Genomic DNA, 57671 nt, shown 5'->3' with positions numbered 1-57671 from the left:
GCCAGGAAGAAGTTGGGAATGGGGGTAACTTGGGTGGGGCGGTACTGCTGCCGGCCTGGAGTAGCCTTGTAAACCGAGCGCGGGGTCTTCACCACCACCCATTTGCGCACCCGCGCCGGGTTGGGGCCGGTGAGATGCTGGGGAAAGAGTTTTTTCAGCTCCTCCAGGGTGGCGGCAAAGATCTCCTCGTCGCTGCGCTCGATCCATTCGGCAGCCGGGGCCAGCACCAGCTCCAGCATGGATCGGTGGGGATCGGCATAGGCGCGGCAGGTGTTGCTCATGTCGGCATACACGCTTAAAAGAGGCGAGCGGGAAAACAGGGAGTGGTCAATGTGAGTAATCTTGCGGTCAAACCAAATCTGCAGGCTGATCACCGGCACCCCTTCCAGCTCGCGCAGCTTTTGGAAAAAGGGGATCCCCCACCACTGAGCTGGCAGCAGCTCCTTGAGCGCATCCACCGAAAGGGCCGAGACGTAGGCATCGGCAGTTACCTGCAGGGGTCCGGAAGGAGTGACGACGCGAAAGCCGGCCACGCTGCCGTCAGGGTTGAGGTCAATCGCCTGCAGCGCCGCGTTCAAGTGCACCTGGCCGCCGCGGGCTACGATGTAGTCCACCATCGGCTGGCAGAGCCGCTCCGGCGGGGCACCGTCCAGGTAGGCAATCTTGGAGCCGTCTTTCTGGCGCAAAAAGCGGTTGAGGGCTGTCAGGGGCACCATGGCCGAGATCTCGTCCGGGTTGATAAACGCCAGCGCCTTGGAGACGGCGATGAAAATATCCGTGTTAACCCGCTCGTCAATGCCCTGCCGCCGCAGCCACTCCAGCAGAGTGTAGCGATCCATCTGCTCCACGTAGCGCTGGCCGCGCACCATGGCCGGCACCAACCCTAGGGCAAACTTTACCTTTTCGCTCCAGGTGAGCATGTCGTTGTTGCGCAGGATGGCCACAATGGCGTTGAAGGGGGCGGGAATGTCCGGCAGGTCAAAGCGGGAGTAGGTGCCCGGCTTGTCTGGCTGGTTGAAGATCAAGCTATGCTCCTTCCACTGCAGGCGATCCGAGATGCCCAGCTCCCGGAACAGTTGCAAGGTGTTGGGGTAGGCGCCGAAAAAGTTGTGCAGCCCCGTCTCGATCCAGTCGCCGTCGGCATCCTTCCAGGCGGCCACTAGCCCCCCCAGCACATCCCGCCGCTCAAAAAGCAGCGGCTGATGCCCAGCATCGCAGAGGTACTTGGCACAGGCCAGCCCTGCCAGCCCTCCCCCAGCAATGGCAACGCGCATGACGGTGACGCTCAAGCAACACTACCATTCTATTTGCAAACCGTTACAATTGCTGGCGGCTGCGAGAGCCCTGCTTTCCCGCCGGGATCCGATCCCTGGTAGGATACGGAAAAAATCCAGGGGGAGCGACAAAGATGGCCAAGCAAACACTGGGATCTCTGTTGTCATCTGGCTTTGATCTCAAAGGCAAGCGCGTACTGGTGCGAGTGGATTTCAACGTCCCTCTGGATCCTCAGGGCAACATCACTGACGACACTCGCATCCGCGCCTCCCTGCCCACCATCCAGGCCCTGGCCCAGGCAGGGGCCAAGGTCATCCTCACGAGTCACCTAGGCCGCCCCATCAAAAAAGACAAAGAGACCGGCGCTGTTCACATTACCCGCGAGGGCAACAGCCTAGCTCCTGTAGCCGTCCGCCTTGCCCAGCTTTTGGGCCAGCCGGTGGCCTTTGCCCCCGACTGCATTGGCCCTGAGGCCGAAGCGGTGGTGAACAACCTGGAAAACGGCCAGGTGGCCCTCTTGGAAAACGTTCGCTTTTACCCCGAAGAGGAAGCCAACGACCCAAAATTTGCCCGCAAGCTGGCCTCGCTGGCCGATCTATTCGTCAACGATGCCTTTGGCAGCGCCCACCGCGCCCATGCCTCTACGGCTGGCGTCACTGCCTACCTCCAGCCTGCTGTAGCTGGTTATCTCCTGGAAAAGGAGCTGCAGTTTCTTTCCGGCGCCATCGAGAATCCGCAGCGGCCCTTGGCGGCCATCATCGGCGGCTCCAAGGTCTCTACTAAGATTGGCGTCATCGAGCGGCTCTTGGAAAAAGTGGATAAGCTCCTCCTGGGTGGCGGCATGATTTTCACCTTCTACCAAGCCCAAGGGATTAAAACTGGCAAGTCTTTGGTGGAAACTGACAAGCTGGATCTAGCCCGCTCGCTGATGGAGAAAGCCAAAGCCCGGGGCGTCGAGCTGCTGCTGCCGGTGGATGTGGTGGTAGCCGATAAGTTTGACCCTGAAGCCAACGCCCAAACGGTTTCCATCCACGCCATCCCCGAAGACTGGATGGGCTTGGACATTGGCCCGGAATCGGTCAAAGCCTTCCAGGCTGCCCTACAGGGGTGCAAGACCGTAGTCTGGAACGGGCCGATGGGCGTCTTTGAATTTGACCGCTTTGCCGCAGGTACAGAAGCCATTGCCCGCACCCTGGCCGACCTCACCCAGGCCGGGGCCATCACCATCATTGGCGGCGGCGACTCGGTGGCAGCTGTGGAAAAAGCGGGCCTAGCGGACAAGATGACCCACATTTCCACGGGTGGCGGCGCCAGCCTGGAACTGCTTGAGGGCAAGGAGCTGCCCGGCATTGCCGCCCTCAGCGAAGCGTAGGTTCTGCGCAGCCCCTTAAAGGCAAAAAAGTGGGGGCTGGGCCTAGCCCCCTTCTTTGAAGATCGCTGCAGCGATGAGGACAGAGGATCCGGCTTAGTGCACCACCACCTTAACGTTGGCGTTGTTCAAGCCGGGACGCTTCACCTCAGCCAAGGTCTTGTTGATGGCGTACTTCTGGTTGATGGAGTTGATCAACTCGGTTTGGTTGTACTTCTTGGCCACGCCCCACAGATCGGCAATCAGGTCGTAGGAACCATCAGGGTTCTTGGACCAGCCCAGATCGTAGTCGCCCTCCAACTGGGCCACGATGTCAGCGCGAACACGCTGGCCATTGTAGCCACGCACCTCGGCGTTCAGCTTAACGGTGTAGCCAAGATCGCGCAGGGAGTTGATCAGGATTTGGCCGTCGGTGATTTTGGTGCGCAGAGTGCTAAAATGGGACATGGTGTTTCTCTCCTCCTTTGTGTAGGGGTTGGAACGTCAACAGAAACAACGGGCGACTTCTAGCGAAGGGTTGAGGCCATCTCTACCTATGCGGCAGTGATGTGGGCCTCAACCTTTTACTAGAACTCCAGCCGTTGGTACTCGGCTACAGCAGCTGCTGCTGGCCGCGCCCGCTGCTGGGCCCATTCCCTCAACGCTACCACTTGCTCCGTCATGGTGCGGGATAGCGGTTGAGTTGCTTTCGTTGCTGCCAAAATGTCCAACTGGGTAAACTCACGGTTTTGGGCAAACGCTTCATACATGGCAGCAATCAAAACTTGTTCGATCTCCGCGCCGGAGAAGCCTTCGCAGGCAGCGGCTAGCTGGCGCAGGTCAAAGCGACTAATATCGCGCCGCCGCTTCTGCAGGTGGATCCGAAAGATTTCCATGCGCTCGTTGATGTTGGGCAGATCCACAAAGAAGATCTCGTCAAAACGGCCCTTGCGCAGGAACTCTCCAGGAAGGCGATCCACGCGGTTAGCAGTGGCAATTACGAAAACCGGCGCGCGCTTCTCCTGCATCCAGGTGAGGAAGGAACCGAAAATGCGGCTGGAGGTGCCCCCATCGGAGTCGCTAGAGCCTGCTGCTCCTGCAAAGGCTTTATCCAGCTCGTCGATGAAGAGGATGGCTGGCGCCAGCGATTCAGCGGTGCGCAGGGCGCTGCGGAGGTTGGCCTCTGATTTCCCCACCATGGAGCCATCGTAAACGCGGCCCATGTCCAGGCGCAGCAGAGGCAGGCCCCAGAGACGAGCCGTAGTCTTGGCAATCAGGGACTTGCCGCAGCCGGGCACGCCCAGGATCAGCAAGCCCTTGGGGGCAGGTAGCCCGTAGGCGCGGGCTCGCTCGGTAAAGGCCTCGGAACGCTGCAGCAACCAGCGCTTTAACTCCTCGAGGCCGCCAACCGCGTCGATGGACTCGTCCTCTTCGATGAACTCAAGGATGCCATTGCGGCGGATGATTTGCTTTTTCTCGGAAAGGATGATGTCCACCTCCGCCTCGCTGAGGCGGCCATGCATCACCACCGCCTTGCGGTAAACTTTTTCCGCCTCGTCCTGCGTCAGCCCCAGGGCTGCCTTGACCAACTTTTCTCGAGTTTCGGGGCTCAGGGATCCCCCGCGCGGAAGCTGCTCCAGCTGCCGGTTGAGGATGCGCTCTAGCGTGGCCATGTCGGGAAGGGGGAAGTCCACCACGCAGATATCCTTTTCCAGCTCAACTGGGATTACCTGCACCGGCGACATGAGGAGAAGCGTTTTGTGGGATCCCTTGAGGCTGGCGACAGCATCCCGCAGCCAGCGCTTGACCTCAGGGTTGTCCAGAAAGTCGTGCAGATCCTTGAAAACAAAGATGGCAGGATCTTTGTGCTCCATCACCCACTGGATAGCGGGCTGCGGAGACTGGGTGTTGTGCTGGGTTAGGCTGCGGGGGTTGCCGTATTCAACAATGCCGTGAGTAACCGTCCAGGTAAACAAGCGCCGCTGCGGCCTAAGAGTACGGGCAATCGCCGCCAGGGTTGCCTCCGCCCGCTCCTCCTCTGAGGTAACCAGGTAAAGCAGTGGGTATTGAGCTTGGATGAGGATGCTGAGCTCTTGCATGGAAAACACCAACTGCGCGGAGGGAAACTGGAAAAAGGCTGAGGCAAGTGGGCGCTAACTGGGAAGCGGCCTAGCAGGGCACCAGCGCGTCCTGGCGCTCTTCCCCTGAACCTGTGGCAGCCCCCCAATATCCTGGCTCCACCGCTTCCAGGATGGCTTCAGCGGCAGACTGTTGGCGGAGAGAGACCACCTCCCCGTTGCGAATGACAAACGGGTGACTGCACTCGGGACAGCGGTGAACTCGGTAGGTACTGCCCTGAACTCCCTCGATGATCTCTGGGTGGAGCAAGTAGAAGCTAAGCGCCTTTTCGGCCACCGCTGACATCGGCTCCCTCTCCACGGCAGCCCGGATCTTCAGCCTGCGGTGCAGTTCAGGCGAGAGATATAGCGTTACCTTTTGCTTGGCCTCTGGGCCTTCCCCAACCTCTGGCCGCTGACTCATGGCTAGCTGTTTTCTCGTTACGCGCCGGGCTTGCAAGCCATCATAGCCGGCCTGACGTCTTGACGGCAAAATCTTAACAATCTGTAACGATCTTCTTGGGGGCTTTCCTGGCTTGTGGAGATCCCCTGCTGGCAGAGTAGGCTGAGTTAGGAGATGCAGAAGTTCATTCCCCATGGAACGCCTCATTGCTACTTTCAGCAAAAGCTTCTTCACGTGGGGCCGTCGTTTCCTGGTGCAAGCCGGCGACGGTTTGGCCAGCCTGAAAGATACGGCCCTAGACAGCGGCAACCTGCTCCTCTGTAGGGCGCGCATTGCTTTGGCGGATGCCAGCTTCACCACTCTAAGGGCAATTCGCTCTCGCTTCGGCTCGACCCGCTAGCTACCCAGACCTTGCAGCCGATAGAGCTTGGCGTAGAGACCGTTGCGGGCCAGGAGCTCGGCATGGGATCCCTCTTCTTTCAGCTCCCCCCGCTGCAGCACCAGGATGCGATCCACATCGCGGATGGCGGAGAGACGGTGGGCGACGATGAGGGCAGTGCGATCCCGCAGCAGAGTCTGCAGAGCAGATTGGAGGAGGGCCTCGGTGCCCACATCCAGGCTAGCGGTAGCCTCATCCAAGACCAGGATCTTGGGATCCCGCCACATGACCCGCAGGAAGCTGATGAGCTGCTTCTGGCCGCTGGAAAGGTTACTGCCCCGCTCCCGCACAGGGGTGGCATAGCCCTGGGGCAGGCTGCCGATGAACTCGTGCAGGTGAAGTTGGCGGGCAACCCGCTCTACCTCGGCCAGATCCCCTTGCTCGCCTAGGGTGATGTTTTGCTGGATATCCCCGGAAAACAGGAAGCCCTCCTGCAGGAGGACCCCTAGGTGACGGTGCAGCTCAGCCTGGGGCAGGTCGCGAATGTCCACCCCGTCGATGCGAATGCAGCCGTGGCTGACGTCGTAGAGGCGGCAAAGGAGGCGGATGATGGAGCTTTTGCCAGCGCCGGTGGGCCCCACGAGGGCTACCTTTTCGCCGGGGCGGATGGTGAAGCTGAGGTCTTTGAGCACCCACTCGCCAGGGTTGTAGGCAAACCAGACGTGCTCGAACTGCACCTCTCCTCTGGCCGTGGGGGGCAGGTGGCGCGGCTGGGCGGGATCCCGAAGGGTCACCGGCAGGCTGAGGATGTGGTCGATGCGTTCCACAGCGGTGAACCCTGACTGGAGGGCAGTGAACTTTTCTGCCAACTGGCGCAGCGGGTTAAAAAAGCGCTGGGAAAAGAGGATAAAGGCGTAGAGGCTGCCCAAGGTCAGAGGCTCCGTGAGCAGGGGCAGGGATCCTCTCCAGTTGCTCTTACTAGCGGCGATGACCTGCTGCCCGCCTACCCAGAGGAGAGCAGCCACTGCCAACCACGCAACCCACTCCAAAACGGCAGAAAGGGCAGCGTCGTAGAAGATGGTCTGATCCACCTCTTGGATATGGCGCCGATTGATGGTTTGAAACATCTTGCTGTTGAGCCGCTCCCGGCAAAACAGTTGCACCACGGCAATGCCCAAGAGGTTTTCCTGGATCCAGGCGTTGAGCTTGGAGAGCTCTTCCCGGGCGCGAAAGTCGGCAAGGCGAAAGCGGCGCTGCAGCTCGAGGACCAAAGCGCTAATAGGCAGGACGAGGAGGATAAGCAGCAGGCCCAGATCCCAGCGCTGGCTGAGCATCACCGTGGCAACGACCAGCAGGGTAAACAGGTCGCTGACAATGCCAACCGCACCGGTGGAAAACACGTCCCCCAACGCTTCCACGTCGCTGGTGATGCGGGTAATCAGCTTGCCCACGGGGGTGCGGTCAAAAAACTGAGCCGGCAGGGCCAGAACGTGGGCAAAGAGATCGTTGCGGATGTCGCGGGTTATCAACTGCCCCAGCTTCTGGCTGGTATACCCTTCCAAGGCTTGAAAAACCCAGCGGACAAGCAGCGTGAGCAGCAACAGGCCCAAGTAGGGCCAGAGGCCGGCAAGGGTCCTACTATCCCCCTGGGCAAAGGCTTGGGCGATGGGGCCATCCAGAGCCCGCTGCAGGATCAAGGGCTGCACCGCATCCGCCAAGGCCAGGGGGGGCAGGAAGGCCAAGGCAGCCAACAACAGCTTCAGGTGCCGCCGGGCGTAGGGCCAGAGCAGCCGCAGCAGCCGCCAATCGCTTCGGGGATCCCTGGAGGAAGCGGCCTCGGAGGAAGAGGTAGCAAGGCTCACGGACTTCTACCCAAGAACGCTGATGTCACCTCGTGGAGATTGGTGCGCGCCAGCAAGGAGCTGGGGCACAGCTAAACCCGACAATCCGCTAAGCCGTGGTGTAATGCCTCGGCCATAGGCGCAGATCTTCTGCCGAGAAGAATCCATTGCCACACCGCTGTCGCGAACGAAGACTAGAGGGAGGCTCCGTTCCCCAACTGGGCAGAGAACTGAGAAGGGATCATCTTGGTGCCCACACCGGCATCGGTCAGCAGCTCCAGGAGCAGGGAGTGAGGGGAGCCGCCATCCAGGATGTGGGCAGCGCGCACCCCTTGGGCCAAGGCGCGAATGCAGCACTGCACCTTGGGGATCATTCCCCCTCTGACCACCCCTGTCCGGATCAACTGGCGGGCCGTCTCGATATCCAGGAGCGTAATCAGGGAGCTGGGATCCTCAGGATCCCTGAGAATGCCTGGGGTATCGGTAAGGAGGATTAACTTCTCTGCCCCTAAAGAGGCTGCCAGCTCCCCGGCCACGGTGTCGGCGTTGATGTTGTAGGCTTGGCCGGTCTCGTCGGCGGCCACACTGGCAATGACCGGGATCTGGTTGCCCTCTAGCAGAGTGTGCAGCACCTGCGGGTTGACGCTGCTCACCTCCCCCACAAAGCCAATTTCCGCTCGACCCTGGGAGCGAGCTCTAATGAGGTTGCCATCCCGGCCACACAGCCCCACCGCCGATCCGCCAGCCAGGCTAATGAGCTGGACAATCTGTTTGTTGACTTTGCCCACCAGCACCATCTCCACCACCTCCATGGTGGCGGCATCGGTTACCCGTAGGCCGTCGACAAACTTGAAAGGGATGTCCAGCTTCTGGAGCCAACTGTTGATTTCCGGCCCCCCGCCATGCACCAGCACCGGCCGAATGCCGACACAGGCAAGAAAAACAATATCCCGCAGCACCTCAGCTCGGCGCTCCTGCTGCACCATGGCGGCGCCGCCGTATTTGATAACCATGATGCGCCCCTGGTACTGCTGGATGTAGGGCAGGGCTTCGAGGAGAATCTGCGCCCGTGTTAGGGGATCACAGGCCACAGCCTGAGAGCTGGTTGCTGCCGAAAGAGAGGCGTTGCTCTGCACGGCCAAAAGTCCCGTGTAAAACTTCCCGAAGATCGTACTAGAAACTAGCAGACGGCTAGCTGCGCAAGGTAACCGGAAAGTGCTTTTCTAGCTGTGCCCTCACCTGGTTTTGCGCAGCTTCCACTTCGGCATCGGTGAGCGTGCGATCCAGAGCGCGATAGACCAGCCGGAAGGCCAGACTGCGCTGCCCTGGCGGTACCCCTTGGCCGCGGTACTCGTCAAAAAGCTGCACCGACTGCAACAGAGGGCCTGCCGCCTGGCGGATGACCTCCTCGATTTCCGCCACCGATAGCTCCAGCGGCGCAAAGAAGGCAATGTCCCGGGCCGAGGCGGGGAAAGGGGAAAAGGGGGAAAATTGCACCCGGCCCCGCCTCTCTAGGCTGGCTAGCAAGGGATCCAACTCCAGCTCAAACCCATAGACCTCCTCCGGCAAATCTTTCTCCTGGCAAAGGCGGGGGTGAAGCTGCCCGAATAGGCCAAGGCGGGATCCCTCAATCCAGATGCCGGCCTGTCGACCCGGGTGCAACAGCGGCGATTGCGCCTCAGGGGGATCCGGGCGAAACTCTGGGGTAAACCCCAGCCGCTCCAGTGCCGAGACCAAGAGCCCCTTGGCCTCGAACCAGTCCATGGGCCGGTTGTGGTGCCGCCAGTCATTGGGGTTGAGATCCCCGCCCAGGATGCCCCCCAAGTGCTCCGCCTCTTGATAGGGCTCAGGACTGGAGGGAGGGGCATAGGCAAAGACGTGGCCAATCTCAAAAGCCTGCAGGGGGCCATTCCCCTGGGCCCAGTTGTAGCGGAAGGCCTCCACCAAGCCAGGCAGCAGCGCCTTGCGCACAGCGGAGTACTCGGGGGAAAGCGGATTGGCGATTTTGACCAGGGAGCTGTCCTCGTCCGCCGGACAGAGGGAGATGTGGTACACCTCCGTCAGGCCAATGCCCCGCATCACCTCGCGAATTTGCCGCGTCAAAGTCTCCCGTGTCGAGAGGGATCCCACCAGCGGCTCCGTGGGCAGGGTTTCGGAGAAGCGGTTGTAGCCGTAGAGGCGGGCAAACTCCTCAATCAGGTCGATCTCTCGCTCAACATCCCGCAAGCGATGGGGGGGAACAGATACCTGCCAAACGCAGCTAGCCACGCTCGCCGTCGCGGTAGCGGGGTCGGCCTTGGGGGCAACTGCCTGAGAGCGGGAAAGCTGAAAGCCCAGAGCCGACAGGATTTCCTCCACTTCCTCTGGCTGCACCTCGTCCCCTAGCACGTCGATAAGCCGCGACAGCCGCAGCTGGAGCGTCCGCTCCAAGGGTGGCCGCTGGTCAAACGTGGTCAGGCCCACCACCGCGCCTCCAGCCAGCTCCAAGATTAACTGCACCGCCCGATCCCGCGCCAGCTCAAGGGTAGCCAAGTTAACCCCTCGCTCATAGCGGGCCGAGGCTTCGGTGCGCAGCCCCTGCAAGCGGGACGAGCGGCGCGTGACCACGGGGTCAAAGAGGGCTGCCTCCAGAAAAACCTTGGTGGTGGCTGCGTCTACTTCCGTCTCCTCCCCTCCCATGACGCCGGCCAGGGCCACCGGTCGGCTGCCGGCAACGATGAGATGGTTTTCAGCGTGCAAAGTACGGATTTGGCCGTCCAGAGTTTTCAGGGTTTCTCCCGGCTGGGCAAAGCGCACTTCGATGGTGGGTTCCTCCTTGCCCATGACCTGCAGCAGGCGATCCCAATCGAAAGCGTGCAGGGGCTGGCCCCATTCCAGCAGGATCAAGTTAGTAACATCCACAACATTGTTGATGGAGCGCATGCCGGCGGCGGCCAGCCGGTGTTTGAGCCAGTCGGGGGAAGGGCCAACCTTTACCCCCTCAATCAGCACGCCGCTGTAGGCGGGACAAGCTTTGGCATTGGCAATGCGCAACTGGAAGTTGGGGATGGGCAGAGCCTGCAGAGGCTGGACGGGTGGCAGGCGTAGCGGGTTGCGGGTAAGAGCGGCCACCTCGCGGGCAATCCCCACCATGCATAGAGCGTCGGCCCGGTTGGCGGTGGAGGTGAGATCCAGCACCACATCGTCTAGGCCCAGCAGGGGGCGCACATCAGAGCCCAGCGGATGAGCCTTGAGATCCAAATCGGGGGGAAATTCGTGGATCCCCGCCGAAGCTTTCTCCAAGCCCAGCTCAGCTAGAGAACAGATCATGCCCTCCGAGAGTACCCCTCGCTTTTCCGCTTTGGCGATGGTCAGGTTCACGGCGGGCAAATGGGTGCCTGGCGTAGCCACAGGAACCAGCAGGCCAGGACGGGCGTTGGCAGCTCCGCAGACAATCGTGGCCGGCCGTTCGCCTCCCAAATCCACCTGACAGACCCGCAGCCTATCGGCATTGGGATGGGGCTCGGCAGCCAGGATCTTGCCCAGAACCACTCCCTCTGCCCAACGGCGGCGATCCTCAATCTCCTCCACTTCAAAGCCCACCATGGTGAGGGCTTCCGCCAGTTCTTCCGGGGAAAGCTCAAAATCCACCAGTTCCCGCAGCCACTTCAAGGAGATGCGCATCGCTACTCCAGGGTGCCAACGCCGCACCCATTATCAGATCCCCCTCCAAAACCGGCAAGAGACTCCCTATCCCCCGGCAGCGAAGGTGGCCATGAGGATCAATGACAGCAAGATGCCTGGAAAGAGCAGGGTTATCAGGAGCAGGAACTCGGAAAGCGTCATAGGCTAGAGGTAAGCAGAGGCATCACTTTTCAAGCTAGACTCTTCCAGTTGCCTTTCCTCCCTCGGTTTGGGATCTCTTCCGGCTAGCAAGGTCCTGACCCCAATCGCAACAAGCTTTGCCCTCTTGCTGGGTACTTTGGCAGGCCATAGGCAACCAAGGCAGCCTACGGCAGGGCATCGAGAGTTCCCACCCTCTAGGGCGGGGAGGATGGCAAAAAAGAGGTGAAGAACTTCTCCGACAGCCGCAATGGGCATTCAAGGCAAGCGCATTGCCGTCGAGCCTGCGGATCTTCGCCCCTGGCTGAAAGCAGCAGTCCTGGCGGGGGGCGGCGAAATTGTGCCCCTCTCAGAAGCAGAAGCCTTGGTCTGGACCGATGGTTTCGACGTGCCAGGTTTAAGGCGTTGCTTGGCAGAGGGCCAAGGGATCCGCTGGGTGCAGTTGCCGTGGGCAGGCGTGGAGCCTTTTGCCCAAGCGGGGATCTTGCATCCCGCCTACGTGTGGACCTGCGGCAAGGGGGTGTACGCCCAGGCAGTGGCCGAGCATGCCCTGGCCCTCACCCTGGCTGGCCTACGGGATCTGAAGATCCGCGCTTTGGCCCAGACTTGGCAGCCGGGATCCGGCACCAGCCTCTGGGGCAAGCGGGTGGTGATTTTTGGGGCAGGGGGCATTGCCCAGGCCCTGATCCAGTTGCTACAGCCCTTTCAGTGCGCCATCGATGTAGTGCGGCGCAGGGCGGATCCCTTGCCGGGAGCCGGCCGAGTGGTGACGCTGGCAGAGCGGCAGTCGGTGCTGGCGGGGGCGGATGTGGTGATCCTGGCCTTGGCCCTCACCCCCGAGACAGAGGGGATCATCGCCCGGCCAGAGCTGGAGCAGATGGGATCCGGCTGCTGGCTGGTCAATGTGGCGCGCGGCAAACACATCGTGACTCCCGACCTGGTGGCTGCTTTGCAAGAAGGAATCATCCGGGGCGCCGCCCTGGATGTTACAGACCCGGAGCCGCTGCCCCCTGGACATCCCCTCTGGAGCTTGCCCAATTGCCTAGTTACCCCCCACACAGCCATTACCGATGCCATGATCATCCCCGCTTTGTCTGAGCGGGTGCGGGAAAACGTGCGCCGCTTTCGGCTGGGGGAGCCTTTGTTGGGGGTGGTAGACCCAGTTCTGGGCTATTGAGCGGGGTTGCTTGAAGCTGCGGCTTTAGACGCGAGCGAGCTCCTGGACGCGGGCGGCGATGGCCTCGGCCATCTCCTGAGTGCCCACAGGCTCCCCTTGGGCCAGGTCATAGGTGACGTATTTGCCTTCGGCAATGACCGACTGCACTGCCGCTTCTACCCTCGCGGCGGCTTCCCGCTCGCCTAGGTAGCGCAGCATCATGGCCCCGGAGAGGATGAGGGCAGAGGGGTTGACCTTGTTCTGACCAGCATATTTGGGTGCTGAGCCGTGGATGGCCTCAAAGACAGCGATGCCATCGCCAATGTTGGCCCCCGGCGCCACCCCCAGCCCGCCAATCATGCCAGCGCACAGATCCGAGATGATGTCCCCATAGAGGTTGGTGAGCACCAGCACATCGTAGAGCTGCGGCTTTTGCATCAGTTGCATGCACATGTTGTCCACGATGCGATCCTCAAACTCGATGTCGGGGTACTCCTGGGCCACCTCCCGCGCCACCTGCAAAAACAGCCCGTCGGTAAACTTCATGATGTTGGCTTTGTGAACGGCCGTTACCTTTTTGCGGCCATTTTGGCGGGCATATTCGAAAGCAAACTTGACGATGCGGCGGCTGCCAAACTCTGAGATGGGCTTGATGGCAATGGCCGATCCCTCGCGGATGAACTTGCCGGAAAGGCGCATCATCTCCTCTCGCGCCTGCACAGCTTCGGGGGTCCCCCTTTCAAACTCGATCCCGGCGTAGAGATCTTCAGTGTTTTCCCGCACCACCACTAGGTCGATGTTTTGAAAAGGGCTTTTGATGCCAGGGATAGATTTGGCCGGGCGCAGGTTGGCGTAGAGGTCTAGCTCTTTGCGGATGGCTACATTGACGGAGCGAAAGCCCGTGCCTACAGGGGTGCCAATGGGCCCTTTGATGGCCACTTTGGTTTCTCGGATGGACTCCAACACCTGCGGCGGCAAAGGCGTGCCGTATTTCTCAATCACCTCTACCCCTGCTTCCACCCGGATCCACTCCAGTTCCACCCCGGTGGCCTCCAAGACCGTGGTCATCGCCTTGGTTACTTCCGGGCCAATGCCATCTCCAGGAATCAACGTTACCCGATAGGCCACAAGTGCTTCTCCTTGGTTGACACCCCACAAGAGCCCCCTTGGCCGCAATCGGCCAGGGATCCCCTGAGCTTAAACGAAGCTTAAACGACTATAGAACAGATTGGGGCCGAGAATGTTGCCCCGCTAACCCTTAGCCTCCCAATCTGGACAGAACTAGAGGATCCGCAGCGGATCCACATCGAGGCTGACGCGGATCCCCTGGGGGATATGTCCAAGGGCGCTGCGCAAGTGGGCATCGATCTGGGCGCGATCCCAGGGCTGACCGGGAAGCTGTTTGAGCAGGATCTGCCAGCGGTAGCGGCCGGCAACCCGTTCCACTTGGGCTGGCCCTGGGCCTAGGATCTCGGCTGGGATCCCTTGCAGGCGTTCGGCCACGCGCTGGCAATAGCGCTCCAGTGCCTCCAGGGAGGTGCTGCTTAGGCGGATCAAGATCAGGGCTCGGTAGGGAGGGTAGCCCCCCTCTTGGCGTTGGCGCAGCTCGGCCTGGACAAAGCCCTCGTAGTCGTGGGCCAGCACCGCTTGCAAGATGGGGTGCTCTGGCAAATAGGTCTGGATAATGGCCTGGCCCGGCAGGGATCCCCGTCCTGCTCGGCCCGCCACTTGGGTGAGCAGTTGAAAGGTGCGTTCACCAGCGCGGTAGTCAGGCTGGTGCAATAGGCCGTCGGCAGCCACTACCCCCACCAGCGTCACCTGGGGAATGTCCAGCCCCTTGGTGAGCATCTGGGTGCCCACCAGCACCTGAGCCTTGCCGCTGCGAAACTGCTCCAGCAAGTTGCGGTGGGATCCCTTGCGGCGGGTGGCATCGCTGTCGTAGCGCAGGATCCCTAGCTGCGGCCAGTGCTGCTGCAGCACCTCCACCACCTTCTGGGTGCCGGTACCAAAGTGCTTTAGGTAGGGCGAACCACAGGCAGGGCAGCGCTGGGGGTGGGGTTGGCGGGCGCCGCAGTAGTGGCAGCGCAGCTCCTGCCCGCCCTCTAGGTGAACGGTAAGGGAGACGTCGCAGTGGGCGCAGGTGAGGACAAAGCCGCAACTGCGGCACAAAACAAAGGTGCTGTAGCCGCGGCGGGGGACAAAGAGGATGGCCTGTTCCCCCCTCTTCAAAGTCTCGTGCAAGGCTTGTTGCAGGCGACGGCTAAGAATGCTGCGGTTACCCGCCTGCAGCTCTTGGCGCATGTCCACCAGCTCCACCTGGGGCAGGGTGGCCGGGATCCCCGCCTGAGGAATGCGCTGCGGCAGGGCCAGACGAACCCAGCGCTGCGGGTCCTGGAGGTGGGCGGCGTAGGTTTCCACTGCGGGTGTGGCGCTGCCCAAGACCAGGGGACAGTTGGCCAGCTCAGCCCGCCACTCCGCCACTTGTCGAGCGTGGTAACAGGGCTGGGGCTGATCCTGCTTGAAGCTGTCGTCGTGCTCCTCGTCCAAGACAATCAGGCCAAGATTGGCCAAGGGGGCAAACACCGCCGAGCGCGTGCCAATTACTACCTGGGGGACAGAGATCACCATCTGCCGCCAGAGGTCGTAGCGCTCCCCTGCCGAGAGGCCGCTGTGGTAGGTCCACACGCGGGATCCCAGCCGCGCCCGAAAGCGATCCGTCAGTTGCGGGGTAAGGCCAATCTCCGGCACCAGCACCAAGGCCGACCGTCCCTGTTGCAGCACCTGGGCAATGACCTGTAGGTACACCTCCGTCTTGCCCGAGCCGGTGACCCCGTGCAGCAGAAAGCGTTGGTTTTGCCCCAGAGCTTGGCCAATGGCCGCCACTGCCTCGGCCTGAGCTGGCGTCAGAGGCTTGGGCCGATCTTGCTCCACAGGCCGGTCGGCCTCCCCCAGCCGCAGCAGGGGCCGCTCGTAGAGGTGCACCCGGCCTTTGCGGGCCAGGCTCTGCAACACCGACCGACTCACCCCCGCCAGACGCTCCCACTCGACTAGCAGCAGCTCCCCCCCTTTTTGCTTGAGGATCTGCAGCGCTTTCTGCTGGGGCAAGCTCAGCCCCTCCAGCGAGTCCTCTACCAAGGTGGCTGCCTGCTGGGTTTTTACCCTACCCCCCTGCTGCTCCTGCCAGAAACTTTCCACCCAACCCCGCCGCTGCAGCTCCCGCAGGGCCAGCTCGGCGCCGGGCACCTGCTGCTGGAGGTAGCGCCAAGACAGCTCCCCCCCTTTTTCCTGGAGCAGCCGCAGCAAAGCCTGGGCAGCCGGCGAACATTCCCCTTGCGGGGATCGAACTAGGCGGATCCGTCGCTGGGAGCGGCTAAGCAAGCCAGGGGGCAAGACCGTGCGCACCACCTGCGCCAGGGGGGTGAGATAGTAATCGGCTACCCGCTGCAACAGGGGCCAGAACTCCTTGGGCAGGATCCCTTTGGCCACCACTGCCTCAATTGTCCGCACCGACTGGGGCTCTACCCCTGCCGGCAACTCGGCACGCCAGCCCAGGGCTACTGCCCCCGCTACCTGCTGGCCAAAGGGGACGCTGAGGAGGTCGCCGGCCTCTGGCTCCCATCCCTCCGGCACACGGTAGATGAAGCACCCTCCTAAACGAGGATGATCCACCCACACCTCCAACCAGCGAGGAGGAGCGGACTGCAAAACGGGATCCCTCACGGGCGGGACAAAAACCGCGGCAGATCTACCGCCCGCTTCCCGGCCCGAGCCAGCAGGGGTCGCGGCTGAAGCGCGGGCTTGGCGGCTTGGAGGGAAGCAGGAGACTCCGCTCCCTTGGGTGTGTCAGCCCCTTTGGCAACCCCATCAACCCGAGCTGGGATCTCTAGACCCCTGCGCTCCAGGGCTGCCTTGAGGCTAAGCACATGCATCTGTTGCTGCTCGCACTTCTCTTTCAGGGATCGGTTCTCTTCTAAAAGAGCCTCTCGCTCTGCCTGCAAAGCCTTCACCTGCGCCTCCAAGGCTTCGGCTTGTTCTTGCAAATGGGCAATGGCCACCTGGGCAGAGCGTAGCTGCGATTGCTTGGCAGATTGCTCGGCAAGCTCATCCAAAGCCGCCTGAAGCTGCTGCTCCAACGCCTCGATGCGCTGCTGAGCTTGGGCGTACTGCCCCTGCCAGTGGGCAATCTCTGCCTGGGCTTGGGAGAGGGCTGCCTCCAATTCCTGTCGTTGTTCTTGCCAGCGCTGCTGCGCTTCCGCTTCCGTCTCCGCATAGCCCGCTAGCCGCGCCTCAAGGCGCTCCCGCTCTCCCTGCCAAGCTGCCTGCTGCTCGCTGTAGAGAGCCCGCAGTCTGCTCAGCTCTGCCTGCGTTTCCGCCAGTTGGGTGCGGGCTAAAGAAAGCTCGGCCTTGAAACGCTGTAACATCTCCACCCGTTTTTGGGCCAGATCCTGGGCTTCTACTAGCGAGGCTTGGAGCTCCTGCTGACGGTGTTCCCACTGACGGCGCTCCTGGGCATGGGCCAACCGCAGCTGCTCAAGCTGCTCCTGCAGGGCCTCAATATCTTGGCGCTGCCGCTCGTTGAGTCGTTGTCGTGCTGCCAGCTGAGCTTCTTGCTCCGAGAGCAGAACCTTTTGCTCTGCCAAGGTTTGCTGGAGCTGGTGCAGAGCATGCTCCCGCTCCTGCAGCTGAGTGCGCAGGGCTTGCACCTCAGCCTGCAGGCTTTCCTGAAGGGTGCGCCGCTCTTGCAGTTCCGCTTCAGCTTTGAGCAGCCGGGCCTCCAACTGCTGCTGCCACAGGGCCGAAGGCTGCTCTGACTTGGGATCCGGTTCCGAGACAGAGTCCTTGACCGAACGGCCAGCCTGTGCCTCGGGAAGGGTAGGGTCCAGCTTGCCTGAGGAGGGAACCTGCATAGGGAGAGGAAGCAGTGGAGGTAATGACGAGGCTTCTTGAAGTATAGGGAGATTTTCTAGGGGGTTCAAGCTAGCGAGCAGAGCTCCATGCCTTCTGGCTCCCAGCTAGGCAAAGCAGCTGCCCTAGCTTTCTGCTCCTCTTAACTCCCTCACTCCCCAGCCTAACTACTGTCATGGAGCTTAGCGGACTCGAACCGCTGACCCCTTCAATGCCATTGAAGTGCTCTACCAACTGAGCTAAAGCCCCAAGTCCCACTAGAAGCTAGAAGTGTGGACAACAGCCTTACTTCTAATTTTAGCCTAGAGAAGCGGCCTTGCTGACCAAAGGTACCAGCTACTTTTGACCTCTCTCCAGCTTTGGAAGATCTCTACCCCACGCCTGCCAGAGACTTTACGTAGTCCCCTAGTCCGCAGTGGGGGCCCTCAGCCGCCCGTACTTCTCCAGGCTCTAGCCCTGGCAATACCCTGCCGTAGGCTACCTAGGTGACAACTGCAAGTATACTACAACCCTCCCCCGTCTGCACTGCCCTTCCCCTCGCTCGCCTGCAGAGCAGTGGGGATGCAGTCGCTACAAAAGCCTGCTGGGTGATAGAACAAAGTCAGTGACAGCGGGGGGGTTGTGACTCAGGAAAGCCAGTTGAACCGCATTTTGGCGGCTGCTTTGCTGGTGGTTTGCCTAATTGCGGCCCTTGTCGGCAGTAGACGCCCTGCAGCCGAGTTGGCTCGAGGGGGAGCTCCTCAAGGGGCAAGTCGCATCGAGGTGGTCGCTCTCGAGGGTCCTATCGGCGGCTTGCGCCGCTCAAGCTTGGTGGGCTTGCCCACCTCCCCTTTAGAGCAGCTGTGGGAAGCGGTTGACGATAGCGCTGTCAAGGCTGTCCTGCTGCGCATCAACAGCCCAGGCGGGGCCGTGGGATCCAGCCAGGAACTCTACCGTGCCGTTACCACCCTGCGCGAAGCCGGCAAGCCTGTGGTGGCCGTCCTGGAGGACATTGCCACCAGCGGCGGTTACTACGTGGCCAGTGCTGCCGACAAAATCTACGCCAACCCCGGCACCCTGACTGGCAGCCTAGGGGTACTCATCAGAGGCCTTAACTTTAGCAAGCTGCTCGACACTTACGGCATAGAGCCGCAGACCTTCAAAACCGGTGAGTACAAGGACATGCTCTCCCCCTTTCGCCCTGCCACTCCCCAAGAGCGGCGCCTGCTGCAAGAGCTGGTGGAGAATACCCTCGACCAGTTTATTCGCGATGTGGCCCGCGGGCGCCAGCACTTGCCGGAAAAAGGGGCGGAAGAGGTGCTGGATGCGGAGATGATTGCGCGGCGGCAGAGTTTGGATGAGGTGCGACTGCGCCAGTTGGCCGATGGGCGCCTCTTCACCGGAGCGCAGGCGGTGGAGCTGGGCCTAGTGGACGCCTTGGGGGGGTATACCGAAGCCGTGGAGGATCTGCGGCGGATGACCGGGGATCCCTCTCTGTCGCCGGCAACCAGAGACCCGTTCCAACGCGCCCTGCAGCGGCTATTGAGCCAAGGGCTGCCTCCAGCAGGGCAAAGCTTCTGGCTGGGTCAACTGCTGGGAGACGAGGAGGCTGGCGGGATCCCAGAGCTGCCGCTGTTGTGGATGGCGCCGGCCTGGACTTTGCGCTAAATCTAACCTTGGCCGGGTGTGAGGGTGAGTTGTGGATCAACAAGAAGTGTCCACGTTGGGCGACGCTTCTGCTTTGACCGCGGTTGCGGCGCCGGGAGCAAGGACAGACTCCTGGACGGCGTTTAACCCGGAGCTAGAGCTGCTAACCAGCCGCGCGTGGGTGGAAATTGACGCAGCCCAGTTGCGAGAAAACCTAAGGCTGTTGCAAGCCCGCCTAGGCCCAAACGTCGAGATCTGGGCGGTGGTCAAGGCCAATGCCTACGGCCATGGAGCTCAGCTAGTGGCTCCTCTGCTGGTGGCTGCTGGGGCCAAGGGGCTATGCGTGGCTACGCTGGCCGAAGGGATCGAGCTGCGCCAGACAGGCCTACAGGCGCCGATCCTGATCCTGGGCGCTTTGAATACCTGGGCGGAGCTCCAGCAGGCCATGGCAGCGCGGCTGGAGATTAGCCTTACCCGCGCCGAGCAGATCCCCCTGCTGCGCCAGGTGGCCTCCTGGGCCGGGCGGCCCGTTCCAGTCCACGTTAATGTCGATACCGGCATGACCCGCCTGGGGATCCCTTGGCAGGAGGCTGCCGCCGTCTGGAGGCAGATCTGCCGGATCCCTGAGCTAGAGATCTGTAGCCTATTCTCCCACTTTGCAACGGCAGACGAGCCCAACTCGCCGGCAATGGCCCAGCAAGAGGCCCGTTTTGCCCAGGTGGTAGAGCAGATCCGCCAGGCTGGGGATCCCTTGCCGCCGTTGCATCTGGATAACTCCGCCGCCGCCCTCACCCGCCTTCACTACTCCCGCGTGCGGCTGGGGCTAGTCCTCTACGGCTTGTCTCCTGCTCCTCACCTGCAGGTGCCTGGGCTTAGACCCATCCTGCGCCTTAAAGCGCGGCTGACCCACATTCAAACGGTGCCTGCCCACACGGGTGTCAGCTACGGCCATCGCTACATCACCCGCCGTCCCAGCCGCATTGCCACTCTGGCCATTGGCTATGCCGATGGGATCCCAAGGCGGCTTTCCGGCTGGCTGCGAGGGTGGGTGCGTGGCGGCCTGATCCAGCAGGTGGGCACCATCACCATGGATCAGTGCATGTGGGACGTTACCGAGAGGCCGGATATCCAGGTGGGAGACGTGGTGGAGCTGTTGGGCCCCCATCTGGGAAGCATGGGCTTATCGATCCAAAACTGGGCCGATCAGCTGGGCACTATCCCCTACGAGTTGCTTTGCGGGCTTTCTGCTCGCCTGCCAAGGGTGCTAGTCAACGCCTGAGCCTGCCACTGGCGCAAGCTCCCACCAGTTAGAGAATTCCCGTCCCCTGGGGCTTTTTCCTGAGCTTGCTTCTTTTCCTCTGGTTTGAAGAACTCACGTCCCTTGCTCGAAAGGCCAGAAGAAAGCCGCTGCTCCTTGTAATCTGCCTCAATTTGTGAGACAATTAGAAAACTGTGCTTTTGCTTGCACGGCTCTTGTCGTCTATCTGGCCAATTAGGGGATAGTATGGTACACACGCTATCTGGCCAATTAGGGGATAGGTCTCTGGCTCTAATCGGGATCCACTGCATCCTAGAGCTGTACGACTGCCCGGCCCACCTCTTGGATGATGTCTCCCTGGTGCAGCAAGCCTTGCGGGAGGCGGCAAGACGCTCCAACTCCACCCTTTTGGGTGAGCTTTACCATCCCTTTGAGCCGCAGGGGATCACGGCGCTGGCCCTCTTAGGAGAATCCCACATCTCCATCCACACCTGGCCTGAAGTGGGTTATGCGGCGGTGGATGTGTTTACCTGCGGGCGCCATACGCGGCCTGAAGCAGCCTGTGAATATTTGATTGAGGTCTTTCAAGCGCGACGGCATTCGCTGCGCAAGCTGCCTCGCCGAACCACGGAGCCGGCGTCCCTTGAGGAAGTGACGCCCTTGCCTGAGGCAGTTAGTTGTGAAACAGCTAGACGAAGGCGCTGAGATTGCACCACCTTTGCCAAGCTACCCATGAACCTACCAAGGAACTTCTTCTGGGCCCAGGAGTACTTTACCCCCTGGAGCTACACTGCCTTTGCTATTACACGCGTCCTGGCCTACCGAAAGACCCCCTTTCAGGAAATGCTGATTGCTGAGATGGGGGCCTATGGCAAGGGCTTGATGCTGGATGGGCATTGGCAGTCCACCACGCTGGACGAGTTCCTTTACCATGAGGCGCTCGTCCATCCCGCCCTTCTCCAAGTTGTCCAGGGGGGTGGGATCCCTCGGCGCGTGCTTGTACTGGGGGGAGCGGAAGGGGCAACGCTGCGGGAGGTGCTGCGCTGGCGCTCGGTGGAGCAGGCGGTGATGGTGGACATCGACGGAGAGGTGGTGGAGGCCTGTCGGGAACACTTGCCAGAAATGCACCAGGGGGCCTTTGAGGACCCGCGGGCGCAGGTAGTGATTGCCGACGCTTTCGACTTTCTCCAGGAGACAGAGCCGGTTTGGGACGTCATCCTCTCCGATCTTTCGGATCCTGTGGAAGCTGGCCCTGCCGCCCGCCTCTTTACCCAGGAGTTTTTCTGCCAGATCCGCTCCAAGTTGCAGCCCGGTGGAGCTTTTGCCCTCCAGGCTGGGCCGACAAGCCCCTTGGAGTTGGAGCAGCACACCCGCATCGTTCACACCCTCAAAACCGTGTTTGCTGCTGTGCAGCCCTACGCCATCTACGCCACCACCTACGGCGGGCCTCTTGGATTTGCCCTAGCAGCTCAGGCTCCTATCCCCTCCAGGCCGGAGCCGGAACAGATCGACCAGCTTCTGGCTCAGCACTTGGATCCCAGTCGAGGGGAACTGCGCTTCCTCGATGGCACTGCCCTCCTGGGCCTTTACCAGGTTCCTGTCTATGTGCGCCGCGCCATTGCCGCTGAGACCACCGTCTACACCCTAGACAACCCTCCTCAGGTCGACTAAGTCGCTGGTAAAAATGGGCTCCTGAGGTATTTGTCTTTGGTGCCATAACTTGGTAGATTCGTGAACAGGCGAATTCCGCTTCCCCAATGAGAGTTTTAGTTATTGGTGGTGACGGATACTGTGGCTGGGCAACGGCCCTGTACCTATCCAACAGGGGCTACGAGGTGGCCATCCTCGACTCGTATATCCGCCGGCTTTGGGATCTGCAACTGGGAGTTTCTAGTCTGACACCCATTGCCCAGCTTGAGCAGCGGGTGGATCGCTGGAAGGGGCTGACTGGCAAGGATATTCCCATCTTTGTTTGCGATGTTACTAACTACCAAGCCCTAATTTCCTGCATGCGCCGCTTTGAGCCAGAGGCTATTGTGCACTTTGGCGAGCAGCGCTCTGCTCCCTTCTCGATGATTAGCCGCGAACATGCGGTGATGACCCAGGTCAACAATGTGGTGGGCACCCTCAACATCCTCTATGCCATCAAGGAGGAATTTCCCGACTGCCACCTGGTGAAGCTGGGCACCATGGGTGAGTACGGCACTCCCAACATTGACATCGAGGAGGGATACATCACCATCGAGCACAACGGCCGCAAGGATACCCTGCCCTATCCCAAGCAGCCGGGATCCATGTACCACCTCTCCAAGGTCCATGACAGCCACAACATTCACTTTGCTTGCCGCGTCTGGGGCCTGCGGGCTACCGACCTGAACCAAGGGGTGGTGTATGGCGTGCTCACGGAAGAAACAGGCATGGACGAGGTCCTGATCAACCGCCTCGACTACGATGGCGTGTTTGGCACAGCCCTCAACCGCTTCTGTGTTCAGGCAGCAGTCGGCCATCCGCTAACAGTCTACGGCAAAGGAGGCCAGACGCGCGGCTTCTTGGATATTCGCGACACCGTGCGTTGTGTGGAGCTGGCCATCGCCAATCCTCCTGAGCCAGGCCAGTTCCGGGTGATGAACCAGTTCACTGAACAATTTAGTGTGGAGCAGCTAGCAGTGATGGTGCAAAAGGCTGCGGCTGCCATGGGCTTGAAGGTGGAAATCCAACACCTGGAGAACCCCCGCGTTGAGCTGGAAGAGCACTACTACAACGCCAAGAACACCAAGCTTCTAGATCTGGGCCTTCAGCCTCACTACCTGTCGGATTCGCTGCTGGATTCGCTGCTTAACTTCGCCCTCAAGTACAAGGACCGGGTGGATGTGCGGCAGATTCTACCTAAGGTGAAGTGGAGAGGCTAGCCTTCTAGACAGGCCTGGGCTACACTTAGCCAGCCGCGGGCCAAGTTTTCCAGGTTATACCCCCCTTCTAGGCCAAAGACAGCCTTAGAGGTTACCTCTTTCAAGCAAAGACGGGTCATGCGACCAAAGTCTTCCGGCTCTAGCAGCATATCGGCCAAGGGATCCCCTTTGGCACAGTCAAAGCCGGCACTCACCAGCAGCAAATCGGGCTGAAAGGCTTTTAGGAAAGGCAGAACCTTCTCCTGCAAAGCTTTTTCGTAGGCCGACCAGTCGGATCCTGCAGGCAGAGGTACGTTGCAGAGGTTGCCGTGGATCCCGGTTTCCTCGGCCAGTCCTGTGCCGGGGTAGAGAGGAAACTGGTGGATGGAGGCATAGGCCAGTTGGGGATGGCGCTCCACCACCGCCTGGGTGCCGTTGCCGTGGTGTACGTCCCAATCAAAAATGGCTACCTGCCTGACCCCTGACTGCTCTAGTGCCCACAGGGCGGCGATGGCGGCGTTACTGAAGAGGCAAAACCCCATTGCCCGCTCCGGCTCAGCGTGATGCCCAGGCGGACGACACAGCACCAAAGCTGGCTGTCCTGTGGCCAAAGCCGAGGCCGCTGCAGCAATCCAGCCGCCCACTGCCCGCCGCGCTGCTTCAAAGCTGCCTGGAGAGACAACTGTATCGGCATCAAGGTAACCCCCACCTGCTGCCGCCAGCTCGGCCACCTGTTGGATATGCCGAGGCGAGTGGACCCGCTCCAGCTCCCCCAGCTCAGCCAAGGGGGGATCCCGCCACTCCAGTTGGTTGGCAAAGGGAGCCTTGTGCAGGGCTTTGAAAATAGCTTGCAAGCGGGCCGGGCGTTCCGGATGAAAGGGACCTGTATTGTGGCTAAGAAAAGTTTCGGAATAGTAAACGGGCAGCATTTAAGGCAGCGCCTTCGCAGTGTAGCTAACCCTCCTTCTACCCGTAGAACACCTCCGACATCGCTGCTCCCACGTAGGGATCTTCAAAAGAGTCCTGTTGCAGCTTCTGCTTGACCACATCCCGCACCACCGAGCGGAGCAACTCCAGTTCTGAGGGGCTAAGCTGGTCGCGGCTAGGGCATTCATCGGCAGGCAGCAACCTATAAGCAGGGGGAACCCGGTTGAGAATCTGCTGCAGCAGGGATTCCCGCTCCTTGGCGTCATGAAACACTTGCTGGTGGGGGTGCTCGGTGCAGAGTAAAGTTTCCAGTTCTGCCAATGCAAGGTACTCGATGATATTCACCAACATTTTTTCCATCAGAACTTCCCTCCTAAGAATCTCGGCCGCTTTTAAACAAGCATTAAACAAAGGGCACTAGCTCCTACTTCTCCCCTGCTCTTGCCACTGGACTTTCCCCTAAAGGCTTGACATTCAAGCCAAAGACAGATCAGCCCCCCGCTAGCGAGAAGCTGTCGTCAATTATTAACCTTGTGCTCCTGCTGGCATTACCGCCAGCGGGAAATTATCGGCGTTTTGGAAAGTGCAGAGTGGGAACTTTAACAAAGACTATAGAAACTCTTCTGCACCTGGAAACAAGGGTCTTACTACTCCTCGGCGTTTATGCTAGCACGCAACTATGTAGGAAACTGTGGAACTATTAAAAACTTTACGTGCTTCACATATTTCTTGACAGCCGACTAGGGAAAACCGGCAAAGCCCTAGTCTGAAAGGTCGACCCGCAGAGCTAGGGATCTAGCCGGCTAAAGGCAACTCAACCCGTTCGGCTTGGATCCAAAAAGACTCCAGGTCGTAGTACTCCCTTTCGTTTTGCATCATCACGTGGACGATGAGATCGGCGTAGTCAATGAGGATCCACGAGCCTGAGTCTTGACCTTCAATGCGCTGCGGTGTCCGTTGCCACTCCTCCCAAAGCCTTTCCTCAATTGCCTGGGCAATGGCGCGCACTTGCGTCAGCGAGTAGCCACTGACTAGAAGAAAGTAGTCTGCCAGTGTGGAAACCCGAGATACATCCAGCAGGACAATGTCGCCACCTTTTTTTTCTTCCGCTGCGCGAGCTGCACTCAGCGCCATGCGATAGACGGGATCCCTGGCACGGGCAGGCATGAGCTGTAGCAACTAAGACCCTCCTGAAACGACGGAAAGAACTGGAGACGCAGACCTCTGGAAATCCTTTTGATCCAAAGGATGGAGCAGGAAATAATTGCGAGTCATGAGGGTGCGTGGATGAACCACCTGATTCCGGTTTAGCAAAAATCTCAGGCTTAGATCGCAAACTCCCACCACAGCTTTAGATAAATCTACAAAAGCCAGGCGTCGCAACTGCTCCAGCTCTGGGCTGCTGCCGCGGTTGGGTTCCAGAGCATCGGCTACAAAAACCACACAACTAAGCGGATCCATGCCGGGCTGGCCTAGGGTGTGGTTGGCGATGGCCGCCAAGATCTCCGCATCCTGCACCTGAAACTGTTCCCGCGCCAACAGGGAGCCCACCTCGGCGTGGAGGATGTGGGGCTCAGCCCGTTCAATCTCGTCTAGCTCCCGCTCCCGAGCTACCCGCTGCAACAGTTGCTCCGCCGGGAAAGACTTAGCTAAGTCGTGCATCAGACCTGCCCAAGCGGCTTTCTCCTCATCCAATCCGTAGTGAGCCGCCAGTTGCCGGGCCATTGCCTCGACTCCCAAGATGTGGCGCAGGCGGGGAGGAGGCACCCGCTCCTGCAGCCAGGCCAACACCTCCTCGCGCCGCAAGGCTAGGTTAGTCATTTTGCAACTTCAACACTGCCATAAACGCCTCTTGGGGCACATCCACTGTTCCCAGTGCCTTCATGCGCTTTTTCCCTTCTTTTTGCTTTTCCAGCAGCTTGCGCTTGCGAGTTACGTCTCCCCCGTAGCACTTGGCCAAAACATTTTTGCGCAGCGCAGGGATAGTTTCGCGGGCAATGACGCGCGAGCCAATCGCCGCTTGGATGGGCACCTCAAACTGGTGGCGTGGGATGAGCTCGCGCAACTTAGCCACTAGAGACCGGCCCACCTGAAAGGCTTTGTCCCGATGCACAATCGTGGAGAGAGCGTCCACCGGCTCGCCATTGATGAGGATATCCAAGCGCACCAGATCGTCAGCCCGATAGCCCACCATTTGGTAGTCCATGCTGGCGTAGCCGCGGGTGCGAGATTTCAACTGGTCAAAAAAGTCAGTGATCACTTCCGCCAGAGGCAATTCGTACACCAGCGTCGTGCGGCCCTGAGCCAGATACCTCATATCCTTAAAGATGCCGCGCTTAGTCTCGCACAGCTCCATCACCGCGCCAACGAATTCCTCCGGCAAAATCATCTCCACGCGGACAATGGGCTCCTCAATGCTAAGGCGCTCGTTGGGAGGAGGCAGCTTGCTGGGGTTATCAACCCGGAGCACCGAGCCATTGTTGAGGGTAACTTGATAAACCACCGTTGGGGCTGTAATCACCAGGTCCAGGTCGTACTCCCGCTCTAGCCGCTCCTGAACCACCTCCATATGGAGGAGGCCCAAGAAACCACAGCGGAAGCCAAAGCCCATGGCAGGGGAGACTTCCGGCTCAAAGTGGAGAGCGGCATCGTTGAGCTTCAGCTTTTCCAAGGCCTCTTTGAGTTCGGCGTACTGATCCGAGTTGCTGGGGAAAAGTCCGCAGAACACCATTGGCTTGGCTTCTTTGTAGCCGGGCAGAGGCTCGGGAGCCCTGCGATGAACGAGGGTGATGGTGTCCCCCACGCGGGCGTGCTCAACACTCTTGATGGCAGCGGCAATGTAGCCCACTTCCCCGGCGTGGAGAGACTCAACCGGCTCTTGGTGGGGGCGCATCACTCCCAGCTCAGTAACCTCGTACTCCCGGCCAGAGGCCATGAAGCAAATCTTGTCCCCCCTTTTCACCTCCCCATCCACAATGCGCACATAGACAATCACACCCCGGTAGGGATCGTAGTAGCTATCGAAGATCAAAGCCCGCAAGGGATCCGCTACCGTATCCTGCGGCGGCGGTACCCGCTGCACAATAGCCTCGAGAATCTCTGAGATACCGAGGCCCACTTTGGCAGAGGCTAGGATTGCCCCGCTGCAGTCAAGGCCGATCACCTGCTCGATCTCGGCAATGACTCGCTCGGGGTCGGCGCTAGGCAAGTCAATTTTGTTAATGACGGGGATAATTTCCAGGTTGTTCTCCAAAGCCAGGTAAACATTGGCCAGGGTTTGGGCTTCCACACCTTGAGAAGCATCCACCACCAACAGCGCCCCTTCACAGGCAGCCAGCGAGCGGGAGACCTCGTAGGAAAAATCCACATGCCCTGGCGTATCGATGAGGTTGAGGACATAGTCCTGGCCGTCTTGGGCACGGTAGTTCATGCGGGCCGCCTGTAGCTTGATGGTGATGCCCCGCTCCCGCTCCAGTTCCATGCTGTCTAGAAGCTGCGGCTTCATCTCGCGGGCTGAGACGGTGCCGGTTGCCTCCAGCAGCCGGTCGGCAAGGGTAGACTTGCCGTGATCAATGTGAGCAATGATGGAAAAGTTGCGAATGCGGGAGACGGGGACGTCAGTCATAGAAACCCAGTCAGGGCAAAGATTTTTTACAATGCTAGCTTGTTTGTCCCTCTAGCTAAGCCAAGCTTATCCAGCAGTCGACCACTGTGGCCCGCACTCCTGGCGCAAGCAGGGCTTAGCCACCTGGGTGGGGGTGAAGGCTAGCTGACAAACCAGGGTTAAGGTTTGTTGCATAGTAGGTAGTAGGGTGCCCCTTCGCGCTACTTGGAGGCAGCCCTCTTGGCGCAAGGCTTGGGGTAGCGGGCCGTAATGACTCCCCTAGAAGAAGCGGCGGAAGCGGCGGCTAGGCTGCTGGTGTTTCGGGACATCTGCGCCCATCCCCTGGCCCTAGCCTGGCAGGAGCTCATTCAGCAGTTGATGAGCGGGGATCCCTTGCCCTGCTGGAGAGCCTATGGGCGTTGGTTTGAGCTTTTGGCCCAGCAGGGCTTGAGCTGGCGGGAGTGGCTGATCCGGGAGATCCGCTGGGCCGATAACCCTTTCTCGCGGGCGGCGCTGCAACCGCAAGGGATCCCAGCACCCCTTCTGCAAGCGGCCCGCCACGATCTCCGTTGCCTGCAAATCCTAGCCAATAGCCAGGAGACGATCGCCGAGCAAATGCAGGCGCTGGGCCTAGGGATCTCCTGGCCAGATGAAAACAGCAGCAGCTCTGGCTGGGATCCTCGCCCCTTGGCCGATTGGGGCCAGAGCCTGGAGGCCTTGATTGCCCACTACCGCCAAGCAGGGGCAGGGCTCTGTGGCCGCTATTGGGCCTTTCGCTGGGGGCCAGCAGGGCTAGAAGGGATCCCTGCTCCCGACTTGCCCGAATGGGAAGAGATTTACGGCTACGAACAGCAGAAACAGCAGCTGGCCGCCAACACCGAAGCGCTGCTGCGGGGGGATCCGGCTTTGCATGTGTTGCTCTACGGAGCGCGGGGCACCGGCAAGTCTTCGCTGGTGAAGGCGTTGTTGCGCCGCTACGGCCCGCAGGGACTGCGCCTACTGGAGCTAAGACCCAGAGACTTGATGCAGTTGCCGGAGATCTTGGCGGAGCTGCGACAGCAGGCGCTGCCCTTTGTCTTATTTGTAGACGATCTCTCCTTTGAGGCGGACGAAACCGAGTTTAAGCAGCTCAAAGTGCTCTTGGAGGGAGATCTTGTTCCACCGCCGCCCAATGTGCGCCTCTATGCCACCAGCAACCGCCGCCACCTTATCCGCGAGTTTTTTGGCGATCGTCCCAACCCCCAAGATCAAGAGATCCACGCCTGGGATACGGTGCAGGAAAAGCTGTCGCTGCGGGATCGCTTTGGCCTTACCCTTACCTTTGCCCCTTTTAGCCAAGCCGACTATCTGGCTACGGTGGAACACTTGGCGCAGCGGCTGGGCCTCTCTCAGCCTTTAGATACCTTGCGCCGCCAAGCGCTGATCTGGGCTCAGCAGCAGAACGGCTTCTCCGGTCGCACCGCCCGCCAGTTTTTGCAGGCCCTGCAGGCCGGCCTGGTGGAAGTTGGATAGCCCCAAGCCGGTGGATTTTTTCCGTTGCCGCGATTGCAAACTGCCTTGCAAGGAAGATCCGGGCTACAGCAGCCACTCGCAGGCCCGCTCTCCCACCCCTTGCAAATTCAGAGGAATGGCCACCGCCTTGCCTATGCGAGGTTTCTGGCGGGTAGCCTCAATTTCTCGCCGCACCGTTTCCCACACACCCCAAGCCTGCAGATGGGCCATCACCGACTCCAGGCGAGCCAGATACTCGACTTCCGTCAAGGGGAAAGAGGGCTGCTCTAGGTAGCGCCACATCACCAACAACACCACCCTACCCCCCAAGCGGCGCAGCTGCACGTCGTAGGAGCAGCCCCACTTCTCCCGCAGCAAAGCTTGCAACTCGGATCCCCTCATAGGTTGGCTTGGATGCATCGGCCTCCCCCTCGAGCTGCTCCTAGCTTTGCATTTCTTAATGAAATTGGCTAGGGGGCTCGGTTAGGATGGTGTCGTTTGTCAACGAACGTTAAAACTTCTCAGGCTTTCCTGACCATTATGACCGAAGCGATGAGCAACCTTGAGGCGCCCCCCATGAGCCGGCGGGTTCTCTTGAACGCCCTTCTCAGCGGCTCGGTGGGGGTGGTGGTCGTGGGTGCCCTCTACCCGGTGGTGAAGTATTTCATTCCTCCCTCTGCCGGTGGGACAGGGGAGGGGGTAATTGCCCAAGATGCCCTCGGCAGGCCAATTCGCGTCAGCGAGCTGCTAGCTACCCACGCGGCTACGGACCGCGTCCTGGCCCAGGGCTTGAAAGGGGATCCCACCTACATCGTGATCGACAATGGAGCGGTGGCTAACTACGGCCTCAACGCCGTCTGCACCCACCTCGGCTGCGTGGTGCCCTGGAATGCAGGAGAAAACCTCTTCAAGTGCCCCTGTCACGGATCCCAATATGCAGCCAATGGCAAGGTGATTCGGGGACCGGCTCCCCGTTCGTTGGAGCTAGTCAGCGTCACGGTGGACGGCGACAACATTCGCTTTAGCCCCTGGCAGGGCCCCGATTTCCGCGAGGCCTAAACGCGCCATTGCAGGGCTGGCGGTGGCGAGAGGAAAGCCTGAAGAGGGCACGGCGTTGGTCTTAGCCGGAGCGTCCACAGGCTCTCGAGGAGAGGGCGCAAAAAGCTTTTGCAGAGCTTTTGCAGATTGGAATTGCAATTTTGAGTTGAGCTTATGAAGCGAATTTTTTTCTTGGCCTTGTGTGCGCTGCTGCTAATGGTCGTAGCATCTCCGCCAGCAGCAGCCTACCCCTACTATGCCCAGATGGCCTACGATAACCCCCGCGAGGCAACGGGGAAAATTGTCTGCGCCAACTGCCACCTGAACGCCATGCCTGTCCGGGCTGAAGTGCCGCAGGCGGTTACCCCCGGTCAGGTGTTCACCATTAAAGTTGGGATTCCCTACGACCTAAGCAAGCAGCAGGTGCTAGCAGATGGCAGCAAGGGCGGCTTGAATGTTGGCGCGGTGGTGATCTTGCCAGAGGGCTTCCGCCTGGCCACCGAGGAGGAAATGACCGAAAAGCAGCGGCAGGAGACCGCTGAGACCTACATCACTCCCTACAGTGACCAGAAGCCCAACATCCTCCTGGTGGGGCCGTTGCCCGGTGAGCAGCACCAGGAAATCGTCTTCCCGGTGGTAGCCCCTGACCCGAAAGAGGATCCCTCAGTGGCTTTCATGAAATATCGGGTTTACATTGGCGCCAACCGGGGCCGTGGCCAGATCAACCCCGATGGCAGCCTCAGCAACAACAACGTCTTCCGCGCTCCCGCCACCGGCCGCCTGACCAGCATCGCCACTATCGAGTCGGATCTTAGCGACCTGCCGGCAGAGCTGGCCGCCCTGGTGCCACCCGAATACGAGTTGCCAGGCACGCGAGTGCTCAGCTTCGAAACTGAGAACGGTATCCAGCATCTGGTGGTGCCGCCGGGGCCGGAGTTGGTGGTTAACATTGGCGACAGCGTCAAAGAAGGGGATCCGGTTACCAACAACCCCAACGTGGGCGGCTTTGGCCAAGTGGAGCGGGATCTGGTGCTGCAGAGCCCGGATCGGGTGAAGTGGATGGTGGCCTTCCTGGCGGCAGTGGCTATCACTCAGCTCCTCTTGGTACTCAAGAAAAAGCAAGTGGAACTTATTCAGGCGGCAGAACTTTTGGGCTAGCCCCACCCTTCCCATTATTCCCAGCACCCCGGAACCAGCCGGGGTGTTTTTTCTAAGGAATCCTCAGCTCTCCCACCATCACCAGCACTGCCTGCCCGGCAATCTCCACCCGAGCGCCGAGATAGCGACACCAGAGCTCACCCCCCCGCGTCGAGAGCTGCCGCACCCTGAGCTCAGTTCGACCCAGCCGCTCCGACCAATAAGGCGCCAACAGACACTGGGCAGAGCCGGTTACGGGATCCTCCGGAATCCCCAAGCGGGGGGCGAAAACGCGGCAAACAAAATCCGCTCCCTCCTCTGAATCTGCTCCGGCAGCGGTAACGATTAACCCGGAGACAGGGAGCGCCTCCACCTGAGCCCAATTCGGCTGGACTTGCCGCACCTGCTGCGCCGAAGCCAGCACCGCTACCCCCATGCTGCCGCGGTACAACTCTAGAGGAGGGATCCCCAAGGCCGCCGCCACCTGTTCTTGCGCTTCCAGCCAAGGTTGGGGAGTCTGGGAGGGGAAATCCATCGCTAGCCGCTTTCCTTGCCGCCGCACCAACACCTGGCCACTGCGGGTGGAGAAGGCCACCTCCTGAGCTTCTGGGTGAACTTCGCTCAAGAGCACATGGGCAGCAGCTAGGGTGGCGTGCCCACAGAGATCCACTTCCGTTGTGGGGGTAAACCAGCGCAGGCTGTAGTGGGGGAGGCCATCCCAGGATCCCTGGGGCAGCAAAAAAGCTGTTTCCGACAGATTGTTCTCTGCCGCAATTGCCTGCAACAGCTCCTGCGGCAGCTCCTGGGACAGCAAGCAAACCGCTGCCGGATTGCCCCTAAAGGGCACTGCCGTAAAGGCATCCACCTGAAACAAGGGAATTCGCACCGCCTCTCCTCCCCCAAAAGGCGCAGAGGAAGTCGGGAGATCCACACCCAACCGCCTCGTCTGTCGTTGCAGCTATTGTCAGGCTGCAGAGCTGACTGATAAACTAGCACTCGGAAGCCGAGAGTGCTAAAGCCTCAACGGATGCAAGTTTAGTTGACTCCTCAATCACCCTTTGACTTCCTGCCATAGGCATCACGGAGGACACTTGGTATGGCTGCAGTAACGCTGAACGTCTCTACGCTAAAGCCGCTGGGCGACCGTGTGCTGGTGAAAGTTGCTCAGCAGGATGAGAAAACCGCAGGCGGGATCTTTTTGCCTGACACTGCCAAAGAGAAACCCCAAGTAGGGGAAGTGGTTGCGGTCGGTCCTGGCAAGCGCAATGACGATGGCAAGGTTATTCCAATAGAGCTGAAAGTAGGCGACAGAGTGCTCTACTCCAAGTACGCCGGCACGGAGGTGAAGCTGGGTACCGAGGAGTATGTGCTGCTAGCTGAGCGGGACATCCTTGCCATTGTTCAGTAGTTCTAGCAAGAGGCAGCAAGTGCTGTAAAAGAGACCAACTGCTGCTAGCTTCTAGCTTATCCTTCGTTGGCTGACCGTTGGAGGTTGACTATGGCTAAGTCGATTATTTTCAGCGAAGAAGCCCGTCGCGCTCTTGAACACGGCATGGACATTTTGGCAGAGGCCGTAGCCGTTACCCTTGGCCCCAAAGGGCGCAACGTGGTGCTGGAGAAAAAATTTGGCGCACCCCAGATTGTTAACGATGGGGTAACCATTGCCAAAGAAATTGAGCTGGAAGACCACATTGAAAACACGGGAGTTTCTCTCATCCGTCAAGCTGCCTCTAAAACCAACGACATCGCTGGCGACGGCACCACTACAGCTACGGTCTTGGCCCACGCCATGGTGAAAGAAGGGCTCAAGAACGTGGCTGCTGGCGCCAACCCCATTGCCCTCAAGCGCGGCATTGACAAGGCGGTGAAGTTCCTAGTGGACAAAATTGCTGAACATGCCCGCCCAGTAGAAGACTCCAAAGCCATTGCCCAGGTGGCGGCCATTTCCGCTGGCAACGATGAGGAAGTGGGCCGCATGATTGCCGAGGCCATGGAAAAAGTGGGCCGCGAGGGGGTGATCTCCCTAGAAGAAGGCAAGTCCATGACCACCGAGCTGGAAGTGACGGAGGGGATGCGCTTTGACAAAGGCTACATCTCCCCCTACTTCGTCACTGACACGGAGCGGATGGAGGCGGTTCTGGAGAACCCCTACGTCCTGATCACCGACAAGAAGATTACCCTGGTGCAAGACCTGGTGCCGGTTCTGGAGCAAGTGGCCCGCGCCGGTCGTCCGCTGCTGATCATTGCCGAAGACATTGAGAAGGAAGCCCTGGCCACCTTGGTGGTGAACAAGCTGCGGGGCGTGCTGAGCGTGGTGGCGGTGAAAGCGCCCGGCTTTGGGGATCGCCGCAAGGCCATGCTGGAGGACATCGCCATCCTCACCGGCGGCGAAGTGATTAGCGAGGAGCGCGGCCTGAAGCTGGAGAATGCGCGTCTTGAGTCCTTTGGCTCGGCTCGCCGCGTCACGGTAACCAAAGACCACACCACCATTGTGGCGGAGGGCAACGAAGCGGCGGTGAAAGCCCGTTGCGAGCAAATCCGTCGCCAAATTGAAGAGACCGACTCCACCTACGACAAAGAAAAACTGCAAGAGCGCCTGGCCAAGCTAGCTGGCGGTGTGGCGGTGATTAAAGTGGGCGCGGCCACCGAAACGGAAATGAAGGATCGCAAGCTGCGCCTGGAAGATGCCATCAACGCCACCAAGGCGGCAGTAGAAGAGGGGATCGTCCCCGGCGGCGGCACCACCTTGGCCCACCTAATCCCGGTGGTTACGGAGTGGGCGCAGGCCAACCTGTCTGGCGATGAGCTGGTGGGGGCTATGCTGGTGGCCCGTGCTCTGGGCGCTCCGCTGCGCCGCATTGCCGAGAACGCCGGCCAGAACGGCTCGATTGTGCTGGAGCGGGTGAAAGAGAAGCCCTTCACGGTGGGTTACGATGCCCAAAACGACGCCTATGTGGATATGTTCGAAGCGGGTATCGTTGACCCAGCCAAAGTCACCCGCTCTGCCCTGCAAAACGCTGCCTCGATTGCCGGCATGGTGCTCACCACCGAAGCTATTGTGGTGGACAAGCCCGAACCCAAGAACAACAAGCCAGCTGGCGGTGGCGGCGGCGCGGATGACTACGACTACTAATCCTCCGGCCCGAAGAGGCGGCAGCTTCTCCAGTTAGCAGAGAGTCTGCTGCCTTGCCAGGGCAAAGCTGACTGCTTTTGGGATCCCAGGTGGGATCCCTTTTCCTTCTCCCAGGGGGCCCAGAGGAGAAGGCAGCGTGGCACGGTTAGTCTGCATTGGCCTAGATCTGGCCTGGTCAGCCCGCAACCCTTCGGGGGTGGCGACGCTGGAGGTGGAGATTCGGGATCCCGCCATTCAAAACCTGACAGGCTGCCTGCTGGACAGCCGCCTCCTGGGGACCAATGAGGAAATTGTGGACTACATCCAAGCCCAAGCTAGAGGGGATCCCTGCCTGGTGGCAGTGGATGCCCCCTTGCGCGTTCCTAACTTGAGGGGCCAGCGGCAGGCAGAAGCCGAGCTCAACCGTGTGTTTCGACCCTACGCTGCTGGCGCTCACCCGGCCAACCGCCGGCTTCTGGAAAGAAATGGCCAGGTGCGAGGAGAAGCGCTGGTGCAAGCCCTCGCCCGCTATGGCTTTCAGGAGCAGGCCAGCATCGAGCAGGGGCGCTTGGCCCGTCAGGTTACTGAAGTCTTCCCCCACAGTGCCATCGTGAGCCTGTTTGGCCTTAGCCGCAGCCTCCCCTACAAGGCGCGTCCCCGCCGCAGCTGGCAGGAGCGAGAACAGGCCTGGCGGCTGTACCAGCAACATCTGCGCGCCTTGGCCAGCACCGATCCCTCTCTGCAGGGCCACGAGCCCCTGCTCCAAGTGGAGGTGGGATCCCTTAGAGGCCGCCAGCTCAAAAACTACGAAGACCAAGTCGATGCCTTGATGTGCGCCTACATCGCCCTCTACGGCTTCCGCTGGGGATCCCAGCGCTGCCACAGCTTCGGAAGTCTGCAGGAAGGGCACATCTTCACACCCCTGCCCAAGAGGCTAGTCGACCCCAAAACTTTCTCTGGCTTTAGAGACCTCCTTGGCGGCATGATTAATTAAGGGATCCTCTTGCTAAAGAGGAAAGAAATGAACGTCCAACTGGGCCGCAATCGACAGGCAAGACGGGCTTACGGACTGGATGAGATTGCGCTGGTGCCGGGCAGGCGAACCCTGGATCCCAGCCTGGTGGATACCCACTTCACTATAGGAGGGATCCAACGACCCATCCCCATCATTGCCAGCGCCATGGATGGCGTGGTGGATGTCAAGATGGCGATTTTGCTCTCCAAGCTGGGGGCTTTTGGAGTGCTGAACCTAGACGGGATCCAAACTCGCTACGCGGATCCCGACGAGGTGCTGGAGCAGATTGCCGCCGTTGGCAAAGACGAGTTCGTCCCCCTGATGCAGCGCCTCTACAGCGAGCCGGTCAAGCCAGAGCTAATCCAAGAGCGCATTCGCCAGATCAAAGCTGCCGGCGCCATTGCTGCCGCTAGCTGTGTGCCCGCCCACGCTGCCCAATACGGCCCCCTGGTCGCGGAAGCGGGGGGGGATCTGTTTTTCGTCCAGGCCACTGTGGTTTCCGTCCACCACAAGGTGCCTGAGGGCATGCAAAAGCTCGATTTGGCCCAGTTCTGCCGCTCTATGCCCATTCCCGTAGTGGTGGGCAACTGCGTCACCTACGAGGTGGCCCTAGAGCTAATGCAAGCAGGAGCAGCGGGGGTCCTGGTGGGCATCGGCCCGGGGGCCGCTTGCACCTCCCGCGGCGTGCTGGGGGTGGGGGTGCCACAGGCTACCGCGATTGCCGACTGTGCTGCCGCCCGCGACCAGTTCCTGGCCGAAACCGGCACCTACGTTCCCATCATCGCCGACGGCGGCCTGGTTACCGGGGGTGACATTTGCAAAGCCATTGCCTGTGGGGCCGATGCAGTGATGATCGGATCCCCTTTGGCCCGCGCCTATGAGGCGCCCGGTCGCGGCTTTCACTGGGGTATGGCCACTCCTAGCCCCGTCTTGCCCCGCGGCACCCGCATCCGCGTGGGATGCACCGGCACCCTGGAAGAAATCTTGTGCGGCCCCGCCCGCCTCGATGACGGCACCCACAACCTCTGGGGTGCTCTGCGCACCAGCATGGCTACCCTGGGCGCTGCCAACCTCAAGGAAATGCAGCAGGTGGAGATCTGCATTGCCCCTTCCCTGCTCACCGAGGGCAAGGTGTACCAGAAAGCCCAGAGCCTGGGCATGGGGAGATAGCGCCCGCCAATGCTAAACTCAGTAGCCGGGATCCCCAAGGGCGGTTAGCTCAGCGGTAGAGCGCCTGCCTTACAAGCAGGATGTCACTGGTTCGAGTCCGGTACCGCCCATCCTCATCCAGGCTGGCAGCTTGGGGGATACACCCGCTAGCCAGGGCCGGATCCCTGGGGTAGAGTAATGGGTGTGGAGCCTGAATTATCTAGCCCTGGGGATCTCGCATTGAGTCTGGCTCAAAAAGTGTGTAAAGTGGTAGACGGTATGGACTGGGGCTGTACTATGTTGTTCTTCTAAAGTCCGCAATTGTCAGGCTCGCTCTCGAGGTAGACGGCCTGTTACTTCTAGAAGGCACTGCTACAGCCAAGACAGGTGTGAGGACAGAGAACAAGGAGAGAAACATGCCCGCAAAACACGCGAACTACTGGAAAACGCTGCTGGCTGGGACTCTAGGTGCAGCGGCAGTCTTGACCCCTGGGGTGGCCTATGCCCAAGCGACGGGGCCTGTCACCTCCATCTCTGAACTTTCGGATGTGCAGCCTACTGACTGGGCTTTCCAGGCGCTGCAATCTCTGGTCGAGCGTTACGGCTGTATTGCCGGCTACCCCGACCGCACCTTCCGCGGCAACCGGGCCATGACCCGCTATGAGTTTGCCGCTGGGATGAACGCCTGCTTGGATCGCATCAACGAGCTGATCGCTGCTGGGCTGGCCGACAAGGTTTCCAAAGAGGACTTGGCTACGCTGCAGCGGCTGCAGGAGGAGTTTGCGGCTGAGCTGGCGGCTCTACGGGGGCGGGTAGAGGCAGCAGAGGCCGATATTAACGACCTCAAAGGCAAGGTCTTCAACCCGGTTACCAAGTTGAATGCCGAGGTGATTACGGCTATTCTGGGCAGCGCCCTGACAGAGGATCGGGTTGTTGGGGGAAGGGTTGTGGCTGAGCAGGACCAAGCCAACATGACCCTGCCCTATCGGGTGCGGCTGAACTTCGACGCCTCCTTTGCTGGCCGCGACCGTTTGCGCATCCGCCTGCAGGCTCGCGATGCGGTAACCGCCTTCTTCTCTGGGGATCCAGGCGTTGGCTTCCAAGGGGGTGGCGGTGGCACCTTCACACTGGCCCAGTTGCTCTATCAGTTCCCTGCCTTTGACCGCGCTGCCACCATCTACGCCGGCATCACGGGCACAGGGGTGTCCAGCGTCCTTCAATACAGCGTTCCCTTCGACGCCCTTTCTGAATTTGCCGACCTTCCCAAATCCACGGGAGATGTGCCTAGTGGAACGCTGTTTGGCTTCCGCTATCGTCTCAGCGACCAGCTTCGCTTAGCCTACGCCTACAGCACTCGCGGCGCCCAGGACTTAGGCAGAGGCTTTGGTGACAGCGGTTTGACGGGCAACGACAGCGCTCACACGGTGGAGCTGGGCTTTTTGCCTACAAAAGAGCTGGAGTTCTACCTGCAGTTTGCTACCACCTATCTGCAGGATGCCACAAAAGGCCCCAGCTTCTTGGCCACCGGCAGTAACCTCTTCCGAGGGCCGCTGCGCCGGAATGAGGTAACCACCTCTGCGCAGGTCAATGCCTTTACGGTGGCCGCTAAGTGGGATGTAAGTCCACGGATTACGGTGTCCGGCTGGTTCACCGCTGGCAATGTCGATTACAACCTGCCTAATGTGGTACCGGCTGGCACTATCGATCCAGGTGACGAAGGCTTCAACGGCTGGCTGTTTGGCTTTGTCTTCCCGGATCTGTTCGTGGAGGGTGCCAAAGGTGGTGTGGTCTTCGGCCAGCCAATCGTGACCACTGACAATTCTGGCGTGTGGGATACCCGCCCCTTCGTAGTGGACGTCTACTACAGCTTCCCGGTCAATGAGTACATTACCTTGACACCTGCTGCCTATTTTGTAAGCAACCCCAACGGCGGCAGGCCAGGAGACAACGACCCAACCATTGGTGTGGGCGCTCTGCGGGCAGTGTTTACCTTCTAACCCCTTGCTGTCCTGCCTAGGTTAAAAACAACTTAGGGATCCGCGGCGACGGATCCCTTTTTTGCTTCCCAAGCCTTGCCGCTCTGAAAGACTTATACAACGCTGGACAAAAGCGGACTTTTGCTCCAGGTTGACGCTTTCTTCCTGCTTTCACGACCCGTAGCTAGTGGCAGAGTTTACCCCTACCACCCCGCCAGAGGGATCTCCACAGGCGTCACTTCCCCGCGAGCTGCAGGTAGGTGCTACGAGCCCCCATAAGGCACACCGGCTAAAGACGGAGCCAACTTTAGCCTAGGCAAAGTGCCTACCAGAAAAGATGTACTCGCAAGCCTACTAGCTCAGCCCATCTCCGTCAAGGCAGGAGGTTGGTCATGCCACAAAGTGGCTGATTGTCCAGTGAATCAAGGACTAGAGGAGAGCCCTCGCCCTGGGATCCATTGAGGAAGTTGGAGGGGGCGCCGGGAAGCTAGGGGTTACAAAAAGGGCACTAAGCCGGATCTGCCCAGGTCTCTGCCACAGGCTCGGTGTGGGTGTGGGAACAGCGGGCACAGCCATACACCCATGCCTTGGTTACAGGGGTGGGAGCACCACACTGGCCGCAGGGCAAGCCTGCCAGGGGGCGGATGCGCCAGTAGCCGGGAGTGCCGCAGGCTGGGCAGAGGCTTTGGGCTTTGGCAATGAGGTTTTGGGTGGCTGCCGCGATGACCTGCAGGCGGGTTGGGTTGTACAGGGCCCGCATGTCGGTTTCCAGGTGCAGCCCCTGCTGCCGGGCCAGCAGCTCCTCCACCACCTGCCTCAGGGTTGCTTCGTCTTGGATCCCTTTGTGGATTTGGGGGTTTTCCGGCTGGTCGAGGGCGATCAGGGCATGCTCGGGGGAACCAACTTTTTGGGCAAAGTCAAGCGCTTCCGCAAAACTTTGCACCCAGCGATGGCTGAAATTGGTTGGGGTACTTTCTGCATAGCCCATCAGCTCCAAGGGATCCGCGCCGGATTCAAAAACCTTGAGCATGACCCATTCCTGGTTCCAAGGCATCCAAGGGATCTGGGGATGGGGGCCGAAGGATCCCTCGCTGGCCGAAACCAAGGGGGCAGGGTAAGCTTGGCGGGCTCTCTCGATCTTTAGACGTAGGGTGTGGAGGGGATCCCCTGGCCGGGGGCGCTCCCGCGAGAAGGTGCCGAATTGGTCGGTGCCTAGAGGTATCACCTGCACCTGGATCCCCAGATGCTCGGCCAAGAGAGGGGCAATCACCTCCTCTTTGCGATGCAGGGTTGCCAAGTAGGCAATCCGACCCTTCCAGTCCATAGAGGTGCTGCAAAAAGCCTACAGCTTTTGTCCTCGGGCAAGTCGAGATGGCTCAAACTAGGGGGCTGGGTTTTGCCGCCAAGCCCAAGTGGGCAACGGCCTCGGCCAAAGCGGCCTCTCGGCTTTCCACAAACCGCTCCGCCGGTAGGGGCAAACGTAGGCTTTCCAAGCGCTGCCGGATGCGGCCTCTGGCGCCGACGATCCACACCTGTTTGCCGCGATCTAGGGCCTCGCGAATGGCATTTTCCAGGGAGAGGGTCGCCGAAACCCCCAGCATCGGCACATCCGATAGGTCCACCACCAAAGCTTGGCAGGAGGCTACCGCCTGATATTGGCGGGAAATGGCCTGGGAAACCCCGAAGATCATCGGGCCGCTCAAGTAAAACAACAGCACCTGGCCGCGGCCCTGGCGCAGCAATTCCTTTTCCCGCGGGGTGAGGTCTACGGCATCGTCCGCATCGGTAATGGCTTTCACCTCTTCCGACTGAAGCTCGCTCAGGCGCTGGATGGTGAGCAAGTTGGCCACGAACACCCCCACTCCCACGGCGGCGATGAGATCCACAAACACGGTCATGAACATCACCCCGTACATAATGGCTGCCCCTTTGAGGGAGAGGCGGTGGGCCCGCTTCAGGAAGCTCCAGTCGAGGATGTCCACCCCCACCTTGAAAGCAATCCCCGCCAGCACGGCCATCGGGATCCCTTGGGTCAGGGGAGCGGCAAACAGCACCACCATCAAGAGGATGAGGGCGCGGAGGATACCGGCCAAGGGAGTACGTCCCCCCGACTGGATATTTACCACCGTGCCCATGGTGGCGCCGGCCCCCGGCAAGCCCCCCAGGAAGCCAGAGACCAGGTTGGCAATTCCCTGCCCAATCAGCTCTTGGTCAGAGTCGTGGCGGGTGCGCGTGAGGTTGTCGGCAATCACCGCCGTCAAGAGGGTATCGATGCAGCCCAGCATGCCCAGCACCACCCCGTCCAACACCAGGCTGGCCAAGGCAGCAAAGGGCAGCTGCGGCCATTGCACCTGCGGCAAGCCGGTGGGGATGGGGCCAATGCGCCGCAAATCCCAATCCGCCATGAACAAGCTGGCCACCAACGTTCCCAACACCAGGGCCACCAGCTGGGGCGGCACCGCCCGCCGCCAAGGCTTGGGATAGCCAAAAAGGATTGCCAGCGTTAGCAGACCTAACCCCAGTTCCGGCACCTTGAGGTTGAGCAGGTAGGTCGGCAGGTTCCGCACGGCCCCGATGACTCCCCCCTGGCTAGCGTGGCCCAACAGCGGCGGGATCTGCAGCAAAATCATGATCCAGCCAATCCCCGACATAAAGCCAGAGATAACGCTATAGGGCATGAGGGTAATGTATTTGCCCAGCTTCAGGGATCCAAACACGATCTGAAACAGCCCCCCCAGCATGACCACCGTGAAGGCCGGCGCCAGCCCCTGCTCGGGATAGCGGGCGGTAACCTTGGCAATGACTGCTGTCATCATCACCGTCATCGGCCCGGTGGGCTCGGAGATGAGGGTGGGGGTACCGCCGAACAGGGCCGCAAAAAAGCCCACACACACCGCCCCGTAAAGACCTGCCACTGGCCCCGCCCCGGAAGCTACTCCAAAGGCTAGGGCCATTGGCAAGGACACAATTGCCGTCGTCAGGCCACCGAAGAGATCCCCGCGCCAGTTTTCTAGACTTAAACGCTGACGCCAGCCCCTTAGAAGATTGCCTCCGCCAGCCTGTACCATACCTTGCCACTCTCAACGCTATAGGCAGCCTATCATTGAGGGTTACCCTAAGGCTAAGTTAGAGAATAGACTTTTACCTATGAACTTCTTCAGGGATCCCCGAGCAGCCTCGGCGGGAAGCTCCTCACAAGGCCGATGGTAGACTGAGACTAGGGCTACCTTGCCTGCGTCAAGCTAACTGGCATTCTTCCCATCCCATGAGCGACAATGAGTTGGCCGCGCGCATCATCTCCACTGACCTGCAGCGGGAGATGACGCAGTCCTACCTGGAATACGCCATGAGCGTTATTGTCGGGAGGGCTTTGCCAGACGCGCGGGATGGCCTCAAGCCGGTGCATCGTCGCATCCTCTATGCCATGTACGAGTTGGGCCTGACGGCGGATCGGCCCTTTCGCAAGTGCGCTCGGGTGGTGGGGGATGTAATCGGGAAATACCATCCCCACGGGGATCAGGCAGTTTACGAGGCCCTGGTGCGCATGGCCCAGGATTTCTCCATGCGGGAGCGCCTGGTGGATGGGCACGGCAACTTCGGCTCCATTGACAACGATCCGCCAGCGGCCATGCGCTACACCGAGTGCCGTCTCACGGCCTTTGCCCAAGAAGCCCTGCTGCAGGACCTCGACGCCAACACCGTTGACTTTGTCGACAACTACGACGGATCCCAGCAAGAGCCGCTGGTGCTGCCGGCGCGGATCCCGCAGTTGCTGCTGAACGGCTCTTCCGGTATTGCCGTGGGCATGGCCACCAACATTCCCCCCCACAACCTGGGAGAGCTGGTGGACGGCCTGATTGCCCTCATCGAAAACCCCAACCTGAGCAGCCTGGAGTTAATGCAGTGGATCCCTGGGCCAGACTTTCCCACGGGCGGGCTGATCCTGGGCCAGGAGGGCATCCGCGAAGCCTACGCCACCGGGCACGGCTCCATCACGCTGCGCGGCGTGGCCACCATCGAAACCCTCGAGCAGCCGGGCCGGCCGGCGCGGGAGGCCATTGTCATCACCGAGCTGCCCTACCAGACCAACAAGGCAGCCATGATTGAAAAAATTGCCGAGTTGGTTAATGAGAAAAAACTGGAGGGCATTGCCGACATCCGCGACGAGAGCGACCGCAGGGGCATGCGGGTAGTCATTGAGCTGAAGCGGGATGCCCAGCCCCAGGTGGTGCTCAACAACCTCTACAAACAGACCCCCCTGCAGACCAGCTTTGGGGTCAACATGCTGGCCATCCTCAACGGCAGGCCCTGCACCTTGACGTTGCGGGACGCGCTCCAGACTTTTCTGGACTTTCGGGTAGAGCTCATCGAGCGGCGCACCCGCCACGAGCTGCAGAAAGCCGAGGAGCGAGCTCACCTGTTGCAGGGGTACCTTGTGGCTTTGGGGCAGCTGGATCGGGTCATTGCTCTCATTCGGGAAGCAGCTGATCCTGCCACCGCCCGAACCGAGCTGCAGAGCCAACTGGGGCTAAGTGAAGTGCAGGCCGAAGGCATCCTCCAAATGCAACTGCGCCGCCTCACGGCCCTGGAAGCCGAGAAGATCCAGGCCGAGCACGAGGACTTGCTGCGGCAAATTGCCGATTTGCGGGACATTCTCACGCGGCGGGAACGGGTGATGCAGATTATCCGCGAGGAGCTGTTGCAGCTCAAAGCCCGCTTTGGGAGCCCGCGCCGCTCCCGCTTTTGCCTGGAGGACAGTGAGCTGGAGGTGGCCGATCTCATCGAAAACCGCGAGATGGTCATCTTCCTCACGGAACAGGGCTACATCAAGCGCATGGACCTCGAAGAGTTTCGGGTGCAAGGACGAGCTACCCGCGGCAAGGCTGGCGCCCGCATCAAAGAAGACGATGCCATTGCCCAATTTTTTGCCTGTTGCAGCCACGACACCCTTCTCTTTTTCACCAATCAGGGGGTGGCCTATACTCTGCCCGCCTACCAGATCCCCCAAGGGAGCCGCACCGCCCGCGGCAGTGCCATTGTCCAGTTGCTGCCGCTGAGCCGGGAAGAGCGGGTTACCTCGATGGTGCCCGTAGGCGAGTTTAGCGAGGACGAATACCTGGTGATGCTCACGCGCAGGGGGTACATCAAAAAAACGGCCCTCAGCGCCTTTGCCAACGTTCGCTCCAATGGCCTGATTGCCATTTCTCTTGAAGAAGGTGACGAGTTGTGCTGGGTGCGCCGTGCCCGCCCGGCTGACGACGTGGTCATGGCAACTCGCCAGGGCATGGGCATTCGCTTCCGGGCTGACGACGAGCAACTGCGTCCCCTGGGGCGGCCGGCTCGCGGTGTGCGGGCCATTACCCTCAACGCCGGCGACGCCATCGTCAGCATGGATATTCTCTCTGCCGAGTCGGTGAGGGCTGCTGAGCAAGAGGGAGAGCGGCTAGCCAATCCCTGGGTGCTGGTCATCACCAAGGAAGGTCGGGGCAAGCGCTTGGCCATTGACCATTTCCGCCAGCAAAACCGTGGCGGCAAGGGGGTGATCGCCACCAAGTTCCGCCAGGCGTCGGATGAGCTAGCGGCCCTGCGCATCGTCAATGCCGAGGACGAGATCCTCTTGGTCACTGCCAGGGGCATGGTCATGCGCCAGCTGGCTAAGGCCATTCCTGCCCAGTCCCGCGAGGCAACGGGTGTGCTGGTGCAGCGCCTGGATCCCGAGGACAGCATCGTCGGGGTAACCGTGGTGCCGGCCTCATTTGTCGGGGATCCCTCGCCCTAGAGCTCCGGCTGCTTTTAGGTACGGCATTTGCCGCCTCAAAAGGGTGGGATCCCGTACCGAGGGCGGCAAGGTGTAGGTGGTAAGCTGGGCATAGCCCAAATTGGGGGAGCGGCAAGAGCCTGACGGATCAGGCAAGCCATCCCGTTGGGCTTTAGTTGCTGTGTTTGGGGAGCTTGGTAACTCCATGTCCAGCCCAATCAACTTCATTCCTGGCTTTGAGGCTGTGCCAACGCCTAGCCCCAACAACCGGCTCTGGCAATACCTGCAGGCGCAGGATCCCAGCGTTTTTCAGGATATTGCCCGCAATTCTTCTCCAGAAGTGCTAGAGATCTTGGGCTATAACATCCGCAGCCTGCTGGGCAGTCTGCCGTCCGACCAATTTGGCGTTCAAATCGTTACCAACCGTGAAAGTTTGGCAAAGATGCTCTCTGGAGCGATGATGGGGGGCTATTTTCTGCGGGTGATGGAGCAGCGCCTGGCCCTGGAGCAGTCTCTGGGCAACTCACCCGCTGCCATCGACGCCTCCCAGGCCTCCAGCGCGGATCAACCTTCGCCAGCAGAAGGCGAAAGCGCTCAGTAGCCGGGGGCTAGGCTTTGTCGGCCCGCAGCTCAGTCCACCCTCTGGTGCCACCAAGGACATTCAAGGCATCCCAGCACAGCCGCCCGCTGCGGCGAATTTTAGTCTGCCCGGATAGCTTCAAGGGATCCCTGACGGCTAAGGCCGCCGCAGAGAGCATCTCCCGGGGCCTCCGCCAGGTCTTGCCCGAGGCGGAGGTGGAGCTGCTCCCCCTAGCCGATGGGGGAGAGGGCACGCTGGAAGTATGGCTAGCGGCGCTAGGGGGCGAGAAGAAAGGCCTATGGGTCACTAGCCCCCTAGGGGATCCCGTCTGGGCCGAGTACGGGGTGGCAGGGAAGCGGGCGCTGCTGGAAATAGCCCAGGTGGCGGGCCTGACCTTGCTACCCCCCGAGCGGCGGGATCCTACCCGCACCACCACCTACGGTCTGGGGGAGTTGGTGCGGGTTGCCTGTCGGGAGCCCGTTGCCGAGATCTGGATAGGGCTGGGGGGATCCGCCACCGTGGATGCAGGAGCAGGCATGGCCCAAGCCTTGGGCTATCGCCTCTTGGATGAAGCGGGGGATCCTCTTGCCTGGGGCGGGGGAGAGTTGGCCCGGCTGGCACGCATCGAGCCACCTGAGCAGCCGGTCTGGCAGGGCAAGCGCATCCGCAGCCTCTGCGACGTGCAAAATCCCCTCACCGGCCCGCTGGGGGCAGCCGCCGTCTTTGCCCCTCAGAAGGGAGCCACCCCCCAGCAGGTGCAGCAATTGGAGCAAGCGCTGCAGCGTTGGGCTGAAGTGGTCAAGCGCGACCTGGGTCGGGCAGTGGAGGGGATCCCTGGTGCTGGCGCTGCCGGTGGGTTAGGAGCAGGGCTGGTGGCCTTTTTGGGGGCCACCCTGGAGTCCGGGATCCAGCTTTTGGCTCAGCAGTTGAACCTGGCGGAGCGCATCCGTCGCTCTGATCTCGTGGTCACCGGCGAGGGCCGCTTTGACGAACAAAGCACCATGGGCAAAGTGGTAGGGGTGGTGCTGCAGCAGGCTAGGGCAGCCCAGAAGCCTCTCTTGATTCTCTGTGGCCAGGCCTCCCCCGCCGCCCGCACCGACTTGGCAGTCGAGTCCCACCCCATCCGGGTAGGCGCTCTCTGTGACTGGATCCCGGATGTAGCTGAAGCCCAGCGCCAGGCCAGCCATTACCTAGAGCAGCTGGCTGCTCAAGAGTTGCGGACCTTTTGCCAGCTATAATGCTTGAATCGTAACTCTAGGAAGCCATGGCCAGAATTGAGTTTTCTCCCGGCATTGAGGAAGTACCCACCCAGGTACGGCTGCTGAAATCCAAGACTGGCAGCCGGGGATCTGCCATTTTTCGCTTCGAGGAGTTGAAGACAGATACGCAAAACATCCTCGGCATGCGGATGATTGACGAGGAGGGGGAGCTAACTACCCGCAACATCACGGCCAAGTTCCTCAACGGGGAATTCAAAGCCCTGGAGGTAGTCTACGACATGGAAACCGAAGCCGAGTGGGAGCGCTTCCTGCGCTTTATGGAGCGCTTCTCGGCAACTCACCAGATGGGCAGGGCCTAAATTCTGCCGGACTGGTGTTTGGCCTTGGATCCCCTCGCCTCTTCAACCGAGGGCTGCGGTAGCGGGGGGCGGCGCTTGTGCCAGTCAGTGCTCTGCTCGTAGGCATAGGCCACCCGCAGCACCTTGCTCTCTTGCAAGACGTTGCCGATGATCTGCAGGCCAATGGGCAGGCCGTCGGCAAAGCCACAGGGCAAGCTCAGCGCTGGCAAGCCCGCCAAATTGACGGGGATTGTCATCAGGTCGCACAGGTACATGCTCAAAGGATCCGCCCGCTCCCCCGCTTTGAAGGCTGGCGTGGGGGTGGTGGGGCTGACCAATACGTCCACCTTCTCAAAAGCCCTGAGGAAATCCTGCTTGATTAGGGTGCGCACCTTTTGAGCTTTTAGGTAATAGGCGTCGTAGTAGCCGGCTGAGAGGGCATAGGTGCCAAGCATAATGCGCCGCTTCACCTCCGGCCCAAAGCCACGGGCGCGCGTCTTGCCATACATAGCCAAGAGGGAGTCGGCAGGCTCCCGCAGGCCGTACTTGACCCCGTCGTAGCGGGCCAGATTGGAAGAAGCTTCCGAAGGGGCAATGATGTAATAGGTAGCCAGGCCATAGCGAAAGCTGGGACAGTCAATCTCCAGGATCTCGGCCCCCAGCTCCTCTAGGTGTTGGATGGCTGCTTGCACGGCAGCGCGGGTCTCTTCCCCACACCCTTCTCCCAGCAGGTCGCGGATGACTCCAATCTTGAAGCCTTTGATCTCGGGGATCAGGGCCTGGCTATAGTCCGGGATCTCCACCCTAAGGCTAGTGGAGTCCAGGGGGTCGTGGCCGGCAATCCCCTGCAGCAGCAGGGCCACATCCTCCACCGTGCGCCCAAAGGGCCCCACCTGATCCAAAGACGAGGCAAAGGCCACTAGCCCATAGCGGGAGACCAGCCCATAGGTAGGCTTGAGGCCGACCACGCCACAAAAAGCTGCCGGCTGGCGGATCGATCCCCCCGTATCGGATCCCAAGGCCACCACCGCTTGGTCTGCCGCCACCGCTGCTGCCGACCCCCCCGAGGATCCCCCCGGCACCCGCGTCAGATCCCAGGGGTTGGCCGTGCGCTGAAAGGCCGAGTTTTCCGTGGAGCTGCCCATGGCAAACTCGTCCAGATTGGTCTTGCCCACCATCACCATGCCGGCTGCTGCCAGCCGCGCCGTCACCGTCGACTCGTAGGGTGGAATGAACCCCTCCAGGATCCTGGAAGCGCAGGTGGTGCGGATCCCTTGGGTGCAGAGGTTGTCCTTGACAGCCAAGGGGATCCCGGCCAAAGGGCCGATCTCCTCCCCGGCGCGAATGCGGGCATCCACGGCTCTAGCTTGTTGCAGGGCCAGCTCCTCCGTGACGGTAATGAAGCTCTTAAGCTGCGGCTCCAGTTGGTGCAGGCGATCTAGGTATTCGCGGGCAATCTCCTCGGCAGAGCGCTCTTTGGCTACCAACTGGCGGTGGAGGGTGCGGATGACAGACATAGACCAACTTGCAAGGAAGGGCAAATGCCAATTGGAGGGCTTGGGCTACCGCCGTTCCAAAAAGTCGCGGCGCAGATCTCGGATCTCTTGCCGCATCTCTCTCATCTCTTTCGCCATCTCGTCAGTGCGGCGCTCCAGCGCTTCCGTGCGGCGTTCCAGGGCTTCGGTGCGGCGCTCAATAGCCCGGGTGCGCTCGTCAAAGCGATCCAGGGCCTCGCGGAAAAACTGCGCCAGCATCGCCTGTCCTTCCCGCAGCTCTTGAATCAAAACCTGCTGGTTCTGCTGGACAAGGCGCAGCTCCCGCTGGGCAGCTTGCAACTCTTTTTGGGAGGCTTGCAGCTCTCTTTGGGAGGCTTGCAACTCTTGGATGGCTTGAATCAGCCACTGTTCTTGCTCAGGTGTCATGGTTACTGAAGCACTACGGAATAAGGAAATCCTACCACCCCTCTCTTGCTGGGAGAGGGGCCAGGGGTGAGGGCGATGGAGAGTAGGGAACTCGAATCCCTGACCTCTGCGGTGCGATCGCAGCGCTCTACCAACTGAGCTAACTCCCCGTGCCTTTACTAGGATAACCTGAATCGGCAGCCAAGATCTCCCCCGCCTGCAACTCTAGCTCTACAAAAACCTTTGAGGGCACCCGCTCGGATCCCTTTAGCTCCAGCAGGTCGTACCAGCCTTCATAGAGCAGCAGCAGGCTTACTTTCTCTTCCAAAGGGTCCACAATCCAGTACTCACCAATCCCCAAGACGCAGTACTCCGCCCGCTTGGCCCGGTAGTCTGCTGCCCGGCTGGACTCGCTCACCACCTCCACCACCAATAGCGGCGGCGGGTCTTCTAGACGAATCAACGCCTCTCGGGATCCCATCTCCTGCCACTGCTGCAAAGGCAGCACCACCACATCCGGGATCCGCACCGTATCCCAGCGGTTGCCCCGCGGCGACTGGATCCCTAGGCCGCCCTGGATTGTTGTCCAGGGCAACTGCTGCCGCGCAATCTCTGCCTCGAAAACCTGGCTGAGAAACTTTTGAATCTGCACATGCCGTCCGGTTGGAAGGGCCATAGGAACCAACTCCCCCGCCACCAGCTCATAGCGGCTGTCGCTGCCATCTGAATAAGCAAGGTATTCCGCCAAGCTCAGGCGAGCTGTTGGGGGTGCGGAAACGGATCCCATGGCCAGAGCCATAACTTCTCTGTTGTCATCCTAGCCTTCCAAAATAAAACCCCTTAGGAAGAGGGGCTAGAGGTCGCTTGGGCTAGCGCCGTTCCAGAAAGTCGCGGCGCAGATCCCGGATCTCTTGCCGCATCTCTCTCATCTCTTTCGCCATCTCGTCAGTGCGGCGCTCCAACGCTTCCGTGCGGCGTTCCAGGGCTTCGGTGCGGCGCTCAATAGCCCGGGTGCGTTCGTCAAAGCGATCCAGGGCCTCGCGGAAAAACTGGGCCAGCATCGCCTGCCCCTCGCGCAGTTCCTGAATAAGAAGCTGCTGGTTTTGTTGGACAAGGCGCATTTCTTGCTGGGCAGCTTGCAACTCTTGGACGGCACGGATTAGCCACTGCTCTTGCTCAGGTGTCATCGATCGCTAGCGGGTGTTGAGGTGCTACAGAAATCATACCGCCCTAAACCTCTCGCTCTGGGAGAGGGGCTGCTCAAAGCAAAACCCCCCTTCCTTAGGAAGAGGGGCCAAGGGTAGGGACGGAAACTCAAGCTCGATCAGTAAAGGGCTTCTTCTTGGTGGGTGATGATGGTGCAGTCAGAGGTAGGGTAAGCTACGCAGGTCAGCACATAGCCCTGGGCGATCTGGTCGTCATCCAGGAAGGATTGATCGCTTTGATCCACCGTGCCGCTCACCAGCTTGCCAGCACAGGTCGAGCAGGCTCCGGCGCGGCAGGAGTAGGGCAGGTCGATCCCTTGTTCCTCCGCCACGTCCAGAATGTACTCGTCGTCCGCCACATTGATGGTGACGTCCAGGCCCCGCTCTTCGTTGATCAACCGAACTTTGTAGACAGTCATCCTGCTTGGGTCTCCAGAAAAAACGTCCACTCCTCATCCTGCCACCCTTCTGCTCCGGATCAAGCACTATTTGGTAAGGAAGTAGGCAGATCTTCGGATTTTTTACAAAGGGATCACCCGCCCTTCCAGAGCCTTCCTTCGGCAGGGCCACTCTGTGGGGGCAGGGCTCGGCCTTGACCAGGCCCTCAGGGATCCCAGAAAAAAAGGGCAAGACTTGCCAAGTTGGGCAGATCTGACGGTATGATTTACGAAGTAGCTAGAGCAAGCGCCGAACAGGCGTGTATGCGTCTCCCACCCGACCGTCGAGCCTGAGGCCTTGAGTTGCTTCAGGTCAGGTGATCGGGTAAGGTAAGGGAAGTGTTCAGCCGAACCCTACTTTTTTGGTTAAGAGGAGAAAAATGAACGGAACAATGCAGAGGTGGCTGCTGAAGTCACTTGGTTCTCTGACCTTGGCGTCTGCCGTGGTGCTCTTGCCCGTGATTCTAACGGGCTGCGGTGAAAGCAGTACTAGCCCAACTGTGCCGGTGCCTCCGCCCCCGCCGCCCCCGCCTCCCCCGCCTCCCCCAGCACCAACTCCTACGCCGACTCCCACGCCAACCCCGCCAGCAGGAACAGTTAGAGTTACGCCCGAAACCGACATTAACCGGATTATCGCCACTTCTGATCGCACCCAGCCTCTCACGCTTGTCCTGCAGCCAGGCGTCTATCGCCAGAACATCGTGATCAACCGCAGCAACGTTACGGTGCGCGGTGCCACTGGCTTGGTGGGCGATGCTATTGTGGTGGGTGCAGAGAGCGGCGCTCCTGTTCAGGTCACTAGCAATGCCAGTGGCGTTGTTCTGGAGAACTTCAGCATTCTCAACACCCGCTCCCTGGCACCGATTGAGTACGGCATTAACGCTGAGGAGGCCACAGAAGTTACTGTTACGGGCGTTGACATCGTTCTCTTCCCCACAGTAACCACTCCAGCTTCCCGTGGGGTAGCCATTGGCTTTGGCTCAGCTGCTGCTGGCGTCACCTCTAAGAACCTGACAGTAACCCGCTCCAACCTCTTTGTGGCTGGCGCAGCTAACTCAGCGGGTATTCGCATTGCCGGCGACAACGCAGGCATCAACCTGCGGGTGGAGAACAACAACATCTTCTTGGGCTACGCCGCAGCTCCCGATGGCGTGCAAACTCAGTTGATTAACTTGGTGCCGCAGGATGTGGGTGCGGGCTCGGCGGCTATTTTCATTGAGCCTGCCGTTACAGGGCTGAGCTTGGTGGCCTTTGCTGGCAACACCATTACTCCCAGAACCCCAACGGCTAACGTCTACGCCATTCGCGACGAGCGAGGCAGCGGCCTCAATGCCGTGGAGCGCCGTGACATCGTTGCTAGAAACACGGGCTTGGTGTTTAACAGCAACACCAGCAACATTTACCTCTCCATTACCCGCGCCATTGCTGAGGCAGCAGGTCCTAACCAGACAGTAACGGCTGGTCCTGGATCCTTTGAGGATGAGGGCGAGATTGTTCTGCCTGCCGACAAGCCTGGCTTGACCTTGAACTCCGTTGATGGCACGAGCACAGTGCAGTCAGTCAAGATCCTGGCCGCTGATGCCACGTTGGGCGGAACGGAGGGCAACGGCTTCCGGATTACTGGCATTTCCCCAGATCCGGACGCTGCTGGTGGGGTGGCTGCAGCTTACCAAGTAGCCATTGGCGAGTGTGACCTAGCCAACCTCACCACCCGCAACGTAAAAGTCTCCTTCAACGATTTCACGCGGCCTCCTACGCAGGCGGGTCCGGCGGGTCCCTACGTCTCTGTGCAAATCTGCGACTTCTCGCAGGCGGAGGTTTACGGAAACCTGCTGCGCGGCTTCACCGTTGCTGGCGTACATGTGGTGGCGGCTGATTCAAACGCGGTAACCATTCGCGAGAACACCTTTGAGCCTGCGATTGGCAGCCCGAACTTCATTGCGGCCATTGTGGATCGGCAGACTCTGGAACCGGGAACGCGGGTTCCTTTCGCCACGGCTTCGGTGAGGGGCAACACCTTCCGCCTCCAAGGCGTTCGGGCGGCCGTCTACGCTCGTCCTGGTCTTGACCTCACGCCAACCGCGGCGGGGGCGCTGGGCGGAGAAGGCACCATTCTCAAGGCTTTCTTCAACAACACCATCACGCCCACGCCCATTCCTGGCTTTGTCGTGTGCGGTCGCCAAGAAAGCTTGACGGGAGCCCCGGGCAACCTTCAGAACTTCTTGGATAGCCCGCAGCAACAGCAGCAACAGCAGCAACAGCAACTAGCTCCTTTCACCTCTACTGTCTTTGGCAGGGTGTCGGATGCCCTCTGCTCGGCAGTGGGCTTCGGCCCAGGGGCCAGTCTGCAGTTCCGGCCTGGAGGCGCGCCGCCAGCTCAGCCTGGAGACGGGCAGCCACCTCCTCCGCCTCCGCCTCAGCCTGGCGGTGTGAGGATCACTATCCCAGGCCTGCCTGCCAACGCGACGGTGACGGTGACGGGGCCAGGAGGTACCCCCGAGATTGCCAGGTCCACCTCCGTGGCTGGAGACGAGGCTATCTTCCAAGAACAATCCATCACCATCCCCTTTGGTGGCCAGATTCGGATAACTCCCGCCATTCCTTCACCTAGGCCGATTACGGTCGGCGGTACTAACCTTGGCACCTTTGACAACGAAACTAACCCTGGCAGCACCACCTACTTCAACTTCGGGCCTGCCATTACCGTGACCGCGAACTAGCTCTTGTCTAGTCTGGCAACGGCGGCCTGCTGCTATTGGGCTGACGGAGTTGCTTGGTGGTGGCAGGTCGCTTTCTCCAGCTCGCCTGGCTTGCGCATCTCCCTGTCCAGAAGTTTTCCTGTTGTATTTTTGGCCGCTGTCTGGGTAAGCTTATTGACAGATAGGCTTCGTGAGTTCACCTGGAGTGAGTCGGGCTGCGCTGGCCAAGGCTTCAACCGGTTGTAGAGTCTTTTTCTGGGAGATTCGACGACGATGTCTAACCGTAACCTCAAGCACAGCTTGCGTTCCACGCTGGCTTCCTTGGCGCTGGCTTCTTCTCTAACCGGGGTGGTAGCCGCTTGCTCTGCCGATACACCCACTGTTACGCAGGTTCCCTCGAGCATCTCTGTCCAGGCTCCTGAAGCGGCTACGGCTGAGGGTGTCTCCTTCTACTACGAGGGGACGAAGACTTCCGTCAAAATTACGGACGCAGCAGTCCTTTTTGCCGCCTGCACTCTCAACACTAGCGACACAACCAAGATCGTAGGTTTTGTCAACAACACGCTTAAAGCAGGGCCGATTAAGGAGATTGATGTCACTGGGCTAGGTGACCCGCTGAAGCCCGCTATCTCTGACTTCACGGGCGACGGCAGAGTTGACTGCAGCGATGCGGCGGTGCTGTTTGCCGTAGCCACGTTGGGCACGGGGGCGCCTGCGGCCAGGGTTAACGACTTTTTGTCCGGCACCCTGAAGCTTCCCGGGGTGAATGTTACTCAAACTCAGTTGGATACCTTCTTCAAGACTTCAGCAACACAGACCCCGACGCCCACGCCCACGCCTACGCCCACGCCCACGCCGACGAGCAATGCACTCCAGGTCACCCCTGACAGTTTGAAGCTGCCGAGCGGCTCCAGCCAAAGCGTGACGGTGTCGTTGCCCAGTGCGCCAACAGGGAATGTGACAGTAACGGTGACGCCTTCTAGCGGCATTACAGCTACCCCAGCGACCCTGACTTTTGCTCCCACTGTTTTCAGCGGCACGGTGACGGTGGGCAGCACGGCGGCCCCAGGCACGACTGGCACCGTCAAGTTCTCTGCTCCGGGCTATGCGGATGGAGTGGTCAATGTTACGGTTGACCAATCGACCAACCTTGTGGTGAATCCTGCCAGCCTGAGCATTCCTGCCAATGGGGCAGCGTCGTTTACGGTCAAGCTGGCCAAAGCCCCGACAGCGCCGGTGACGGTAACGGTGACGACTTCTACGTCTGACCTGGCCACCACTCCGGCTTCCCTGATCTTTTCGCCGGCCAACTTCAACATCAACCAGACGGTTTTGGTGAACGCTGGACAGAGGGCCGTTCCAGGAGCGCAATCGGTTTTCTTGGATGCGGGGCCGTTGGGTCAGCTCAACCTGCCGGTAACCATTACCCCCATCTCGAATACGACTTTCTTCATCGATCCTGTGAATGGGAACAACGCCTTCCCGGGCACAGCGGCCCAGCCTTGGCAGACTGTTGAGGCTGTTTTGGACATTAACCAAAATCCAGGTTCGAGAGTGGCGGCGGTGGCCAACGCGGGCAATAACGTGGTGGTTACTATTTTGGGTGGAACCAATACTGAGCGGCCTAATGTTAACATTGTCACACCGAATTTGTTGGCCGGCTCGGTAACGGTGCTGCAAGCTCCATTCCCGAAGACGTTTACGTTGGATCTGGCGACTAATACTAAAACACTGACCCTGAACAAGGGCTACAAGCTGCAGGATATCAACATTCTCACCAACGTCGGTGGACCGGCAATAACAATCAATGATCCAACGGCTGGGCTAGCCAGTGTGGATGTCAAGTGTAGTGGGGCTGGTGTCTGCGTGGATGTTGCGGGAGCTGGCTCCCATATCCTTAGGGATGTGAGGGTTGATGTGAATGATGATAGTGCGAATAACGTTGGCATTAGGAGTAATAATGCCAATGTCAACCTCAGCATTATCGGTGGCAGAGTTCGGACTATTGATATTAATAACGCGGCTAACAACCCTGTCATTTTGATCGATTCCAAGGGGGTTCTGACTGTTACGGGCTTGACGGTGGATATGACTAACGACGGGCACGCGCAAGCCAGTACAGGTATCCTAATCCGACCCGAGGCTCGCACATCCTCGGTTGCCGGCTCCACCATCACTGTGAATAGTGGCCCGGCTGGTCCTGGGAATGAGGCCATAGGTATCGACGTCCGAGGTGAGCAGAGCAGAGTTGAAGGTAACACTTTTATTGGCTCCGGTAACTCAATTGGAGTTAAAGGTTCCAGAAACCTCGCCTCTGATGCTCTTGTCAATAACACCTTTTTGGGAACCTTTGGAGGAGGAAAAGTTGTTCAGTAGTAACTGACGCTGGAAGCTGTTTCCCCCCCTGCCCCCCAGGGGGGCTTTTTTGTAGGCCCCGGTGCTCTGCATTGCCGACACAACCACCCCTTGCCCCTTTCCGGGAAGTCGGGCTGCAACGGCGGGAGAGGAATTGTGGTAGGCTAGCACCAGCTTGCAGGAAAAGGTGAGTATGGCCAAAAGGATTGTCTGGCTGTTGGGGGTAGGACTGGCGCTGGCAGCCTGTTCCGGCAGGGCGCGGGGCCCTTCTCTATGTGTCAATGCCCGCCAGGTAACGGCGGAGGAGGTATTGGCGGCCAAGGGCAAGAATCTCTCCGGCTGCCAGTTGATTGGGGTGGTGCTCGCTAACGCCAAGCTGGCCGGCGCTGATCTGGGCGAGGCGCTGGTGCAGGGGGGAGTCTTCCTGCAGGCGGATCTGTCGGGGGCCAATTTGGCGGGGGCCTATGTGGAAAACACCGCTTTCAACGGGGCCAAGTTGCGGCGGGCCAACTTGCAGAAAGCCAGGTTTCCCGACTCCAGCCTGGCTGAGGCCGACTTGACAGGGGCCAATTTGCAGGAGGCGGATCTGCGGCGGGCCAACCTCAGGGGGGCAATTCTCAAAGGGGCCAAGCTGGAGGGGGCGCTGACGGACGGGGAGACCATCTGCCCCGATGGGGAGCGCGGCCCCTGCCGCTGGTAGGCCAGGGATCCGGCTAGAATGGGATCCTAAGCCGGTGTAGGGAACCCCATGTCGGAGCGGTTGGAGCGGGTGGAGGCCATCTTGGAAGTCCTGGCCCAGCAGACCCTGGCCACTGCCCAGGCCACTGCCCGGAATACAGAAGCCATCGAGCGTCTTTTTGCAGCCACCGCCCAGAACGCAGAGGCCATTGGGCAAGCCTTTGCAGCCATTGGTCAGAACGCAGAGGCCATTGGGCGTGTTTCCACAGTTACTGTCCAGAACACAGAGGCCATTGAGCGTCTTTTCGCAGTCATTGCCCAAAACACAGAGGCGATTGGGCAAGTTTTTGCAGCCATTGCCCAAACTAGGGAGTCCATCGCTGAGCTGCGGGCCAGCATTGCCGAGCTGCGCCAGGTGGTTGAGCAGCAAAACCGCGCCATCAACTACCTCTTGAGCCAAGACTAGGCCCAGAGCTGTGGATCCTCTTCCTTCTGGGCTAGGGTTAGGGAATAATACCCGTTAGTTCTTCCCCAAGCTGGCCGATACTGGGCCAAGACTGCAACCGCTGTCCTAATTCCTACTCACTTTGCTGGAGGTCAGAGAATGTCTAAGCGCAACTTCCCACATAGGCGGCATTTTTCCCTGGCCTCGTTGGTATTGTCTGCTGCTCTGGCCGGGCTAGTGGTGGCCTGTGGCTCTTCCTCAAGGGATCCTCTCACGGTTGCCACGCCCACGCCAACTCCGACCCCCACACCAACACCTGTGCCCACTCCAACCCCTACACCAACTCCAACACCCACCCCCACGCCAACTCCGACCCCCACACCCACGGCAACGCCCACTCCGACACCCATCCCTAGACCAACTCCGACGCCTACGCCCACGCCGACACCTACTCCCACGCCCACTCCAACTCCAACACCCACGCCGACACCGACACCCACCCCCACGCCCACTCCTGCTGGCCCGCGGATTACGATCCCGGGCTTGCCGGCAGGGGCCACAGTAACCATTCGACAAGCAGATGGCACAGTAATTGCCACCTCCACCTCGGTGTCTGGAGATGTGGCTATCTTCCCCACTTCCTTTACCATCCCCTTTGGTGGCCAGATCCGGGTGACTCCCGCCATTCCTTCACCTAGGCCGATTACGGTCGGCGGTACTACCCTTAGCACCTTTGACAACACCACCAACCCTGGCAGCACCACCTACTTCAACTTTGGCCCTGCCATTTCGGTGAACTAGCTTGGGGCTGGCCCTAGAAGGGCAATCGGTTTCCATTCAGGAGGTGCTAGATGGCAACCGGTTGTCTTCTTCTTCAGCTTTGGGAAAGGCACCGTCGCTGTGCTCTTTGAGTGTCCTCTGGGGTATTCTTGACATTAGGGTATCCAGGTTTGTGTTGTTGCTTCCCTGGGGTGAGCTGGGCAGCTCTTGCTAAAGACGTTGACCCCAGCAAGTTTTTGAAGGAGATCTGCCATGGCTTCCCGCAACTCAAAATCCCGCTTTCGTCACCCGATAGCTCCCTTGATTTTGGCTTCCTCCCTCGCAGGAGGAGTGGCGGCTTGTTCCCTTACTTCGGATCCTCCGGCTGTTACTCAGCTTCCCCCGACAATTTCAGCTCAGGCGCCAGAAGCAGCAGTGCAGGGCTCTGAGAGCATTGCTTTCTACTACGACGGGGTAAAGACCTCAGTCACCATCAAGGATGCGGCAGTCCTTTTTGCCGCCTGCACCCTCAACACCAACGACTCCGGGAAGATTGTTAACTTTGTCAATAACACGCTCAAGGTGGGGCCAATTAGGGATGCCGACGTGACGGGGTTGGGCGAGCCGCTTAAGCCCTCTGTTTCCGACTTTACTGACGACGGGGTGGTGGACTGCAAGGATGCGGCGGTTTTGTTTGCGGCAATTTCAACAGGTTTTCCGCCGACGGCCAGTAAGATCAATCCCTTCCTTGCCAATACTCTGAAGCTCAGCGGTGTCAGCGTCACCCAACGGCAGTTGGATACCTTCTTCAGCGAGCCCACGCCGACAC

General features: G+C 60.2%; 50 protein-coding genes, 3 tRNA genes and 1 pseudogene (1 of these 54 running past the window's edge). 27 read left to right on the top strand and 27 right to left on the bottom strand.

Annotation, left to right across the window (positions count from 1 at the left end):
• Positions 1-1274 carry the 5' portion of a 15-cis-phytoene desaturase gene (pds, locus tag NW808_RS05915; RefSeq protein ID WP_414410914.1) on the bottom strand. Its footprint begins 139 nt before the window's first position, so only the first 1274 of its 1413 coding nucleotides appear in the window; it begins with the start codon at positions 1272-1274; the stop codon falls past the left edge of the window.
• A 134-nt stretch (positions 1275-1408) separates the two neighbouring features.
• On the opposite strand from pds, the gene NW808_RS05910 reads away from it, so the two are divergent.
• Positions 1409-2647 (top strand): phosphoglycerate kinase, encoded by a 1239-nt coding sequence (locus tag NW808_RS05910; protein WP_414420596.1) that lies wholly within the window; start codon positions 1409-1411, stop codon positions 2645-2647.
• Between the two features lie 93 nt (positions 2648-2740).
• Here the strand turns inward: NW808_RS05910 and NW808_RS05905 are convergent, their stop codons facing one another.
• The 3 genes from NW808_RS05905 to NW808_RS05895 form a co-directional block, all read right to left on the bottom strand.
• On the bottom strand, positions 2741-3091 hold the full coding sequence (locus NW808_RS05905) for a DUF1257 domain-containing protein (RefSeq protein WP_414360780.1): 351 nt from the start codon (positions 3089-3091) through the stop codon (positions 2741-2743).
• 119 nt (positions 3092-3210) lie between these two features.
• A complete protein-coding gene (locus NW808_RS05900) occupies positions 3211-4722 on the bottom strand; it encodes an AAA family ATPase (RefSeq protein WP_414393860.1) in 1512 nt (503 codons plus the stop codon).
• 70 nt (positions 4723-4792) lie between these two features.
• Entirely contained in the window at positions 4793-5164 is a 372-nt protein-coding gene (locus NW808_RS05895) for a hypothetical protein (RefSeq protein WP_414420595.1), read from the bottom strand.
• A gap of 172 nt (positions 5165-5336) precedes the next feature.
• Here NW808_RS05895 and NW808_RS05890 point away from each other — a divergent pair, with 172 nt between their 5' ends.
• Entirely contained in the window at positions 5337-5543 is a 207-nt protein-coding gene (locus NW808_RS05890; protein WP_414393856.1) for a hypothetical protein, read from the top strand.
• Here the strand turns inward: NW808_RS05890 and NW808_RS05885 are convergent.
• The 3 genes from NW808_RS05885 to pheT form a co-directional block, all read right to left on the bottom strand.
• Positions 5540-7384 carry an ABC transporter ATP-binding protein gene (locus tag NW808_RS05885; RefSeq protein ID WP_414420594.1) on the bottom strand — a complete coding sequence of 615 codons (1845 nt, stop codon included), beginning with the start codon at positions 7382-7384 and terminating at the stop codon, positions 5540-5542. The two genes, NW808_RS05890 and NW808_RS05885, sit on opposite strands and share 4 nt — an antisense overlap.
• A gap of 173 nt (positions 7385-7557) precedes the next feature.
• Complete coding sequence (gene argB, locus NW808_RS05880) at positions 7558-8454, bottom strand: acetylglutamate kinase (RefSeq protein WP_414420683.1); 897 nt, start codon at positions 8452-8454, stop codon at positions 7558-7560.
• A gap of 100 nt (positions 8455-8554) precedes the next feature.
• Positions 8555-11026 (bottom strand): phenylalanine--tRNA ligase subunit beta, encoded by a 2472-nt coding sequence (pheT, locus tag NW808_RS05875; RefSeq protein WP_414420593.1) that lies wholly within the window; start codon positions 11024-11026, stop codon positions 8555-8557.
• A 409-nt stretch (positions 11027-11435) separates the two neighbouring features.
• Here pheT and NW808_RS05870 point away from each other — a divergent pair, with 409 nt between their 5' ends.
• Positions 11436-12362: a D-isomer specific 2-hydroxyacid dehydrogenase family protein gene (locus tag NW808_RS05870; RefSeq protein ID WP_414420592.1), complete on the top strand. Its 927-nt coding sequence runs from the start codon at positions 11436-11438 to the stop codon at positions 12360-12362.
• A 24-nt stretch (positions 12363-12386) separates the two neighbouring features.
• Here NW808_RS05870 and NW808_RS05865 read toward each other — a convergent pair whose 3' ends face one another.
• The 4 genes from NW808_RS05865 to NW808_RS05850 form a co-directional block, all read right to left on the bottom strand.
• Entirely contained in the window at positions 12387-13469 is a 1083-nt protein-coding gene (locus NW808_RS05865) for an isocitrate/isopropylmalate dehydrogenase family protein (protein WP_414393849.1), read from the bottom strand.
• Between the two features lie 153 nt (positions 13470-13622).
• On the bottom strand, positions 13623-16016 hold the full coding sequence (gene priA, locus NW808_RS05860) for a primosomal protein N' (protein WP_414420682.1): 2394 nt from the start codon (positions 16014-16016) through the stop codon (positions 13623-13625).
• Positions 16017-16057: 41 nt separating this feature from the next.
• Positions 16058-17248, bottom strand: coding sequence for a hypothetical protein (locus NW808_RS05855; RefSeq protein WP_414420591.1), 1191 nt, complete (start codon positions 17246-17248; stop codon positions 16058-16060).
• 174 nt (positions 17249-17422) lie between these two features.
• A tRNA-Ala gene (locus NW808_RS05850) sits at positions 17423-17495 on the bottom strand.
• A gap of 372 nt (positions 17496-17867) precedes the next feature.
• Here NW808_RS05850 and sppA point away from each other — a divergent pair.
• The 5 genes from sppA (at position 17868) to NW808_RS05825 (ending at position 23039) form a co-directional block, all read left to right on the top strand.
• Positions 17868-18893: a signal peptide peptidase SppA gene (gene sppA / locus NW808_RS05845; RefSeq protein WP_414420590.1), complete on the top strand. Its 1026-nt coding sequence runs from the start codon at positions 17868-17870 to the stop codon at positions 18891-18893.
• Between the two features lie 31 nt (positions 18894-18924).
• Positions 18925-20151, top strand: a complete 1227-nt coding sequence (alr, locus tag NW808_RS05840) for an alanine racemase (RefSeq protein ID WP_414420589.1) — start codon at positions 18925-18927, stop codon at positions 20149-20151.
• A gap of 225 nt (positions 20152-20376) precedes the next feature.
• Entirely contained in the window at positions 20377-20835 is a 459-nt protein-coding gene (gene speD / locus NW808_RS05835) for an adenosylmethionine decarboxylase (protein ID WP_414393840.1), read from the top strand.
• Positions 20836-20862: 27 nt separating this feature from the next.
• Entirely contained in the window at positions 20863-21801 is a 939-nt protein-coding gene (locus NW808_RS05830) for a spermidine synthase (RefSeq protein ID WP_414420588.1), read from the top strand.
• 86 nt (positions 21802-21887) lie between these two features.
• A complete protein-coding gene (locus tag NW808_RS05825; protein ID WP_414393836.1) occupies positions 21888-23039 on the top strand; it encodes an NAD-dependent epimerase/dehydratase family protein in 1152 nt (383 codons plus the stop codon).
• Here the strand turns inward: NW808_RS05825 and NW808_RS05820 are convergent.
• From NW808_RS05820 to lepA, 5 genes are all read right to left on the bottom strand, one after another.
• Entirely contained in the window at positions 23036-23947 is a 912-nt protein-coding gene (locus NW808_RS05820) for a histone deacetylase (RefSeq protein ID WP_414420587.1), read from the bottom strand. The two genes, NW808_RS05825 and NW808_RS05820, sit on opposite strands and share 4 nt — an antisense overlap.
• A 37-nt stretch (positions 23948-23984) precedes the next feature.
• Complete coding sequence (locus NW808_RS05815) at positions 23985-24305, bottom strand: hypothetical protein (RefSeq protein ID WP_414420586.1); 321 nt, start codon at positions 24303-24305, stop codon at positions 23985-23987.
• 435 nt (positions 24306-24740) lie between these two features.
• Positions 24741-25112, bottom strand: a complete 372-nt coding sequence (gene rsfS / locus NW808_RS05810; protein WP_414393830.1) for a ribosome silencing factor — start codon at positions 25110-25112, stop codon at positions 24741-24743.
• A gap of 12 nt (positions 25113-25124) precedes the next feature.
• The gene (yqeK, locus tag NW808_RS05805) at positions 25125-25766 is read right to left on the bottom strand and encodes a bis(5'-nucleosyl)-tetraphosphatase (symmetrical) YqeK (protein ID WP_414412142.1); all 642 of its coding nucleotides are present in this window, start codon (positions 25764-25766) and stop codon (positions 25125-25127) included.
• Positions 25759-27570 (bottom strand): translation elongation factor 4, encoded by a 1812-nt coding sequence (gene lepA / locus NW808_RS05800; RefSeq protein ID WP_414393826.1) that lies wholly within the window; start codon positions 27568-27570, stop codon positions 25759-25761. The genes yqeK and lepA overlap by 8 nt, the downstream gene beginning before the upstream one ends.
• A gap of 249 nt (positions 27571-27819) precedes the next feature.
• Here lepA and NW808_RS05795 point away from each other — a divergent pair, with 249 nt between their 5' ends.
• Positions 27820-29061, top strand: a complete 1242-nt coding sequence (locus NW808_RS05795) for an ATP-binding protein (RefSeq protein WP_414420585.1) — start codon at positions 27820-27822, stop codon at positions 29059-29061.
• A 63-nt stretch (positions 29062-29124) separates the two neighbouring features.
• On the opposite strand, the gene NW808_RS05790 is transcribed toward NW808_RS05795, so the two are convergent.
• Positions 29125-29442: a DUF3067 family protein gene (locus NW808_RS05790; RefSeq protein WP_414420681.1), complete on the bottom strand. Its 318-nt coding sequence runs from the start codon at positions 29440-29442 to the stop codon at positions 29125-29127.
• Positions 29443-29580: 138 nt separating this feature from the next.
• Between NW808_RS05790 and NW808_RS05785 the strand changes: the two genes are divergently transcribed.
• Together NW808_RS05785 and NW808_RS05780 are read left to right on the top strand one after the other, a co-directional pair.
• Positions 29581-30099 carry a cytochrome b6-f complex iron-sulfur subunit gene (locus NW808_RS05785; protein WP_414420680.1) on the top strand — a complete coding sequence of 173 codons (519 nt, stop codon included), beginning with the start codon at positions 29581-29583 and terminating at the stop codon, positions 30097-30099.
• A gap of 153 nt (positions 30100-30252) precedes the next feature.
• Positions 30253-31236 carry an apocytochrome f gene (locus NW808_RS05780; protein ID WP_414393822.1) on the top strand — a complete coding sequence of 328 codons (984 nt, stop codon included), beginning with the start codon at positions 30253-30255 and terminating at the stop codon, positions 31234-31236.
• A gap of 52 nt (positions 31237-31288) precedes the next feature.
• Here NW808_RS05780 and NW808_RS05775 read toward each other — a convergent pair whose 3' ends face one another.
• Positions 31289-32101: a PhzF family phenazine biosynthesis protein gene (locus tag NW808_RS05775; RefSeq protein WP_414420584.1), complete on the bottom strand. Its 813-nt coding sequence runs from the start codon at positions 32099-32101 to the stop codon at positions 31289-31291.
• 210 nt (positions 32102-32311) lie between these two features.
• On the opposite strand from NW808_RS05775, the gene groES reads away from it, so the two are divergent.
• From groES to NW808_RS05745, 6 genes are all read left to right on the top strand, one after another.
• Positions 32312-32623, top strand: a complete 312-nt coding sequence (gene groES / locus NW808_RS05770) for a co-chaperone GroES (protein WP_414393818.1) — start codon at positions 32312-32314, stop codon at positions 32621-32623.
• Positions 32624-32713: 90 nt separating this feature from the next.
• Complete coding sequence (gene groL, locus NW808_RS05765) at positions 32714-34348, top strand: chaperonin GroEL (RefSeq protein ID WP_414393817.1); 1635 nt, start codon at positions 32714-32716, stop codon at positions 34346-34348.
• A 136-nt stretch (positions 34349-34484) separates the two neighbouring features.
• Positions 34485-35321, top strand: coding sequence for a DUF429 domain-containing protein (locus NW808_RS05760; protein WP_414420583.1), 837 nt, complete (start codon positions 34485-34487; stop codon positions 35319-35321).
• Between the two features lie 27 nt (positions 35322-35348).
• A complete protein-coding gene (locus tag NW808_RS05755; protein WP_414410903.1) occupies positions 35349-36512 on the top strand; it encodes a GuaB3 family IMP dehydrogenase-related protein in 1164 nt (387 codons plus the stop codon).
• Between the two features lie 38 nt (positions 36513-36550).
• Positions 36551-36622, top strand: a tRNA-Val gene (locus NW808_RS05750).
• Positions 36623-36907: 285 nt separating this feature from the next.
• Positions 36908-38488, top strand: a complete 1581-nt coding sequence (locus NW808_RS05745; protein ID WP_414420582.1) for an iron uptake porin — start codon at positions 36908-36910, stop codon at positions 38486-38488.
• Between the two features lie 487 nt (positions 38489-38975).
• Here NW808_RS05745 and NW808_RS05740 read toward each other — a convergent pair whose 3' ends face one another.
• Positions 38976-39791: a DUF6671 family protein gene (locus NW808_RS05740; RefSeq protein WP_414420581.1), complete on the bottom strand. Its 816-nt coding sequence runs from the start codon at positions 39789-39791 to the stop codon at positions 38976-38978.
• Between the two features lie 52 nt (positions 39792-39843).
• Positions 39844-41535: a SulP family inorganic anion transporter gene (locus NW808_RS05735; RefSeq protein ID WP_414420580.1), complete on the bottom strand. Its 1692-nt coding sequence runs from the start codon at positions 41533-41535 to the stop codon at positions 39844-39846.
• Between the two features lie 197 nt (positions 41536-41732).
• Between NW808_RS05735 and gyrA the strand changes: the two genes are divergently transcribed.
• Positions 41733-44246, top strand: a complete 2514-nt coding sequence (gyrA, locus tag NW808_RS05730; RefSeq protein ID WP_414420579.1) for a DNA gyrase subunit A — start codon at positions 41733-41735, stop codon at positions 44244-44246.
• Here gyrA and NW808_RS05725 read toward each other — a convergent pair.
• Entirely contained in the window at positions 44220-44381 is a 162-nt protein-coding gene (locus NW808_RS05725) for a hypothetical protein (RefSeq protein WP_414420578.1), read from the bottom strand. The genes gyrA and NW808_RS05725 overlap by 27 nt on opposite strands.
• A gap of 49 nt (positions 44382-44430) precedes the next feature.
• Here NW808_RS05725 and NW808_RS05720 point away from each other — a divergent pair, with 49 nt between their 5' ends.
• The 3 genes from NW808_RS05720 to psb28 are packed head-to-tail and all read left to right on the top strand — an operon-like array spanning position 44431 to position 46384.
• On the top strand, positions 44431-44826 hold the full coding sequence (locus NW808_RS05720) for a DUF760 domain-containing protein (protein ID WP_414395907.1): 396 nt from the start codon (positions 44431-44433) through the stop codon (positions 44824-44826).
• 44 nt (positions 44827-44870) lie between these two features.
• Complete coding sequence (locus tag NW808_RS05715) at positions 44871-46043, top strand: glycerate kinase (protein WP_414420577.1); 1173 nt, start codon at positions 44871-44873, stop codon at positions 46041-46043.
• Between the two features lie 26 nt (positions 46044-46069).
• Complete coding sequence (gene psb28 / locus NW808_RS05710) at positions 46070-46384, top strand: photosystem II reaction center protein Psb28 (protein WP_414395904.1); 315 nt, start codon at positions 46070-46072, stop codon at positions 46382-46384.
• Here the strand turns inward: psb28 and gatA are convergent.
• The 6 genes from gatA to NW808_RS05680 all read right to left on the bottom strand — a co-directional run bounded on the left by gatA (position 46381) and on the right by NW808_RS05680 (position 49888).
• Positions 46381-47880: an Asp-tRNA(Asn)/Glu-tRNA(Gln) amidotransferase subunit GatA gene (gene gatA / locus NW808_RS05705; RefSeq protein ID WP_414420576.1), complete on the bottom strand. Its 1500-nt coding sequence runs from the start codon at positions 47878-47880 to the stop codon at positions 46381-46383. The two genes, psb28 and gatA, sit on opposite strands and share 4 nt — an antisense overlap.
• Before the next feature lie 45 nt (positions 47881-47925).
• Positions 47926-48285, bottom strand: a complete 360-nt coding sequence (locus NW808_RS05700) for a hypothetical protein (RefSeq protein ID WP_414420575.1) — start codon at positions 48283-48285, stop codon at positions 47926-47928.
• A gap of 76 nt (positions 48286-48361) precedes the next feature.
• Positions 48362-48434: transfer RNA gene (locus NW808_RS05695), tRNA-Ala, on the bottom strand.
• Positions 48425-49063 carry a Uma2 family endonuclease gene (locus NW808_RS05690; RefSeq protein WP_414420574.1) on the bottom strand — a complete coding sequence of 213 codons (639 nt, stop codon included), beginning with the start codon at positions 49061-49063 and terminating at the stop codon, positions 48425-48427. The genes NW808_RS05695 and NW808_RS05690 overlap by 10 nt, the downstream gene beginning before the upstream one ends.
• A 70-nt stretch (positions 49064-49133) precedes the next feature.
• On the bottom strand, positions 49134-49451 hold the full coding sequence (locus NW808_RS05685; RefSeq protein WP_414420573.1) for a hypothetical protein: 318 nt from the start codon (positions 49449-49451) through the stop codon (positions 49134-49136).
• A 137-nt stretch (positions 49452-49588) separates the two neighbouring features.
• Positions 49589-49888: a ferredoxin gene (locus NW808_RS05680; protein ID WP_414420572.1), complete on the bottom strand. Its 300-nt coding sequence runs from the start codon at positions 49886-49888 to the stop codon at positions 49589-49591.
• A gap of 398 nt (positions 49889-50286) precedes the next feature.
• On the opposite strand from NW808_RS05680, the gene NW808_RS05675 reads away from it, so the two are divergent.
• The 6 genes and pseudogenes from NW808_RS05675 to NW808_RS05650 all read left to right on the top strand — a co-directional run.
• The gene (locus tag NW808_RS05675) at positions 50287-52626 is read left to right on the top strand and encodes a hypothetical protein (RefSeq protein ID WP_414420571.1); all 2340 of its coding nucleotides are present in this window, start codon (positions 50287-50289) and stop codon (positions 52624-52626) included.
• 252 nt (positions 52627-52878) lie between these two features.
• Entirely contained in the window at positions 52879-54981 is a 2103-nt protein-coding gene (locus tag NW808_RS05670) for a hypothetical protein (protein WP_414420570.1), read from the top strand.
• Positions 54982-55153: 172 nt separating this feature from the next.
• On the top strand, positions 55154-55660 hold the full coding sequence (locus NW808_RS05665) for a pentapeptide repeat-containing protein (RefSeq protein WP_011430277.1): 507 nt from the start codon (positions 55154-55156) through the stop codon (positions 55658-55660).
• Positions 55661-55708: 48 nt separating this feature from the next.
• Positions 55709-56104 (top strand): hypothetical protein, encoded by a 396-nt coding sequence (locus tag NW808_RS05660; RefSeq protein WP_414420569.1) that lies wholly within the window; start codon positions 55709-55711, stop codon positions 56102-56104.
• A 138-nt stretch (positions 56105-56242) separates the two neighbouring features.
• Complete coding sequence (locus NW808_RS05655) at positions 56243-56884, top strand: hypothetical protein (protein WP_414420568.1); 642 nt, start codon at positions 56243-56245, stop codon at positions 56882-56884.
• A gap of 231 nt (positions 56885-57115) precedes the next feature.
• Positions 57116-57671, top strand: a pseudogene (locus NW808_RS05650) (hypothetical protein); the annotation flags it as partial.

This window comes from Synechococcus sp. W70.1 (genome assembly GCF_047461515.1).
GTDB lineage: Bacteria > Cyanobacteriota > Cyanobacteriia > Thermostichales > Thermostichaceae > Thermostichus.
Note: the sequence above shows the minus strand (reverse complement) of the source record. Positions and strands in the feature narration are given on the sequence as shown.

Bases quoted from the DNA above. Each gene is read 5' to 3' on its own strand.
- NW808_RS05910 (WP_414420596.1), top strand. From the start codon at position 1,409: ATGGCCAAGCAAACACTGGGATCTCTGTTGTCATCTGGCTTTGATCTC.
- NW808_RS05905 (WP_414360780.1), bottom strand. From the start codon at position 3,091: ATGTCCCATTTTAGCACTCTGCGCACCAAAATCACCGACGGCCAAATC.
- NW808_RS05900 (WP_414393860.1), bottom strand. From the start codon at position 4,722: ATGCAAGAGCTCAGCATCCTCATCCAAGCTCAATACCCACTGCTTTAC.
- NW808_RS05895 (WP_414420595.1), bottom strand. From the start codon at position 5,164: ATGAGTCAGCGGCCAGAGGTTGGGGAAGGCCCAGAGGCCAAGCAAAAG.
- NW808_RS05890 (WP_414393856.1), top strand. From the start codon at position 5,337: ATGGAACGCCTCATTGCTACTTTCAGCAAAAGCTTCTTCACGTGGGGC.
- pheT (WP_414420593.1), bottom strand. From the start codon at position 11,026: ATGCGCATCTCCTTGAAGTGGCTGCGGGAACTGGTGGATTTTGAGCTT.
- NW808_RS05870 (WP_414420592.1), top strand. From the start codon at position 11,436: ATGGGCATTCAAGGCAAGCGCATTGCCGTCGAGCCTGCGGATCTTCGC.
- NW808_RS05855 (WP_414420591.1), bottom strand. From the start codon at position 17,248: ATGCAGGTTCCCTCCTCAGGCAAGCTGGACCCTACCCTTCCCGAGGCA.
- speD (WP_414393840.1), top strand. From the start codon at position 20,377: ATGGTACACACGCTATCTGGCCAATTAGGGGATAGGTCTCTGGCTCTA.
- NW808_RS05830 (WP_414420588.1), top strand. From the start codon at position 20,863: ATGAACCTACCAAGGAACTTCTTCTGGGCCCAGGAGTACTTTACCCCC.
- NW808_RS05825 (WP_414393836.1), top strand. From the start codon at position 21,888: ATGAGAGTTTTAGTTATTGGTGGTGACGGATACTGTGGCTGGGCAACG.
- NW808_RS05820 (WP_414420587.1), bottom strand. From the start codon at position 23,947: ATGCTGCCCGTTTACTATTCCGAAACTTTTCTTAGCCACAATACAGGT.
- NW808_RS05815 (WP_414420586.1), bottom strand. From the start codon at position 24,305: ATGGAAAAAATGTTGGTGAATATCATCGAGTACCTTGCATTGGCAGAA.
- rsfS (WP_414393830.1), bottom strand. From the start codon at position 25,112: ATGCCTGCCCGTGCCAGGGATCCCGTCTATCGCATGGCGCTGAGTGCA.
- yqeK (WP_414412142.1), bottom strand. From the start codon at position 25,766: ATGACTAACCTAGCCTTGCGGCGCGAGGAGGTGTTGGCCTGGCTGCAG.
- lepA (WP_414393826.1), bottom strand. From the start codon at position 27,570: ATGACTGACGTCCCCGTCTCCCGCATTCGCAACTTTTCCATCATTGCT.
- NW808_RS05795 (WP_414420585.1), top strand. From the start codon at position 27,820: ATGACTCCCCTAGAAGAAGCGGCGGAAGCGGCGGCTAGGCTGCTGGTG.
- NW808_RS05790 (WP_414420681.1), bottom strand. From the start codon at position 29,442: ATGAGGGGATCCGAGTTGCAAGCTTTGCTGCGGGAGAAGTGGGGCTGC.
- NW808_RS05785 (WP_414420680.1), top strand. From the start codon at position 29,581: ATGACCGAAGCGATGAGCAACCTTGAGGCGCCCCCCATGAGCCGGCGG.
- NW808_RS05780 (WP_414393822.1), top strand. From the start codon at position 30,253: ATGAAGCGAATTTTTTTCTTGGCCTTGTGTGCGCTGCTGCTAATGGTC.
- groES (WP_414393818.1), top strand. From the start codon at position 32,312: ATGGCTGCAGTAACGCTGAACGTCTCTACGCTAAAGCCGCTGGGCGAC.
- groL (WP_414393817.1), top strand. From the start codon at position 32,714: ATGGCTAAGTCGATTATTTTCAGCGAAGAAGCCCGTCGCGCTCTTGAA.
- NW808_RS05755 (WP_414410903.1), top strand. From the start codon at position 35,349: ATGAACGTCCAACTGGGCCGCAATCGACAGGCAAGACGGGCTTACGGA.
- NW808_RS05745 (WP_414420582.1), top strand. From the start codon at position 36,908: ATGCCCGCAAAACACGCGAACTACTGGAAAACGCTGCTGGCTGGGACT.
- NW808_RS05740 (WP_414420581.1), bottom strand. From the start codon at position 39,791: ATGGACTGGAAGGGTCGGATTGCCTACTTGGCAACCCTGCATCGCAAA.
- NW808_RS05735 (WP_414420580.1), bottom strand. From the start codon at position 41,535: ATGGTACAGGCTGGCGGAGGCAATCTTCTAAGGGGCTGGCGTCAGCGT.
- gyrA (WP_414420579.1), top strand. From the start codon at position 41,733: ATGAGCGACAATGAGTTGGCCGCGCGCATCATCTCCACTGACCTGCAG.
- NW808_RS05720 (WP_414395907.1), top strand. From the start codon at position 44,431: ATGTCCAGCCCAATCAACTTCATTCCTGGCTTTGAGGCTGTGCCAACG.
- psb28 (WP_414395904.1), top strand. From the start codon at position 46,070: ATGGCCAGAATTGAGTTTTCTCCCGGCATTGAGGAAGTACCCACCCAG.
- gatA (WP_414420576.1), bottom strand. From the start codon at position 47,880: ATGTCTGTCATCCGCACCCTCCACCGCCAGTTGGTAGCCAAAGAGCGC.
- NW808_RS05700 (WP_414420575.1), bottom strand. From the start codon at position 48,285: ATGACACCTGAGCAAGAACAGTGGCTGATTCAAGCCATCCAAGAGTTG.
- NW808_RS05690 (WP_414420574.1), bottom strand. From the start codon at position 49,063: ATGGCTCTGGCCATGGGATCCGTTTCCGCACCCCCAACAGCTCGCCTG.
- NW808_RS05685 (WP_414420573.1), bottom strand. From the start codon at position 49,451: ATGACACCTGAGCAAGAGCAGTGGCTAATCCGTGCCGTCCAAGAGTTG.
- NW808_RS05680 (WP_414420572.1), bottom strand. From the start codon at position 49,888: ATGACTGTCTACAAAGTTCGGTTGATCAACGAAGAGCGGGGCCTGGAC.
- NW808_RS05675 (WP_414420571.1), top strand. From the start codon at position 50,287: ATGAACGGAACAATGCAGAGGTGGCTGCTGAAGTCACTTGGTTCTCTG.
- NW808_RS05670 (WP_414420570.1), top strand. From the start codon at position 52,879: ATGTCTAACCGTAACCTCAAGCACAGCTTGCGTTCCACGCTGGCTTCC.
- NW808_RS05665 (WP_011430277.1), top strand. From the start codon at position 55,154: ATGGCCAAAAGGATTGTCTGGCTGTTGGGGGTAGGACTGGCGCTGGCA.
- NW808_RS05660 (WP_414420569.1), top strand. From the start codon at position 55,709: ATGTCGGAGCGGTTGGAGCGGGTGGAGGCCATCTTGGAAGTCCTGGCC.
- NW808_RS05655 (WP_414420568.1), top strand. From the start codon at position 56,243: ATGTCTAAGCGCAACTTCCCACATAGGCGGCATTTTTCCCTGGCCTCG.